Source organism: Dapis purpurea BLCC-M126, assembly GCF_050015975.1.
GTDB lineage: Bacteria > Cyanobacteriota > Cyanobacteriia > Cyanobacteriales > Microcoleaceae > Trichodesmium.
In genome coordinates, this window is sequence record NZ_JBNHER010000009.1 from 1 (window position 1) to 57,671 (window position 57,671).

Below are 57,671 nucleotides of genomic sequence, written 5' to 3' on the forward strand. Positions count from 1 at the left end.
CTTCCTTCTTCCTTACCTTCTCTATACAATACCAATGCTACCGGACATGATATCATTCTTAAATTAAATTATTATAATTCTCAATTCCTCTAATATTTTATATTTTTTGATTTTGGGTTTTGAGCTACTCCATAATTTTCTGGTGATCGCCGGATATATAGATATTCATAGCCTGGAAAAAAGTTATTAGTTTCTAATAACTGATCCATCAGTTACTTTAGGTTAATTTGAATTATTAAATTTTATTTGAATATTGGTTTTAAATCTAGATGATGATTCACTTGATCTGCGATTGAATCCAAAATAACTTCACGTTGTTCTCTATAATTAGCAATACCAGTCGGTAAACCCTCTAGTCCACGTTTTTTACGCAACAGATTTAACCAAGAACGACGCCAAGGGCCATTATCAAAAATTCCATGTAAATAATTACCCCAGACAGACTGATAGCTATTAACAAAACCTAAATCATAATCATTAAATAAAGGTTTAACTATATCTGGTTTTGTCACTCTAGTTCTACCTTGATGAATTTCATAACCTATTACTGGTAAATTTCCTAAAGGGTAATTAGCAATAATTTGTCTCTGACGAGCAATTTTTTTAGGAGTAATTACAGTTCTTAAGGGTAGTAATTCCAATCCTTTATATTCCCCTTTTTTTCCTTCTAAACCTTGAGAATCAATTAAAACTTCACCAAGCATCTGAAAACCACCACAAATTCCCATCACCGTACCACCAGAAGCTTGATAATTTTTGATTGCTTCTGCCATACCACTTTTTTGTAATACTAATAAATCACTAATAGTAGTTTTAGAACCAGGGATAATTATTGCATCAGGATAACCTAAACTATCATTAGGATTAAGATATTTAATTTTTACACTAGACTCCGCGTCTAAAGGTTCAAAATCAGTAAAATTAGAAATTCTTGGTAATCTAATAATGACAATTGTAATATCAGTTGTAGATTTAGTAGAACGTTGTTCTAAAATACTCAAAGAATCTTCAGCAGGAAAAGCTTCATTAATCCAAGGAATCACACCAACGACAGGAATATTAGTTCTTTCTTCTAACCACTGAATACCTGAATCCAATAGAGATCTCTGTCCTCTAAATTTATTAATTATTATCCCTTTAATTAAATTTTTTTCTTCTGCTTCTAGTAGTTCCAAAGTACCAATCACATGAGCAAAAGCACCACCTCGGTCAATATCAACTACTAAAATTGTAGAGGCATTTAAATACTTAGCCACTCGCATATTAGTTAAATCTCGGTGCTTCAGATTTATTTCTGCAGGACTACCTGCTCCTTCACAAACTATAATGTCAAACTCTTGAGATAAAATTTCTAAAGATTCTTGGATAGCATCCCAACCGATATCAAAATATTGCTGATAATAATCTATAGCTCCTACTGTACCTAATGCTTTTCCCTTAATAATAACTTGGGAAGTCATATCTCCTTGAGGCTTTAATAAAATTGGATTCATTTCTATTGCAGGAGTCACACCTGCCGCCCAAGCTTGTACTGCTTGAGCATGACCCATTTCTCCTCCAGTAGATGTGACATAAGAGTTCAAAGCCATATTTTGTCCTTTGAAGGGAGTCACTCTCCAACCGCGACGTGATAAAATCCTACAAATAGCTGTAGTGATTAGAGATTTCCCAGCATGGGAAGTAGTTCCCACCACCATAATTGCTTGCATAGCTTTTTTCAATCAGGAAGAATGAATCAGATAGGTATACTCCCTGGACTAAAGTCAAGGGGATTAACTGTAGAGTTTTTCTCTCTCAAACCCTATTAATCATTAAGCAATGGGATAAATTCTCATTACTTCTTTCTTAATTAGAGACTTGCATTGAATTTTGTGGGATGTCCTAAAAATGCTAATCTTAGACTTCACTGAAGTTTCAACCGACTATTGTCCTTAATTTTCGGATGATGTTGACTGGACGATTAGCATCTGAATTTAGTTGACACTCTCACACTTACACCCTATACAACAAACTGTATTTCTAAACAGGAAGTCTAAACCAACGATTGATTAAATTATCAAGGCGATCACTAATAGTAGGTTGAGGCCAGTTTTCCTTCCCAGCATATTTTTTTACTAACTGATGACCTAGGGGAGTGAGACGAAAACTATCTGTAATTCCTTGTCCATCAACTTCCCGCCTAAGTACGCCTACCTGAATTAGCCATAAAAGATAATTTTCAGCAGCTAATTCTGATAGAAGGGAGACTGTGTAGGCATTTTTAAAGCCAGCATCAGAAGCTATTGATTTTAATCTCACACTTTGATAGCTCATTGTTACAAACAAGTTTAGATTAAATGGACTACAACACAGCGCTATTTCCGCCCTTTTTTCAGTATGAGTAGGGTATTGGAGTGAAATTAAGTTTGGAGATTCTCCGGAGGCCATATTAACTTTAATATATCAATAAAATTTATATTTTCAAGTTAACAAAGATTATAGTTTAATATCTAAAATCAAGGATTTTAAGTATTTAAGGGGGTTTGAGTTAGCTATAAATCCTAGGCCATAATCTAAGATTTGGCGTCGGGATACATGGACTCCTCAAAGCTGATTAGAGCCGATCAAACCTCGTCAAATCAACATTTACTGCCTGCTGGATTTTGTGGTATTATTCCAACTCTGATCACCTTTAACTAAACTTATCGAATTTATCCCGACGAAAAACAGGTCAAATTATTTAATGAATGGCTAGAAACTTATCGTAGTGTTTATAACTATGCTCTGGCCGAACTCAAAGATTGGATTGCTTCCAGAAAATGTCCAATAGATTAGGTGTAGTTTGGACAGTGAATACATAATTTAACGACTATCAGTTTCAATTAGCCCATAAATTATGCGACATGGCTGAGACTATCTTCGTTGAAGACGAAGACATAGATTTTAGAACCATGGCCAAAGATTTCTTGGGGAAACATACTATTGATACAGGTTTTGGACAGTTTGGGAATATTTTATTTTATGTTGGGAAACAGCGGGGAGTATACGTTGGTCAAGTAGACCAAAAAGGCAGTTCTCAAACTTGTCCAAACTGCCGAATTGAGTTAAGAAAGAAACTCAATGATAGATAGCATAGCTGTGTTTGATGTAAATATGAGACTGATAGAGACATAGCTTCAGCATAGGAAATTTGTAACTAAGTTTAGAAGCAACTAACTACCTAGGGACTCTAGGGGCAAGAAATAGGCTGTCAAGCCTGGCTGTCGGGGAGATTATGCCTAGATAAGTGGCGCAGGGCAGCAATGTCTAACAGGGATGTTGGAAGCCCGCGCTGTACCTCGTAAAGGTCAGCTTCGGGAAGATGTCACAAGTAAAAAGTTTTCAAGGATCACATAATCTCTTAAAATAATAACTAAAGAATATAAGGCTATGCTCTGAAAGTAAACCTGTAAAGAGCTAGAACTTAGTAGACAATTGTCGTCATAAAATGCTGTCATCTAGATTGCTTTGTAAGGCGTAAGACATACCTGTGGACAAACATAAAAAATGGCGGGAGGAAAGTTCCCGGAAGATTTATCCCCTGGTTGAATAACGACGTGCGGGTTTTAACCCGGCGTCAAAGTCTAGTATACTAGAAATAGCAAGTAAGAACAAGGTTTATCGCCATGACCTCTAGCTAGTGCGGTGAAACTCCGGCGGACAGGAGACGGGGAATTAATTTCTTACGACGGTTGAAAGCAAGCAGGCAGCTAGAGCAGCGATTTATTGCTCCAACATAACTGAGTAAAACCACTCGTGAAAGCTAAAAAAAGTAGACTCACAGCTAGATTTCGGTCTATGTCGAGGAGTTTAGAAGTCTGTTGACAGGCTTTAAGCAAATGTGGATTTATGAGGGGCTGCGTGCGGAAGTAAATTCCTCACTTTGAACGCCCCGTCCCATTTGTGGTGGATTAACCAAGGAATCCAGGGTGTTTCAACCCCTGGAGATGTCAATACCATAGGTTCTATCTAAGTAATAGCATTTGCACTTGTATTGCCTAGTAAAAAATTTTTTTTGAAGCAGTAGGTACGCTGCATACAACGTTTCGATAGCACTTTGTGACTTTTGTCTAAGTTTTAAGGAGAAAAAGCGAATCTATGGCATTATCTGTTGGCACTAAAGCGCCTGAATTCACGGTAAAAGATACTAACGGTAACACTGTTTCCTTGTCAGATTTTGCTGGTAAAACAGTAGTTATGTATTTTTACCCTAAAGATGATACTCCTGGTTGCACCAAGGAAGCTCAAAGTTTCCGAGACAACTACGCTGAATATCAAGGCAAAGATATGGTTGTTCTTGGTGTAAGTATGGATGATGAATCTTCCCACAAAGCTTTCACTGAGAAATATGGTTTGCCGTTCCAACTTTTGGCAGATGTTGATGGTACTATCACTAAAGCTTATGATGTTGAAGGTAGTGGATATTCTAAGCGTGTTACTTATATTATTGATGCCGAAGGAAATATTTCTCATGTTGATGAGAAAGTGAAAACGGATAGCCACGCTAAAGATATTTTAGCAGTCATTGGTAAAAAATAGTGTTGTGCTAATTTAATCTTGGTTATTTAGTAGGGGTTTGGTCTTCAAACCCCAAGCTAAACGCATCTAATTTTTTTGACAAATGACCAAGATACGCTGAAAGAACCTGGTCTGTGATAGATTTGACTTCACCCTCTACAAAAGCTATTTTTACTTGAGGGATAGAGTCCCATTCCTGGTTCCGGGATACTGAATATTCACCTCTGCGATCGCATTTTTAGAAAAACTGATTACCCGAAACAGATCAAATCCTTTGTAGATAATACATACAACTGATCTTTATTAATAGTCTATGTAAACCGGAGTTGGTATTATTCTCTCTATCAGCAGACAATAACTTTAGAAAAACTTTTAGAAAATTCTGGTAGACAACTGCTCTTTATGCAGAAAATCTACAAGAAGAATGGTGGAACCTGCAACACTACAATGAACTACCACTACTACCTATTTTTACTGAAACTGTGAACATCCCCAAACCTCAAAAAATAAAAGCATTATATGGTTATAAGTTGCAATAAAGATGGGATTAGTTCACTTAAAAGGCGATTCGCAAAGCGATCTGTCTTGGAATTGGGCAACTCTTTCTTGTAAGTTATTTCGTTCGTTTTTTCAGAAAATTTTGAATTGATTCTTATTTTGAATAATTATAAAAAGATAAAGATATAGCTTATTTCTGGTGGGAACATCTTTAAATACCAAAGGGGTTTGGTTACCAAACCCCTACATTCAAATATTACACAACCTATTGATTACTATATATGCTGTTCAAGCAACATAAAATTAGCCCCTAATTCCTGGAAATAGAGAAAATAGGGGCAATTTTTCAAGGATATTTGATGAAACACTTTTCAAGCAAAGGAGAAGTTCAGCCACTTTAGGCGATCGCCGACTCTTGAGTACGAGCAAAAATCATCCTACCCGCAGAAGTTTGTAAAGAGCTGGTAACAATAACCCGCACCTCATCACCAACATATGCACTACCAGACTCTACAACAACCATCGTACCATCATCTAAATAACCAATACCTTGAGAAGGTTCCTTACCTTCCTTACGAATTTTGATTTCAATAGTATCACCAGGTAAATAAGTGGGGCGCATTGCCTGAGTCAAATCATTAATATTTAGTACAGGAACTTTTTGTAAATTTGCAACTTTAGACAAATTATAGTCATTAGTTAACAAAGTACCACTAATTTCCAGGGCAAAACGAACCAATTTAGCATCTACCGTAGAAATTTCTTCATAGTCTGCAAAATGGATTTGAATCTGAGAAGGGTAGACTTCTTTAAGCCTATTTAAGATATCTAAACCTCGTCTACCTCTAACTCTTTTTTGATCGTTAGAAGCATCAGCGATAAGCTGTAGTTCCTGTAAAACGAAGTGTGGCACAAGAATCTGACCCTCCAGAAAACCCGTTTCTAATAAATTTTCTATTCTACCATCAATAATACAGCTAGTATCCAAAATTTTAGTAGTAGCAGGTTTGAGAGTTCCTTCTGCTACTAATACTGCATCTAGACTGTTAGGATTAATTAGTCGTAGAAAACCACGACCATGAGTATCAGCAACGTTAACTCCTGTAAAACCTAACATGACACTGCCTAAAACTGCTACAAGAGGTTTAATAAAAGTAAACTCCTGGGGAATAGGCAGTAAAAACAGTGGCGCCAGCATTAAGTTTGCCACTAATAGTCCAATAACTAATCCTATAGCCCGCGTTAATAACAAGTCAACAGGCATCTGGCTTACTTTTGCTTCCACTCGCCGATATGTGGTTTGAAATACTAACCCCACTACAAACCCAATCAAGGATGTGAAGGCAGATAATACTGAACGTAAGCCTTCGATGTTGGTGACTTGTAGTAGTACGTTGGGTGGGAGAAGTTCTATGCTATAGAAACCTATTCCTGCTCCAGCAAGAACAAATGAAATGATAATAATTGCGTCAAGCATTTTTTGAGTTTGTTTTTTTGTTTTATAGAAGATATAGATATTTCCCTAGGAGGTACTCATCAATAATGATTGAGAACCATAATTTTTGGGCTGCTCAATGTTGCCTCTATTATATCTTTACAGTTGAGATGCGATTCTTTACGGTTCTCTTTTTATTAGGTTTTAACCTCATTAGAATTTGCCAACAATTAATAATGAGGTTTTTCTTCTACAGTTACTTCCGAAGTACAAAATCTATCTGGAAATGGAAACAATGTGATTATTTTTACTTGATTTGTAATAAAATTTTCTGGTGTATTACTGATTTTATTCAGGATTACGGTGAAATACCTATAGTAAATCAATTAAATAATGTTATAAATAAGCCACTCGAATTAGGGACTCGTGAGAAACAGGATTCAGCTAAATTGAGAACATTAAAACTTACTTAGCATCTACTGCCTAAGACTTATTTGTAGCAATTTTTTTTCATTACTATTAAAGTGAAAACACTTTAATGAAACATGATAATTTTACGCTCAGTATCTGCATAAGAGCATAGCTAGCTGGAAGCCAGAATATGTGTAGTTTATCTAAATGAAAAATTATATAAGTGCTTTTTTTTACTTTTCACTTAAGTAATATTTCTACCACTCAAAAAATATTATTTTTCTGATTTACCCTACTACTACTCCTCATTAAATTCATAATTGTTTAAGATAGTTTTATAAATGATATAGTTTGTAACTCTGTTTAATAGTGAAAAGGCCAATCGGAAATTACTGCACTCCTAGTTCGGCTTATGTCCATATCCCTTTTTGCCGACGGCGATGCTATTACTGTGATTTTCCGATCTCTGTAGTGGGTGATGGTAAAAAAGGTGATAATTTTTCTCCAATTCAAGAATATGTGGAGGTAATTTGTGACGAGATAAGCATTACAAAGTCTTTTTGTCAACCCTTAGAAACTATTTTCTTTGGCGGTGGTACTCCTTCGCTGTTATCAGTGGGTCAATTAAGTCGGATTTTAGATACCCTAGAACAAAAATTTAGAATTGTGGCCAATGCTGAAATTTCTATAGAAATGGACCCCGGAACTTTTGACTTGGAACAGGTGCAAGGATATAAATCCCTAGGAGTAAATCGAGTTAGTCTGGGAGTACAAGCATTTCAAGATGATTTATTACAAGTTTCTGGGCGATCGCACAATGTCTCAGACATTTATACAGCAGTACATACATTGCATCAAGCAGGAATTGTTAATTTTAGTATCGATTTAATTTCAGGACTGCCACACCAAACCTTAGAACAATGGCAAACTTCTTTAGAAACTGTAATAGCTATTTCCCCAACTCATATATCCAGTTATGACCTTGTAGTAGAACCAGTTACAGCTTTTGGACGTTATTATCAATCAGGTCATGCTCCTTTGCCTACAGATGAAACGGCGGCCCAAATGTATCGAATGGCACAGCAGTTGATATCAAATTCAGGATATGAACATTATGAGATATCTAATTATGCCAAGCCGGGTTATCAGTGTAGCCATAACCGAGTTTACTGGGAAAATCACCCTTATTATGGTTTTGGTATGGGTGCAGCAAGCTATTTAGAAGGGCAAAGATTTACCCGGCCGCGCACGCGGAAAGAATATTATCAATGGGTGCTATCGTTTCAAGGTCATAGTTTAGAAAATCAGGGTATTGATAAATGGAATCAGGATTGTTTGTTAGAAACACTGATGTTAAGATTCCGCTTGGCAGAAGGGGTGAATTTATTCACATTATCTCAGCAGTTTGGTCAAGAAACTGTAGATAAATTATTAATCTATTTACAACCCTATCAACAATTAGGGTGGGTAGAATTTCTTAATCCAAAAGGTGTAGCAACTCCTTTCTCTAATAACCAAAAACTTCCAATAGAGGGATATTTGAGATTGACCGATCCTGAAGGTTTTTTGTTCTCCAATACTGTTTTATCAACGTTATTTAGTAAACTTAGTAATTCTATCAGTATGGAATGTTAAATCATGAGTATTTGTACTGATAAAATAGTAGGTTTATAGTGGACAACTTAAGTTAAATTAATTTTATTCAACAAAAGTAATTAAAAATATACTTAAGCGATCCCCATGCGTTTATAATAATTTTATTGGCGCTCAAAGATATCAAGATTCAGTCGGGTTGCTAATCGGCAAACAAAAAACTTAGAGGGAATTTAAAGATTGTGACTATAGCACTAGATAGACTACCAAAACAACAGAGTCAAAAAATTCTCTGTTTCTATGTTAATACTACTAGCAAAATGCAGATTGCTAGAATTAATAATGTTGCAAATCAATATTGGGAACGTGCAGTCTTCCCTGGAGAACGTTTCTTATTTGAAGCAATTCCTGAAGCAGAATTAGAAATTCATCAAACTCAAGAAAATGGTGAAATTAGATGTGAACGTTTTTTGTGCCAAGGTTTGAAAGTTGATGAATAAGTAATAGTTGAAAGTTTATCAAAGTTAGTTTGATTAAGTATGTTATAATAGTTAGTGATTAATATTTTTTTTGACTTATCACTAACTATTTTTATAGGTCAAGTATAATCAACTTATGAAGTTGATCAGTATACTCAATAAAATCATTAAATCTCTATATAAATAGACTTTGATGGAAATATATTTACTGCATAATTGAGTTATCATGGCAAATCATTTAAGCAATGATTAAACGTAGATAAATTCATGTAAAAATAGTAAGGATATCTTATTGAGTTCAACCCTACCCCCTACTCTCAAAGAAGATGTAGCAATACTTTTGAGGTTTGGCATAACATCTAGAATTTTTATACTTTTGTCTTGCTTCTGCCTTCCTTAGTGCCTATACCATTTTTAACATTCTTTTTTCATCGATAGTATTCTTGCCAAAGAAGTTAATAACTAATAGTTATAAAATTTATTCATAGTATTACTACAAAGAAGAAATTTTCTCAAAAAATCACAAATATTATAATAACTTTACCAAGGCTTCAGCTAAATATTCATATTGGGAATAACTATTATAAATTTGAGCCGAAATCCGTAAAAGTCGCTGCCTTTTATGAGGCCAAGGAACTATCGGTACCTCAATTCTAAATTTCTCCCATAAATCATTTTGTAAAAGTGGAATCAACCCACTATAAACCTCATTTTTTCCCTCATCCGGCAATTTCACAACTACCATTGAACCAATCATTTCATCTGGGCAACAATCAATTTTTATTCCCAACTTTTCCTGCAATAAATGTCTAGCTGCCAATGCCATAGACTTATTTCTTGCCATCAACTCTGACCAACTTCCAGGCAACAAAGAACCCATAAATTGAATTGCTTCTGGTACACATAAATAAGCTGTTGGATCGTCCGTACCTACCCAATCAAATTCTAAGTGAAATCGTGACTTATCTGTGCGGGTAGAATTAGCACCATGACTAATAGTTAAAGGATGAATATTCTCTTGTTTATCTCTACGCACATACAAAAAACCAGCACCCTTCGGCGCACATAACCATTTATGACAATTTCCTGTGTAATAAGCTGCCCCTATTTCCTCTAAATTAAGTGGAAGCATCCCCACTGCATGAGCACCATCTACTAATGTATCGACCCCTCGTTTAGCTAATTCTTTTACCAGTTGTTTGATAGGAAATACAAATGCTGTTGAACTACTAACATGGTCAAGCAATGCAAGTCTTGTTCTTGGTGAAATATGTTTGATAACTGCTTCGACTATTTGTTGAGGAGATTCTACAGGAAAAGGTAGGGATGCGACTATCACTTTTGCACCTGCGCGATCGCTAACAAAATTCAGCGCATTGTGACAAGCGTTGTATTCTTGATCTGTAGTTAGTAACTCATCACTAGAGGAAAACTTGAGGGAGCGCAAAACTGCATTTACCCCGGTGGTTGCATTTGGAACAAAGGCTAATTCCTCTGATTTTGCACCAACAAATTCTGCTAACTTTCCTCTAGCTTCATCCAGTAGAGTCTCAAACTCCCGAATAAAAAAATGTACTGGTTCTCTTTCCAACTTTTCCCGCAGTCGAGTCTGGGCTGTCAAGACTGGCAATGGACAAGCTCCAAAAGACCCATGATTGAGAAAAGTCACATTTGAGTCAAGAGACCAATATAAAGACCATTTATTACTATGTTCGTACTGAAACATAAATTTGTTAATTCTAGAATTGTGAACTTAAGATTTTAGTAGGAAAAAAGAACCACTAAATATATCCACTTCCAGAACCTAAAATTTTTAAACTCCCCGGGCAAGATTCGAACTTGCGACCAATCGGTTAACAGCCGACCGCTCTACCGCTGAGCTACCGAGGAACAAATATTTGCTCGTTTCCTGAGCTACGATTACTTATTATAGTAGTGATTCAAGAGATTTTGCAACCCCTTTTTATATTTTTTATTTTTATCTTTCTTATAAGATAATTTTATTAATTATATTTGACTTTCAGAAAATTATATGATGTTGAACTATTTTTTTCCCATTCTCAATTCAGATAGGCGCTTTTGAGATTCTGGATCTAAGTAACTAGCCAGAAAACGCCTTGATGTTCTTTTGCCTCGTTGACATTTACTCCGAACACGACTTGCTACACTTTCAACATCATGGGCAAGTTGTTGTGAAGACATCCACTCCGCACCATAACCAACCACAGTAAGCTTTTCATCTCTATCTGAAGTAGCTACGATTAACCTACTTCTAGACAAATGTATCTCCTGACGAAGATTAGCACAAGCCTTCTCTATATATGTATCTGCTGTCTGACCAAACTCTGTATAATGAACTGATAATTTATCAGTAATAATTTCTTTTGTAGTAGGAGTAGATTGGTATTGGGAATCAAATACTATCTGAGTATTTAAGTCCTGACTAGCACTATAGTTGACTAGAGCCTCAATCAAATCTCTTCTGGCTGTTTCCAAGCCATGAATATTACGAATTTCTCGGATACGAGGCCATAAACCAATGACATTATAGCCGTCTACAAGCAGAATAGTTTGTCTTAAAGGACGTGACATGACTCAAGGTGGTAATTATTCAGAGAATGTTAACAAATACTAAGTTAGTATAACATCGATCCAAATTTTTATAGTTATAAGTACCCGTGCCAAATTAATTTAATATTTTTAAGAGAGTAGGGAATAAGGGAAAAAATCTACTTGTAGACTTTAATAAATAGAGCTAAGTATAGTCAAATTTATTTGATCTATTTACTTAACTTAACCACCAAATATACAATTAGTTTTGCTTAACTACCTAATTCTTCCTAATAAGAGTCGAAGAGATTGATTAAATTTTAGGAGATTGAAGTATTCCCCATTGTAAGATAAACCAAGGAATTTTGAAGTCAGGAATGATCCAAGCATACTTTCTCAAGGCAGGGATAGCATTAGGCACTATAAAACGAAGAGAACGTAATGAAACTGGACGTTTACCATATTCATCAACTATTCTATACTGTTTAGCTAATTCAGCTACAATCTGTACTTTTCCTGTTAAATTTATAGTATTTTGTTGCTCTAACAAAGAAGCAATCACCCTTCCAGTAAACAAAGGTGTTTCCCAATTATAATGGTCTATGAAAGTAACATCCTGAGATTGAATATCATTCTGAGTATTCAAATCTTCAGCAAATTCCAACATATGTTCCGTGCTAACAATTCCTGGCCAAATGGAAACTGATGTGATATTATCAGGTTGTAATTCTACTGCCATGTCTGCTGCCAAACGGTCACAAGCCGCCTTTCCAACCCCATAAGCTGCCCCAAAAATATAAGACATTCCTCCCCAAGAAGAAATAGTACAAATGAGTCCTTGTTGACGCTGACTCATTAAACGAGCAGCAAAAATACTTGCTATATAATGGCTACGCAGACCAACATTATTAATAGCATCCCAAAGACTCGGAGTGTGTTTCCAAAATGGTTGACCATAGGCATTAGCTATGGCTCCTACTCCAGAAAAAACGTTATTTACTAATAAGTCAAGTTGCCCATTTTGTTCGGTTTCAATACGTTCAAATAGTAACTTTACCTGATCATCATCACTATGGTCTATTTGAACAGGAATACAGGTACCACCAACTTTTTCAACCTCTTGTTTGGTTTCTAAAAGTGTTCCAGAAACATTGTCACTAGAAATTTTATTCAGTGAGCGCCCTGTAATATAAACAGTTGCTCCTGCTTCCCCTAAACCAATAGCAATACCTTTACCAATACCTCTGGTTGCTCCGGTAACTAAGGCAACTTTACCCAAAAGATTTTTCGTCATCTCAATCTATCTGAATAGTAACTGCCGATTAAAAATTAATTTAACATTTTTAAGTAGGAAGCAGGGAATAAAAAAAGGTAACGGTGCATAAGTAGTAATTTTTTTTAAAAATTAAGTGGGCGATAAAATACTATTCCTGTAAAACTAGGAATTAGATATATTGCCTGTTGTTTGTTGCCTTCTGAAGCGGTTGCCTGTGGTCAAAATAAATTACTATAGTCATTTCAAATAAGAATGAAATACTTTTTCGGCTGAAACTTTTTCAAAGTAATCAACTATTGTCTCAATCTCAACTGAAATTACTATATAGATACAGAATTACCTAAAAAATATACTTGTATACAGCAATAGTGGTGCTAAAAATAATTTTTCCTATCTATATCGCCAAACCATCAAATATACAATTAATTTGTATTACCGAAAAATAAAGGTATAAAGCCTCTCCTTTTAAGGAAAAAAAAGAAAAAAAATTCTTTTGGTCAATCCTATTCTATATAAGAAGAGGTAATTATTAATTGTTGAACTACTTACCTATAATCATCCACACTTACTATTCCTGCATTGCTTAAGTTTAAACTTAAGGGCTTAGTCCAGAGGCGATCGCTTAAGATTAATCTTGAATTAAACGTTGCTTCAAAAGTTCAGGACTGCCTTGGTCTACTACTTGGCCTTTGTCTAAGAGAAATGCTCCATCAGAGTAATCCAACTCATTTAAGCGATGAGTAACCCACAAAGCAGTAATACCTCTGTTTTTCACCAAACTTTGAACTTGAGTCACCAAATCTAATTGACTATCTGGATCAAGTAAAGCTGTAGGTTCGTCCAAAAGTAAAATGTCACAGTTGCGGGCAATAGCACCAGCAATAGCAATTCTTTGTTTTTGCCCACCGCTTAAAGCATATATAGGTCGGCGTTGTAGTTCTAATAAATTTACGGCAGTCAAGGCATCTTCCACCCGATGACGAATTTGAAGTTGAGACAGCCTCTCTTCAACTAAGCCAAAAGCGACATCTGCTCCTACAGTAGGCATCACAAGTTGATGGTCAGGATTTTGGAAAACAAAACCTATTTGCCCTTCAAAATGAATTGTTCCAGATTGAGGAGACAAAAGTTTTGCTAATAATCTTAACAAAGTTGATTTACCACTACCATTACTACCCAAGAGCATCCAAAACTCTCCCTTGGGTACTTGTAGAGAACAAGAGCGTAATACTTGGCTACCGTTAGGCCAATTAAAACAAATATCCTCTACTAAAATTGCTGGATGAGTAACTTTAATAGTTTTATCGTTTGGCTTCATTGGGTCAAAGCGACAAAACCAGGTGGTCTTCCAGCAGCAGCAGCACCGGATTTTTGGGAAATTTGAACACCAGAAACTTCACTGATTACTACAGCAATCTTTTTCTCAGGCATTTTCTCACAAGTAAGTTCTAAAACTTGAGGGTTTCCAGAGCGAATAGACTCAAGGACTTGTTGATAAACAGCCTCAGCATCTTCAGCGGACTTACGTTGTACTGAAAATGGCACAGGGGTGTACTTCACAATGATGTCAATAGTAAACATTTTCTTATTAGTGAGCTTGAAGGGTAATTTTCTCCCGTTTTAACCGTAAGCAGTATAACGAGAAATTTCTAACCTTGCGGATAGGGCTTCTTGCTTCAAAAGCTGTTTACCTCTCAACATACGTTTTTACCACTATATGCCCCATCTTAGGTATTTCTTCAATTCTATGTGAATTTTACGATATTTTCAACTTGCTATTGATTGAGGAGATTGTATGGCGAATTAACATGGGCACTTAAAAATCTAAAATCTAATAAAATAATGTCTTGAAAAACTCATTTTTCTGGTTGCCCGGATCGAGAATTACCTTTATAATGAAAATTACGGTAATAAAACTAAACAATGTTTATAAAATCTCTCATAATTCTGCTTAGGTAGAACACTAAATTATTATACAGTGGTTGAGAAAAACATTAGCCGTAGTTATCATAATTATTTGGAGAATTCCGTAATGACTGTAGCAGTGGGACGCCCACAATCTCAACGAGGAGCATTTGACGTCCTCGATGATTGGCTCAAACGTGATCGCTTTGTCTTTGTTGGCTGGTCTGGTGTACTCTTGTTTCCTTGTGCCTTCTTGGCTATTGGAGCTTGGTTAACTGGAACCACCTTTGTTACTTCCTGGTATACCCATGGATTAGCTAGTTCTTACTTGGAAGGCTGTAACTTCCTAACTGTTGCAGTTAGCAGCCCAGCAAATAGCATGGGACACTCCCTACTATTTCTCTGGGGTCCAGAGGCTCAGTGGGACTTTGCTCGTTGGTGTCAAATTGGTGGCCTATGGTCATTTACAGCTCTACACGGTGCATTTGCTCTGATTGGCTTCTGCTTACGTCAGATTGAAATTGCCCGTTTGGTAGGAATACGTCCTTATAATGCTATTGCCTTCACAGGACCAATTGCAGTGTTCGTGAGTGTATTCTTAATGTACCCATTGGGTCAATCAAGCTGGTTCTTTGCACCAAGCTTTGGAGTGGCTGGTATATTCCGATTCATCCTATTTTTACAAGGATTCCATAACTGGACACTTAACCCATTCCACATGATGGGTGTAGCCGGAATTTTGGGTGGTGCACTATTGTGTGCTATTCACGGTGCGACAGTGGAAAACACACTATTCCAAGATAGCGAACAAGCTAATACCTTCCGTGCATTTGAACCTACTCAATCCGAAGAAACATATTCCATGGTGACAGCTAACCGTTTCTGGTCCCAAATCTTCGGTATCGCATTTTCCAACAAACGTTGGCTTCACTTCTTCATGTTATTCGTACCAGTAATGGGATTGTGGATGAGTTCCATAGGTATAGTAGGTTTAGGATTGAACCTACGAGCTTATGACTTTGTATCCCAAGAATTACGAGCAGCAGAAGATCCAGAATTTGAAACATTTTATACCAAAAACATTTTGCTGAACGAGGGTATCCGGGCTTGGATGGCTCCTGCAGATCAGCCACATCAAAACTTTATATTCCCAGAAGAAGTATTACCTCGTGGTAACGCTCTGTAATATAGCCTAATTGATCAACGGATAGTCTGGTACTTATCCTAGAATAGCTCCTACATAAACGAGTATGTAGGAGCTATTTTTTTTGTGAAAATTACTACCTATTGCCTTTTTTTTCACAAGCAGGGTAAGTCCAAAAAATTTGATAATTTATCTTTTGCTATTCCCTGAAAAAAAAAATTAACCAGCTAATTGCATTCTCAAATTTTTGTGCTACTATAGAAACCGTAAGATTAAGCAAACAAATAACCGCTCAGGGATAAAAGGAGGTGATGCCTATGCAAGATAGTAGTAAACGCATGGGTCACCTGGTTGGAAAATGCCGGCTGTGTGCTGGGGCTGCTCTCTAGCAGTTAGCCTTTGTTCCCACCCTGGGATCTATAAGGATTAACCTTGACCAGGCTGACCTAGGGTTCCTCCCGGCAGTCAGGTTCCAATCAAAGTGACCCCCTAGACCGCTCTTACCTTAGATAGTGCTTAGGTATTTACCAAAACACTATCTAAGGTAAGAGCGGATAGTTTTTTGAGTAATTTTAGGAATAGTTCAATGAGTGAATTACTAAGTGTAGAAGAAATTAATCAACGTGCTAGTAAATTATTAGACTGGCAATTAGAAGGAAATAAACTTAAGTGTGTAAAAAAATTTAAAGATTTTGTTGAAGCGATAGGTTTTGTAAATAAATTAGTAGATCCGGCTGAATTATCACAGCATCATCCAGACTTAGAAATATCTTACAATAAAGTGACAGTTATATTAACAACCCATGATTCTGGTGGGTTAACAGAAAAAGATTTTAACATGGCTCAAACAATATCTAATTTAGGTTAGTCAACTTTAAGAGTCTGGACAGAATTTCAGCAATATCCGATTTTATACTCCGAAAATACAGGTTAAATACATAACCTGGATTGTAAAAATTGATAATCAATTTGAACCATATCAGAAATATGTGTAACAAACAGCACATTGCCTATACACTGGTGGTAGCGATACGGGTAACGCCACGGTTCAAAAACACCATAATCCTTTTGCCCCCTCAAGACTTCGAGATCTGATTACAATTTCATTGCGAAAAGAATTATATTAATATTCATTAATATAATTTAAGGTCAAGGCTATTGACTAAGCGTCAAATATGCTCCAGTTAAATAAACTTAAGTGGTTGGAGGAAACTACTGAGACCACAGAATCATTGATAGAGCAGCTACTAGACATTGGAGTGGCTTTATCTGACACTCACAATCTGGATGAACTATTAAATTTGATATTATCCAAAAGTCGTGAGATAACTTGTAGTGATGCAGCTAGTGTTTACTTAGTAGATCAAGTAAATAGCAATCAACAGAAGTTATTGTTTAAGGTAGCCCAAAATGATTCTTTATCAAAATCAGAATTTGCCTTCCAGCAACTAGAATTGGCTATAACATCTGAAAGCTTGGCCGGGTACGTTGCCTTAACAGGTCATACTTTAAATTTACCAGATGCTTACAATCTCCCAGAAAATATTCCCTATAAGTTTGATAAAAGTTTTGATGAGCAAACAAGTTATCGTACTTGTTCAGTATTAATTTTACCGATACAAAATCGACATCAGGAAATAATTGGAGTGCTTCAATTAATTAACCGTAAAGTTAAATCTGATATTGTACTGACAAAAGAAAATGCTAAAGAATTAACTCAGCCATACTCAGAATGGGAAGAGAGAATATTAATTTCTCTAGCCTCTCAAGCAGCTATATCTATAGAAAGAAATCATCTACAAGAAAATATAGAAAATTTATTTGAGGGTTTTGTCAAAGCATCAGTACAAGCAATAGAAGCTAGAGATCCTTGTACATCTGGTCATTCAGAGCGAGTAGCAAAATTAACGGTAGGTCTCTGCGAAGAAGTGAATATGGTTACTAATGGTCTATTATCAGCCATATATTTTAGTAGTGAGCAAATTCAGGAAATCCGTTATGCAGCCCTCTTACATGATTTCGGTAAAATAGGTGTGCCAGAAGCTATATTAACAAAACGTAAGAAATTATATGAGGAACAATTAGAGCTAATCAAGCAAAGATTTTCTATAGCCCAACGTACTTTGGAAATGGAATCTGCTCAAACCAATTACAAATACTTACTTGGACATTTTTCTGACATATCTCAACCACATACTCAGGAAAATTGTCCATTATGCGAAAAAATCGAAAACTTGGATTTAGAGTTAGAAGTAGCAATCACTGAGCTTAACGACTATTGGCAAATAATACTCAGGGCTAACGAGCCAACCATTATAGCAGAAGAACCACTGAAGCAACTACAGCAAATATCACTTTACACCTACAAAGATATAGACGGTAAAATTAAACCTCTGATTACAACAGAGGAATTGGCTCAACTAGGAATTCCTAGGGGTAACTTGACTGCTGAAGAACGACAAGCTATGGAGACTCATGTAACAGATTCTTACGAATTTTTAAAGCAGATTCCTTGGACAAAAAATCTACAGAATATTCCAGAAATTGCTTATGGACACCATGAAAAGTTGGATGGCAGTGGTTATCCTAGAGGACTAAAAGAAAAGGACATTTCTATTCAAGCTCAAATTATAGTTATCGCAGATATATATGATGCTTTAACGGCTGGCGATCGCCCTTATAAAAAAGGCTTACCTGTGGAAGTTGCTATGAGAATTATGCGTTCGGAAGCAGCCCAGAATAAAATTAATAGCCATTTCTTGGAACTATTTGAACAGAGACAAGTCTTTTCGATACTAGGACACAGCAAATAAGGTATACAAATTTCTATAAATGATAATGTAGATCAAAAATTAATCAGGACACTCTTGCTTGAGAGAGTGAACAAAATTTTGGATAAAGGTTGTTGATAAAAAAAAATTGTGATAGTCTGTCAATCATCTACCTAACTTATTTATATGGACAAGCTGGTCGTCTTGTTATTTTCAGCTTGCATATACCTAAAACCTAAAATCTTAAGGTAAAAAATCTAAATTTGTAGTAAAGGTCTATAGAAGAGTCTGTTTGTGCTATAAAAAAGTCGAACAAATTTTGATATTTGTTCTAGGGTTGGAATGATTTTAATATTGCTCGAAGCAAACCTAATTCTGGAAAGAGATATCTTAACTCTGAGAGAAAATTGGACTACTTGCAATTCAACTCCATTATTAATATCTAATGGAAATTGAGGACTATCAAGCAATGATTGATTATCCTACCCTATGGAAAATAACTAAATAAAAGAGCCAAATAGTCTCTCTGTAATCGGTGTGAGGATGAGGGGAAAATGTCAAAAATATTCTGGAATTGTCTACTTTTTAGTCCAGCAGTCTTGGGAGCAACCCTTGTTGCATCCTCAACCGCTGTGGCGACTGAAAGTCAACCAACTAATACAGTTATTCAGTCTCAAGCTGCAAGAACTGAAAATTTATCAACAAATATAATAAATACCGAGGGAACTGAACTATTAGCTCAAGTTCCTGGAACAAATTCTGCTAATTCCGTTGCAAATACACCAGCAACTACCATACGACAAATAAACCGCTACGGTAGAGAAGGTCGCAATCTTCGTCAACCAGGTCTTCGTAATATTAGTAGAAATGGTAGAAGAAGGACAAAAGGTCAAGTTACTTCTGTATCTCAACTTTCTGATGTTCAGCCTACAGATTGGGCATTTCAAGCACTACAGTCTTTGGTTGAACGTTATGGATGTATCGTTGGATATCCAGATGGTACTTACAGAGGCAATCGTGCTTTAACCCGTTTTGAATTTGCTGCTGGTGTTAACGCTTGCCTAGATAGAATTACAGAACTTTTACAAGCTGCTATAGCAGATACAGTAACTAGAGAAGACCTAGCTATTTTGCAAAGGTTACAAGAAGAATTTTCTGCAGAATTAGCGATTCTCCGGGGTCGTGTTGATGCTCTAGAAGCTCGTGCTGCTGAATTGGAGGCTAATCAATTTTCCACAACTACCAAACTTAGAGGTGAGGCGATTTTTGCCCTTGTTGATAACTTTGAGAAGGAAGGACGATATGGAGCGTTCAATGATAATACCCAGGATGAAGACCAAGCAGTATTCCAATACAGGGTACGTCTGAATTTCAATACTAGCTTTTCTGGTGAGGACTTATTATTTACCAGGTTACAAGCAGGTAATGCTCAAGCATTTAACGAATGGATAGCCGAGTCTGAGGGACAGCAAACCTTTAATGTTCTTGACCGTACAGATGATACGGTTCAACTAGATAAACTATTCTATAAGTTCCCTGTCAGAGATAACATCAGAGTAACTGTTGCTGCTAACAAAGTAAGTTGGTACGACTTTGTTCCTACACTTAATCCTTACATGGAAGACTTTGATGGAGGAAGCGGTTCTCTCAGTTCTTTTGGTCAAAGAAACCCAATCTATCGTTTAGGGGGCGGTAAAGGACTTGGAATTGAGTATGATTTTGGTTGTAAAGATCAATATGCTTGTACTTATAGTCCGTTTTCTCTATCTTTTGGCTACTTAGCAGCAGAAGGTGAAGATCCTCGTGAAGGAAAAGGTCTATTTAATGGAGACTATGCTGCTCTAGCACAATTAACTTTTACCCCCATCAGAAATTTCCAAATTGGACTTACCTACAACAAAGGCTATTTTGGACCAGGGAATTTTGGATTTGATGATGGTGCAGCTACAGGTCTAGGTTATGAGGGCAGTCCAAACAGTGGATATGTGGGAACTGGCATTGCCAACAGTGTATATGGTCTAAATGCTGGACTCAATGACCGCAAGCCAGGTTCAGTAAATATTGCCAAGCCAGTTTCAACTAATGCTTATGGTGTAGAAATGTCTTGGCGAGCAGCTGATTGGGTAACTATTAATGGATTTGGCACATATCTTGATGGGAAACTAATTGGCTTAGGTGATTTTGAAATCTGGACTTATGGAACTACTATTGCTTTCCCTGATTTATTTAAGGAAGGCAGTCTAGGTGGTATTGTTGTAGGTCGGGAACCTTACTTGAATGACTTAGATGTTCCTAATGGGTTAGCCTCAGGATTACGACAAGATATGTCATGGCATATTGAAGCATTCTACAAATACCAAGTTACAGATAACATCTCGATTACTCCTGGTGTGACTGTTATTACAAATGCTAACCAAGATGATGATAATGATGAGTTAATTATTGGTACTATCAGAACTACGTTCCAGTTCTAGTGGTTAGTTAGAAAAATTAGGGTGGTACATCCCACCCTATAAAAGGGTAATAGGAGTTACGCACACTTAACCCATAAATCTAATTATTGCTTAGTGTATATTGTTCAAACTACATATTTATCGTAGTAACCAGATATATTTACCTAACTAAATATACAATTAAAGTTGTTACTTACTGTAAGTTGGCGCTCAGAAGTCAATACACCAAAATTAAAATAATTTTTAGTTTATTCTACCTCTTATTTGATTACTTACATTTGATTTTATTTAGGATTACTACAGCTAAAACTAATTCTGAAATTTAGGTATTTTTGTTTATAAGTTTTATTCATAGAAGTTTTAGAGTTTATGAATTAAAAAGTTTTAGGAGATAGGGAATAGAAATTAATATTAAACTGTACCTCAAAATTATCAAAACTTCTATAATTGAAAATCTGGTGTTGTTGATTTTAGGTATAAAATTCCTAAATTTATAACTTCCAAATCAGACCTATTTCGCTTCTAACTAGCCTGAAAAAGCTTCTTTATCTCTCATGGCTTCTGGCTCCTGTAAAATGTACTTTAATTCAGCAATATCAAAAATTTCAGTCTCTAATTAGATATTGCTAATGACATCTAAAAGCTGTTATTCCTCAACGGTTTACTTTTTTCATTCCCTATAATAGTCCCAAATTGTTGCTGCTTTAAACTGAAAATTTGAGGATTTTGAGTAGACAAGAACACAAAAAATTTCAGGAAAATTCTTGCTTCTAAATCCTTTGTAATTCCCAATTAATTCTAAATTATAAGTTCTACTATTCCCCACAATACTTGATTTAGCAAACCCTAAATTAAACATATTTAACAATCTGACTAAATGTAATGTATTGGTTTTAATTAAAAAATCATAAAACTTCTAATATATATTATTTCTTTGATTTAAAATTAACTATATAAAGTATAGGATGAAATAGATACTGGCAGGAACATGAAGAAAAAGCAAAAATGTATTGATTGCTAAAAATTAGTACATAGTTTATCTATAAACTAAAGCAATCATAACTAAGTATTTAGTTATCCTATCGAAAAAGTAGAAAATAACTTAGATGAGGTAATTATAAATTTTACGTAGAGTGGGAAAAATCTGAGAGAGTAGACAATAGTTTAGTTGTTTAAGAATAAACCTAAAATTTATGATTAAATTGTCAGCAGTCAGCTTTTTCTGTTGAACAGTGTCCCAAGATCAATCAAAGTTAAAAATTGGCTTTAAACCAAATTTTTGCTTAATCAAGACTTGATTCGGAGTCCTGATTAATTAGTGTTCCATTCATTAATGGATGTGCTTTTACCTATACTTTTAATTGGACTTAAGTCTCTCAATACCTATTTGGACTATTGAGTCAATTAAGCTTATGGCTGAGGTCTTAATGGTTAAGATTAAATAACCATTTTCTATCATGTTATTGGTAGAACCCTAAGTTTATTTTTAGTGATAAATATATCATGCGTATTGCTCATAATATTACAGAATTAGTCGGTCGGACACCCCTAGTACAACTCAATCGTATTCCTCAAGCAGAAGGTTGTCTAGCAAAAATAGTAGTAAAGCTAGAAGGAATGAACCCTGCGGCTTCAGTTAAAGATCGTATTGGTGTAAATATGATTAATGTAGCGGAGCGCGAAGGTTTGATTACACCAGGGAAAACAACATTGGTTGAACCAACCTCTGGCAATACAGGTATTGCTTTGGCAATGGTTGCTGCTGCTAGGGGTTACAAGCTAATTTTGACTATGCCAGAAACAATGAGTATGGAGCGTCGTGCTATGTTACGCGCTTATGGAGCAGAATTAGTCTTAACTGCTGGTAATAAAGGTATGACAGGTGCTATTACCGAAGCACAGAAAATTGTGGATTCATCCACTGACACATACTATATGTTACAGCAATTTCAGAATCCAGCTAATCCAGAAATTCATAGTAAAACTACAGCACTAGAAATCTGGGAAGATACAGATGGTAAAGTAGATATTTTGGTCGCTGGTGTTGGTACTGGTGGGACAGTTACAGGGATTACAGAGACAATTAAAGCAAGAAAGCCAGAATTTCAAGCGATCGCTGTTGAACCTTATAACAGTCCAGTATTATCTGGTGGAAAACCTGGACCACATAAAATTCAGGGAATAGGAGCTGGTTTTATACCAGATGTAATGAAGACGGATATTATTGATGAAATAATTCAAATTCCTGATAGTGAGGCAATTACCTATGGTCGTCGTATAGCAAAAGAAGAGGGTATTCTGTCTGGTATTTCTACAGGAGCTGCTCTTTGTGCAGCTATTGAAGTTGGTAAGCGTCCAGAAAATGATGGCAAATTAATAGTAATGATTCAGCCTAGTTTTGGGGAGCGTTATTTAAGTACCCCACTTTTTCAAGAACCACAACAGACTCCAGCCACAGTAAGCTAGCTATCTGAATAGTGTCATCAGTATTTATTTAAGCACCTGAACGAAATTATTTACACATCCGATAATGATTTAATTGAGGTTTAACCTCAATATCCATGTAATTAATTTTTTGTGTATCTGCTTAGTATAGTGTTGTTTAGTATTACGGTAATTAGGACTTACTAATAGAACCGCTAAAAACTATAGTGTTATGTAATTTTGCATTGTTTTTAGCTGAACCGATATGTAAGTCCTGACTAATTATTAGATTATAGATATATTTGCTGTTGGTCAATGAGGGATAGGGTATTCCTGTCTTAGAACCTCTGGGGGGCTAAAGAAAGACTGAGACTACGAAACAATAATCTAGACGATGCTTTAAAGTTGGTCTAAGAGTATGTCACATGAATATTAACCATATATCAAGAAAAGTTAGGCCAGATATTTTAAAAATATTTTCTCCAATCTAATATTTGTTCAAAAGCTATTTATGGTCTCTATAATTATTGTAGTTATTGAATAGAAATGGTTCATGGTAACTTCTAATTATTATAAAATTTTAGATATTACTCCTACAGCAACTCAGGGACAAATTAAACAGGCGTATCGTCGTTTAGTCAAGTTATTTCACCCAGATACTAATACAGATATAGCAGATCACGAAAGTATTATTAAAATTAATGAAGCCTATGAAGTGTTAGGCGATCCTCAACGAAGGAAGTCTTACGATTATCACCAACTTAATCAAAATTCTCACAAATATAGAAAAACTAGCCAAGATTATCAAAAACACCAGACAAGGGGCAAGAATGTTGATGAACATCTGCACAAATGGTTGAATCAAGTCTATAAACCAGTTAACAAAATTATAATTCAAATACTGAAACCTCTAAAAAGTGAAATTGATTATTTGGCTGCCGATCCTTTTGACGATCAATTGCTTGAATCTTTTCAAGATTATTTAGAAATTTCTCGCGGTTTACTTAAAAAAGCTCATAACTTATTTAGTTCTCAGCCAAATCCATCTAACTTTGCCGGAGTAGCAGCTCATTTATATTACTGTTTAAATCAACTTAGTGATGGAATAGAAGACTTAGAATTATTTACTCTAAATTACGATGATTCTTATCTACATACAGGTCAAGAACTATTTAGAATTGCTGCAAGATTGCGCCAGGAAGCACAAATATCAATAAAAGAAATTTTATAATTTTTTTATAGATGAAGTAAGTATTCAGTTATTAGCAATTATCTCTGATTTTTTTGATGAATTAATTAAGGATTTGTTTAAGAAAAGTTATATTAACTAAGTAGTTTTTATTTATGATAAAAATTATCTGAAATATATCAATGAATAACTTCTTCCTTTAAGAAAAAAAGAGAGTAATTATAATAAGTAATAAATGCTGAAGTTCCCAGTTAAGACCTTGGGAGGCTAGGTAAAAGCTGACGGCGGAATGCTTACCAGATAAACAATATCCTAGTATTGGTGAAAGTTAGTATATTATTTGATTAAATACCAAAAAGAGTTTGAATCCTGCTTCTAATCCGGTTAAAGGGAGTATTGTCTGAAGAACTCAGATCTAATAATCCTAATTCTCGTAATGCTTGTCGGCGTTCACAAAGCTTTTGGGAAATATCAACAGCTAAACTGGGAGATTCTTCCAAGAGTCTTTGTAAATCATGTTGTTCTATCACAAATAAAATTGAATCTTCGAGAGTTTTAACTGTAGCTGTACGAGGAGAACCCAATAACAAAGACATTTCTCCAAAAAATTCACCTTCGTTGAGAGTGGCGATAGATTTACCATTTTTTTCAGAAATCACTTCAACTGCACCAGAAAGAATAATATAAAAAGAAGATCCTACATCATTTTCTTGACATATAATTTGTCCTTTAGGAAATAACTGTCTATAACCATATTCTATTAATTGTCGGAGCTTTAAATCAGTAAAACTTTCAAAATAAGTAACTCTCTTAAGTAAATCACGCAGATTCCAATTGCTAAGAGATTTTGGTATTGATTTTTGAGCCTGAGGTTGAATACTATTCTGTTTCTGCTCCGAGGCAATATTATCCTGCTCAAAAACTTGATTCTCAATGGTATTAGTAATATTAATGTTTTGAAATAACAGACTTAAATCTTGTGGATTTTTTAACCATAAATCTCGCTGAGGAAAGGGAATAACTATATCTCGCTGATTTAATTCATGCTCAATCAAAAAATTTAAAGAACTTTTAATTGGATCGCTATCTTGAGGATGGTCAATCCAAACTAATAACTCAAAATCTAAAGAACTATCACCAAAACCTTTAAACCATACTTTTGGAGAAGGATTCTTTAATATATTTCTTTCTCCTCTAGCAACATCTAATAATGCTTCTGTTACTAGGACTGGATCAGTACCATAAGCAACTCCAACTGGAATGTGAAGACGACTTTTAGGATCTTTGTAACTCCAGTTAATAATATTATTTTCGACAAATTTAATGTTAGGTACAATTACAAATATACCGTCAAGAGTACGCACAATTGTAGAGCGAATGGATATACTTTCTACTGTACCTAATAAATTGTCTACCTCGATAAAATCTCCTACTTTAATTGGCTGTTCAAATAATAGGGTTAAACCACTGATAAAGTTACTGGCAAGATTTTGTAGTCCAAAACCAATTCCAATTCCTAAAACACCAGCAAAAACAGTAAGAGTTCTTAAGTCTATACCTGCTCTTTGTAAAACAATTAAAATTCCTAAAGTTGCGACTAGATAAATAATAACTGTGGCGAATGCTTCTCTACTACCTCGGTCTAAACCCATAGGAGTTAGCAGTAATCTCTTGATTCCTCTACCTATATTCTGAGCCAGAATTAAGACGGCGATAGCTAATAGAATTAATCTAACAATTGCACTTATAGAAAGATGATTATCTCCAATATAAAAAAGTGGAGTTGTTAATGCTCTAGATAAGTTTTGAAACCATTGTTGTCCTTGTACAAAAAAAACATTCATACTTAACTTATTTGTATTTTTTTTACTTATACTATTTCTCTATGAAGTTGCACTTACACCAGATTTAGTGATTAATGTGGTACAACTAACGAGGTAATTATTTTTTGCTTGTTCTCTATCCTCCGACCCATCTTCCCTGCTCCCTATTCCATACTTCCATTAACCATCAACATATATACTTCATCAATTAGGAAACAGTTGTAATATATAATGTGAACATTAAATTAAATATAGGAAGTAACAGAGAACAATTGAAAATATTTAAAAGATGTTTTAGAAGTAAAAAAAATCACAATATAGTTTGATAAATCCTTGAAAAAAACTATTTTCTATAGTTTTTAAATTAATAAAATGCTAATCCCTCAAAGAATGTTATAAATAATTTAGAAGAAGGGAGAGCAGACCTATGTTTTTACTAACATCAAGAAAAAAATTATGAAAATAATAATTTTGCAGGTCAATCAGAGCTAAAAATCCATACAAAAAAATCAGTAATTATAATCAAGATTATCTCTTTGTAGCAAACATTTATAAAACTGCAATAATTATTATTATTGGATTTCTAGGAAAAATATCAGACTAATAATTAACCAGGAAAAATTTCCCTGGCTGAACTCATAGAAAAGTATCCTCTACTTTAAAATTGTTTTGGAGACAATTCTAGTTTTTTTCCGGTCTGCTTCCGAAAGTTCTCCTCCATCTTGTAAGCGAGTAGCACTGGTTTGTAAAACAGTTGCTGCTCCTGTATCTCCCATTTGCAATGCCGTTTTAGCTGCTGTTTGTAACATTGTAGCTGCACCTGCCCGATCACCTTGTTGTAATTTTGTTTCAGCTATTTGAGTTTGCCTATATTTAGCTAAAGCTAAAATATGATTTTGTACTTGAGAGTTAACTTGAGGCTGATATTTTTGCATAACATTAGCTTCAACTAAAATCGGTTCCGAAAGTAAATCTTTCTTGCTTTGAGCCGGGTCATCATAACGAATTTGTAATTGGGCAATTGTTTGTTTTCCTTCTGGTAATTGCCCAATATAAATATTAACAAGAACGACTCTTTCTACATCTTTCATTAAATCTCCCAGTCTGACCACAAACCCATCACCTTCTTTTTGTACAGGCAATTCAATAGTATCTGGTGCCACTTGTGCAATAGGTTTAAGCTCCGCTAATCTGACCCTAGACATTAAAGAGAATCGTAAATAAGAGTTAGTAAGTCCTACAGATTGAATCCGATTAAATAACTTTCCAAACTCTTCTATTGCCTGTTCTGGTCGTTGAATATAGGCAAGAGTCCCTCCTCCAGCATCAGCAATTTTTTCCAAAACATCTTGATTCCAATCATCACCAAATCCTAAAGAATTTAGAGTTAAATTGTAGTCCGTTGCTAACTTTGCTAACTTGAGACAACGATTATTATCTCCATGTTCATTTTCCCCATCAGTTAATAGAAAAGCCTGAGAAATAGAATCTTTTTGAGCCTTACCTAATTCTTCTATTCCTAACTTTAAACCCTCATCAATAGCAGTACCACCAGAAGCTCTTAACTTATTAATTTCACGCTTAATACTAGCAGAATCATTAATAACTTGATTACGAACAATTACTTTAGCTCGATGGTCAAAAGCCACAACTGAAAGGCGATCGCCTTCCTTTAATTTCTCCACAAGTTGTCCGGCTGCTTCTTTAACAGTTTCCAGTGGTCTTCCTTCCATAGAACCACTGTGGTCTAAAATCAAACAGAGGTTTAATGGTACAGTCCTTTCTAACTCATCAGCCATAGCTGAAATAGATAGGGCCAGTTGACGTTGAGATGAAGATTGAGAGGCATCAATATTGGTATCGTTGAGAGCCGAATGTAGATTAACTTTCATAAAATGTACTAGGAATTTTTCTACTACTTATTTAAGGATATCTCCACAAATATAGGGAAAAATTTCGATATAAATATCAAGAAATTAGATTACTCAACAATATAGATAATTCTGGTAAAATCTGCACCTAGAGAAAAAACACTATCTTTGCTAAATGTTGACTCTAAAAATCAAGTAACGGTAAATCTGCCATTTTTGCCCAATAATTATGGTAAAATCCACACCTAGACAAAAAAACTTGTTTTAGGTAAAAATATCAGAGTTACATTATAACTAATCAAGAGGATGACTAATAACCAATCGTATCCGCTACAATAATATTACGCAGGCTAACATAATCAAAAGATAGTACAATCATTATTAGGAATTATCTCATGAACTCACCAATAAAAGCAGTTCAAACAAGCACTTACTATGGAGATTCATCTTTTCGTACACCACCCCCTGATTTAGAATCTTTAATGTTAAAAGAGCGAATCGTTTATTTGGGGTTACCATTATTTTCATCCGATGAAGTAAAAAGAAATATAGGCATTGATGTTACCCAATTAATTATTGCTCAATTACTTTATCTACAATTTGATAATCCTGAAAAACCAATTTATTTTTATATAAATTCTACTGGTACTTCTTGGTATACAGGAGATGCAGTTGGTTTTGAAACAGAAGCATTTGCTATTTGTGACACCATGAGTTATGTAAAACCACCAATTCATACAATATGTATTGGTCAAGCTATGGGTACAGCAGCAATGATTTTGTCAGCAGGTACAAAAGGATATCGGGCAAGTTTGCCTCATGCTACTATCGTTCTAAATCAAGCAAAAACAGGAGCAAGAGGTCAAGCAACAGATATTTCAATTAGAGCAAAAGAAGTTTTAGCTAATAAGACAACTTTTTTAAATATTCTCTCTAAAAATACTGGTCAATCAATAGAAAAAATTTCTAAGGATACAGATAGAATGCTCTATATGACCCCGGAAATAGCTAAAGAATATGGTTTAATTGACCAGGTTTTAGCAAGTAGAAAAGAACTACCAAAACCTCTACCTGCTCCTATTTAAAGTCCTCAATAAAATTAACAAGTTTTGGCAAGTAGAAAAGAACTGACAAAACCTTTCCCAGAAAATAAGGTCTCAAGTATTCCCTAATTAGGGGATGAAAAAAATGCTCAATTCAGTATTTCAATCCTACCTATTCTAAGAGGTACTGATAACTGAAATAAGTCTTCAATAAAATAAAACGGAAAAAAATATTATGCCTATAGGTGTTCCAAGTGTTCCTTATCGTCTTCCTGGCAGTCAGTATGAAAGATGGATAGATATTTATACTCGTCTTGGTCAGGAACGAATTATCTTTCTCGGTCAAGAAGTGACGGATGCCCTAGCTAATAGAATTGTAGCCTATATGTTGTATTTGGACTCTGACGATCCAAATAAGCCCATTTATCTTTACATCAACTCTCCTGGTGGCTCTGTAACAGCAGGATTGGCAATATACGATACTATGCAGTATATCAAAGCAGATGTCATTACTATTTGTTTGGGTTTAGCAGCTTCAATGGGATCTTTTTTATTAGCTGCTGGAACTAAAGGTAAAAGACTAGCTTTACCTAACTCCAGAATTATGATTCACCAACCCATGGGAGGTACTCGTGGTCAAGCTACAGATATTGAGATTGAAGCTAAAGAAATTCTCCGTGTTAGATCGGTATTAAACAATATGTTGGCAGAGCGGACAGGTCAATCTTTGGAAAAGATAGAAAAAGATACAGACCGCGACTATTTTATGTCTGCTGAACAGGCGAAAGAATATGGTTTAATTGACCAAGTAATTGAAGAACGTTAAAATTAATGGATAATGGATAATTGATAATGGATAATTAATAATTAAAAGTCTATCTCAGGAACTTGATAATTGCGTTGGCAAACGTAAAGCTTCGCTAACAGAAATAATTATCCATTGTCCATTATCAATTGTTAAATATGAATATTGCAGATTATTATCGACAATTAGGGCTAAACTTAGGAGCTACTTTAGGAGAAGTAAAAGCTTCTTATCGGCGATTAGCAAGAATGTATCACCCAGATGTTAACCCAAGAGATCGGCAAGCTAAAGATAAGTTTATTGCAGTGACAGAAGCTTACAAAATTTTGTTGAATGTTGCTCCACCTCAAACAGAACTACCATACAATTATACTCCAACATCAACAACGAATAAAAAGTCAAAATCAGAAACTGGATATCCAAAAACTTCACCTCCAAAGCAAACAAAAGTTAGGGTAAATCGTAAGCAAGAAAAAGATAAAAATCAATTCCACACTTCAGAAGTAGAAAAGCAACTTAAACAAAATTATTATTTACACTTAAAGCAGTTATTAAAATATAAGAGATACCCTCGGGCAGTTGCTCTAGTAGAAGGTTTAGCTCAGAGAATGCCACAAGATTGGGAAGTACGACAGTGGCAAGCGATCGCCTATCAACGTTGGGCACGTCACCTTATTAGTGAGAGAAAACTCGATAAGGCCAGAAACTATCTGAAGAAAGCTCTTAAAACAGACCCCCAAAACCGCGCTCTATCCGCAGAAGTAGAACATGATTTTCGTCAATTGGAAAAGATTTATTGATTATTTGTAGATTTGATTCATAATTGTCAGTAGCTTTAAATAATTACTTGAAAGTTGAGCGTCGGTACGGAGCATTATGAAGAACTTAATTAGGAACATATAGCAGATTCCAAGTATATGAAGTAAAAATATAAACCCCAGTTTCTTGTTTGGGTGTGTAAGTCCTGATATATTTAAGCATAAATATATAAATAATTTGCTCTATATACTTATTGTCAAGTATAATTTAGCCAGTTTTTCAATTAGATTAGCTATTAATACTATTTAGCTCTAACAACAGTGAAAACTGTTTAAATTTCAAACTAAGAAATCATCGAATAAATTAACAATGACAGACATAAATCAAGAATTCCAAAGAGCTATCCAATTACAAAAAGAGGGAAATTTACAAGAAGCAGAGTCGATATATATAAACATACTAAAATCTGATAGTAATCATGTAGCTTCCCTGATTAACCTGGGTTTAATAGAGCAAGGAAAAGGAAAGCTAGATGAAGCAACTCAGTTCTATAAATATGCCTTTTCCTTAGATCCAAATAATATATCTCTCTTGTATCTTTTAGCGAGAATTACACAAGAGTTAAACCAATTAGATGAAGCTATTACCTACTGGCAAAAATTAGTACAACTAAAACCAGATTCTGCTTTAGAATTTTATGGAAATATTGGTAATAGCCTAGTTCAACAAGGTAAATTTGACGAAGCACTAAATTATTTTCGTCGTGCCCTAGAAATATCACCTAAGAGTTTTCAAGCTCATCAAGCGATCGGTAATTTGCTGATTAGACAAGAAAAACTTTTGGAAGCTAAATCAGAATTTAGTAAAGCACTACAGATTAATCCTAATTATCAAACTGCAAAAGTTTGGTTGACTTTAGTTGATAAGTTACTCAAGGGAGACAATCTAGTTTCATTCAATTATCAAAACACTCCCATAAGATTTGAAATAACAGGCAAAAATCTAGCAGTAGAAATTGCCAATATCGGTGGAAATTTTTATGAATTAGCTGAGTTAGAGTTTATACGGCAGAATCTAAAATCATCAAATCCAGTTATTGTTGATATTGGAGCAAATACAGGGAATCATTTAGTCTACTTTGCAAAGATTATGCAGGCAGCAAAAGTTATTCCCATAGAATTTCATCCAGAAATTATTGCAGCGTTGAAGAAGCATATCTCAATGAATCAAGTTAGTAATATTGACTTATCTAAATTAGGATATGCTCTTGGTAAAAATCATGGTAAATCTTTTATAAGAGAACATCCTGCTAAAGATTTCTGTTTAACAGAAATTGCCGATAATATCATCAATGGTACAGAGGTAGTAGTTGTGACTTTAGATGAATTAATTAGTGAAAAAGTAGATTTCATCAAAGTTGATGTCCAGGGCAAAGAAATAGACGCTTTGGCAGGATCAAAAAATTTGATATCTAGTTATCAACCTGATATGCTAGTTGAAGTTGCCAAAAATCATATTAAAGACTTTAGGAAATTTTTAGAAGCAGTCAGATATCGAACTGTTAAGGCATTTGATCATGGAAGATATGTCAATTTCTATATTAAACATACCAACTAAAACTAAAATTTAGATTTGCTCGGAGTACATGGTAGTCAAAGTATATAGCATTCCTATTTAGCTTTAGATAAAAAATATCAGGAAAAAAGTCAGCAGGCAATAGGTAAAATAATGTCAAACTTCTGATCTATTTTTGGATTTTCTACAAATCTTTTAGGATTGCTATATCTGAGGAAATTAGGTAAAAATTATAGCTATAATTTGCTTTTTGTTTTTCTCAAATTTACTACTCTTTTGATTATATTCTAAGTTTGACTTCGCTTACTCTATATAAATGTAAACAATAAACTAATGCAAAACTTAATTATCTGGCTAATAATATTTATAGTCAGCTTGTTCGTTCTGATCAAAGCTTCTGACTTCTTTACAGATGCAGCAGAAAAAATAGGTATATATTTAGGAATTTCTCCTTTTTTAGTTGGGGTAACAATAGTATCAGTAGGAACTTCTCTACCAGAATTAGTATCATCCATTATAGCAGTATATCAAAATTCTTCTGAAATTGTTTTTGGTAATGTTATAGGTTCAAACATTGCAAATATTTTCTTGATAATTGGTACTGCATCATTAATTAGTAGCCCTTTAAGGATACAATATGAATTAATAAATGTAGATTTACCACTATTTGTTGGTTCGGCTTTTTTATTAAGTTTAACGGTTTTAGATAGTAACTTTTCTATAAATGAAGCTATTATCTGTATTTTGGGATATGTTGTATACGTTTTGTATACAATAAGTAGTGGTAAAGAAGAGCAGCAGTCAAGAGCCAAAAATAGGTCAAATAAACGTTTACTACTGAAACAAATAGTAATTGTGATTATTAGTTCATTATTTGTATTTTTGGGTGCTACTTATACAATTGAATCTGTTACTAAAATTTCCGAAATATTGCAAATTGCTAAAGAGTTAATTGCTTTAAGTGCCGTCGCCCTTGGTACATCATTACCAGAACTAATAGTTACTATTTCTGCTGCGAGAAAAGGAAACCCAGAAATTGCAGTAGGAAATGTTTTAGGTTCTAATATTTTCAACTCATTAATGGTAATGGGAATACCAAGATTTACAGGTAATTTAGTAATTACTGAAGATGTTATTTCCAGTGGGTTATTAGTTTTATTAGCAGGAACAATTTTATTCTTTTTTGTCACTCAAGATAAGCAGGTAACTCGTTGGGAAGGATTGATATTTTTCCTGTTCTATGGATGGTTTATTGGCAACATCTTTGGGTTGGTATAATTACCTAGATATAATTAATTTAATATTGATAGGAGATAGGCAAAATACAATAAGGAATATACCTGATTAGTAAGTACAAAAATAATATAAATTTCGATTTTTGGTACTCCTGACGTTAACTTTTCTTATGATTATAGACCTAATATTAAGTCTGCAGTTATTTTTGAGAATTGATATTAGCATTTTGAGCAAACAAGGCTGAAAAAATCAAGAGACAATTTTTCCTCCTACCTCCTCTATAAGAGAGTTTTTGTCAAAGAAATCTTAACGTAGCCCTATCCCTATCTACTATAGAAGAGCAAGACAATATAACTGATACAATTTCTATGTAACAATGCGCTTAATAATTATTACCCAGACCTGAAATTTACTGATAGTTGTTATCTTTTATTAAGCGGAAATTCATGGATAAATGGTATGAGTTCAGTTTTGCTACACACATGAAACACGATAAAACTACGTTTTGCTTGCGGGATAGAACTCCCTTCCGTCTCTTGATCGCAAAAAAATTTTCACTTCAGAAAACAATTTTATAATTTAGGGTTTGCTGAATAAATCTTTTGGTAAGGGTAGGAGTCAGGAGCCAGGAGTCAGGAGTCAGGAGAAATGGGAATTATAGAAAAGGTACGATAAAGAATTGTCCCTTGATTTTTCTGCCATAGTCAGCCCAAAATGCTAATTTTTTGAGCTTTTTATACCGAAAACCTTGCAACTTTTCAGAAAATAAAGGCTTTAGCCTTTATTTGTCAATGTTTTGATATTTAATCAGCAAGCCCTAATTTATAAATTTTTTGCCAGAAAAGCTTCCTACCCTTTTTAATATTTGCTTGATAAACAGTATCTAATTCCTAACTCCTAACCTTAGCAAAAGACTATTTCAGCAGACTCTAAATAGTAATTGGGGAATCAACATAAATATTTGGCTCTTGCATATTAAATTCTATGCCAAATTTTTTCAGTTCCTTAGCAAAATTCTGATTTGCAACTTCTAATAGTTGCTTCCTTAGTTGAATATAATTTTCACTAGAACCAAGAATAAAAAATTTTATTCTTGCACGACTTTTATTCGTAGCTTCATGGAGAAATATAGTTATTTTCATAGTACCTGGATCAATTCCCATTGATGAATCTTTACTATTTATACCTACTTGCTGAACAAGAGCTTCTTCTTGTTCCGTAAGTTTTTTAGTAAAGTCTCAATATAATAAAACCATCACTTTTTTACCACGGGTAATATTCTCTATTGCTACATCAGCTAGTTTATTGTTAGGCACAATATACAATGTACCTGTAGCTGCCACCCTAACTTTACTGGAACGCAAACCAATAGATTCTACTCTGGCGTATATCTCACCCGATCCTAATGAGTAACGAATATAATCTCCAGGAATAAAAGGACGATCTAAAAATAAAACTATCGTACCAAAAAATTGTTCCAAAGTTTTGGACGCTGAAAAACTAATAGCTATTCCACCAATAGATACACCAGCTAACAAACCTGTTAGTGGAAACTTTTGACTTTGAGCATAGCTGACTAATGCTATAAATCCAATTACTACATTTGCTATAGTCTCAAATACTAAGAGTAACTCATTTTCTAAACCTGATTTAGAAATAATTTTAACCCCATATATTCTAATAAGTTGACGGAATACTCGAGAGGCTAACCATGCCAGACTAACAACTACAGAAAAAACTATTAGTGGATGAAAGAATTTGTAGAATTGTTGATAATCTATCAACCAAGCTGAGGATAGAGAAATTAATAGACAAGTGCCTGCAAATTGAAAAGGTTCTTTTAGAGGTTCGAGAAAATTATTGATAATTTTTTGCCCTGTACCTGGAATAAAATTTTTAATAATTACACCCAATATTACGGATGTATATTTTCCTATCAATATTCCTACCAAAGCAAAGATAAAGAAAATTAAATAATTAGGAATGCTAGTAGCATCCAAAGAAACAAATACCTGATTTACTTGATTAAGTATATCTGATAAAAACATATTAACTTATACTATTTATCATCCATTAATGCTGCTTTGTGAAAACCAATTTAGACTTTGGTCTTTTTTCTGAATGTTGCACAACTAGGTTAAGCATTCAGCCATCAGCTTTTAGCTTTTAGCTATTAATTTATTATCTTTGAAAGAGGAAGTAAAGTTTAAATATCAAGCAAAAATTCAAAGCTACTTTTCAAGCAGATTAGCTAATATTACTGATGAATTCAAAAGCTATTAGTGCATTATGAGCCAGAAAAAGCTGATACCATATCCGGTTATTATAGGCTAAGTTATAAAGTGAGGCAAAAAGTAACACTCAATCGGCAAGAGAAAGAATTTATAATAAGCTTTTATAAATCGGATTTAGCATGACTACTAATAGAATATCTAAATGCTGACCAACCAGGGATAATGAAATCTGAAAGTAGATATTTTTGGATAACTCTTTCCTCAAAATATATACGGTTGAAAATCAATTATAATTATTTAATATGCAACTATTTTATGATAACTTTCTACATTCATCTTTTTACTTATTTTTGCACTCCTCTCCTCCCTTGCTCAAGAAAATTTAGCATTTATAAAATTGATATTAGACTGTAATTGGTGAATCAACATAAATACTAGGTTGTTCTATATCAAAAGCAATACCATATTCCTTAAGTTTCAAAGTAATTCTTTGACTGGCATTATCCAGCATTTGACGACGAAAATCCATAGATACTTTACCAGAACCTAAAATAAAAAATGTAATTTGTGCTTGAGTAATATTTTCTGATTGAGAATTCCGTGCATTTTTAAAGGTAATATCAGTATTACGAGGGTCAATGCCAAATATATCAGCAGTACTTGTTAAGATAACTTGACGGATTAATGCTTGTTCTTCAATATCTACATAACGATAAAAAGTTAAATATAAAATAGACATAACTTTCTTCGCTGCACTAAAGTTTTCAATATTTACCTGTGTCAAAGAATTATTAGGAACAATTATTAATGTACCTTTTCCAGAAGAACGAATTTTAGTTGAGCGTAAACCAATAGATTCTACTCTACCAAAAGTTCCATCAGGAAGACCAATATAGTCATCAATTACAAAAGGTCTATCTATATAAAGAAGAATTCCACCAAGTAATTGACTTAAAGTATTTTGGGAAGCAAAAGCAACTGCTACACCTCCTATTCCTAAACTAGCAATTAAACCAAATACATTTACTTGGTGAGTTTGAGCAAAAATGATAATAGCTAGAACAATAATAATAAAGTTTGCTAGAAATTTACCTACTATAAATAAGTCACTATTAGCTTGACGATCGCTTCTGAATGCTGCTTCTATTAAATAGATATCAAAAAATTTTTTAACAAATTTAAAACCTAACCAAGTAGTGGTAATAGTTAAGATTAAACTCAGGATTATTTCCAGAATAAAAGCTTCAGAATATGGTGTAACAGCTAGAAGAGTTATTTCAGATATTGCTAAAGCAATGACTACTCCAATTAATAATTTATTCGGAGATATAATAATCTTATATGCTTCCACAATTTCTGTAGATACTATTTTTCCTATTAGTTCAGGTAGTTTACGAATTCCTAGAAGTGCAACTATTGCTATTACTCATATTGCAAGTAAACGCAGAATACTACTAACATCTATAACTATCTGTTCTGGAAAATTAAAATAATCTAGCATAGATAATCTAACTTCAATATTAACCTCTAATCTTTTAATCTTTTGATTAATGATAGTATAAAATTTACAAAAATATCTGCCTTTAAGATAGCGATCGCCTCATACATATTCCCAATTCAATAGTGGGATAGCGATCGCTAAACAAAATATAGTTTTATCGTTTCAGTAGTGCTAAAAAATATTCATTTTGTTGGTTACTCAGGAAATTCAGGAATAACCCATTTAGGAGGAGCCATTCTTTTTTTCATCACTGCTTCTTCAGCCATTTCTAGCATTTTATCTAAAGAAGTATTATCAATAAACTTTGATATTTCTTGTGCATATTCCTTGTTAGGACAACCATCGCCTAAAACGCACCCATTTACACAAGCTTCTGCACAATTTATAGTATTTTCCACACAATTTTCCTCTGTTAACTTAGTAATTTTATACTAGATAACCTTTTTAAGTTATCCAGCTCAGAACTTAATCATTATTTGATAGACTCTACCATACTTGTGTTTAATCTTCAATGTTTTTTTGTTCACTAATAATTGAATTTAAACAATTTATCCATGATTATTTCTATCAACTAAAAAATATGTATTCATTTTTCCCTTGCCCTTAATCATAATACTTCCTCTTGACTCAAATATATATTTACCTTTTAAATGATCGTAGGTTGATTTTGTAACTTGAATCTTATCAGGTTCACCATGAGATTCCATGCGACTTGCAGTATTAACTGCATCACCCCAGAGGTCATAAATAAACTTTTTCCTACCAATAACACCAGCAATAACAGGACCAGTATTAATTCCCGTTCTAATACTAAGTTGCATATTATTTTTTTGATTAAAATAAGCAATTGCTGCCTGCATATCCAAAGCCATTTTAGCAATTGCCTCAGCATGATCTACCCTTGGTTCTGGTAAACCTCCAACCACCATATAAGCATCTCCAATAGTTTTAATTTTTTCCAAACAATATCTATCAGTCAACTCATCAAAGCAAGAAAATATTTCATTTAGCAAATCAACTAATTGTGAAGGATTAATATTTTCTGATAGCTCAGTAAACCCTACTAAGTCAGCAAATAAAATAGTAACTTCTGCAAAACCATCAGCAATATCTTTCTGCCCTTCCTTTAATTTTTCTGCAATAGTTTTTGGCAAAATATTTAACAACAATCTTTCTGATTTTTCTTGTTCAGCATATAAGACTTCTTCTGCTTTTTGACGTCGGTCAATTTCTGTGGAGACTCGCTCAAACATTTGATTAAAAGCTATCATTACCTCTCCCAATTCATCCTGACGCTGAACAGAAACAGAATAAAATTTCACTCGGTCGCCATTTTTACTCAAAGCTTCTCCAGCAGCAATTAAGTCATCTCTTAACTTCAAAATAGGATCAATTAATGTGACTCCTAATACTTCCATTGTTACCAAAGTTACGAAAGCAGAGATAACTATTACAAGCACTGTAATTCTGCCAATATAACCATATAATTCTTGTTGAATTTTAGAAGCATCGTGACGAGCAATTAATGTGTAATTAATTCCTAAATAATCTGCGGATAATGCCACATCATATCGTTTACCATCTTGACTTCTAACACGGAGAATATTGTTGTCCCCAAGATGAGAAAAATCTATTTCTGGAGCTTCACCAATAGTTTCAATTAATTCTCCTTTAGAATCATAGATTCTGACTCCCAAAATTACAGAATCTTCTGTTAATGTTTTTACCTTCATCTGAAAGATGCCATCAGACATCATGCTGGTTTGAGTTAAACGTACAATAGAATTAAAAATTGCTCCAGAAACATCTTCTAGTTGGTAAAGTAATTCCTCTTCCCGCCGCTTATAAGATGGAATTAAAATTAAAGTTTCAATTACTACTATACTGGCAAATATCCACAAGACTATTTTTCTGGATAAACGTGCTCTAAAAGAACAAAATAATCTGGAAATTTTAGGAAACATATAAAATTTATTTGGTGGGAATTTTACTAAAAGCTTGCACCACTCACCCTCAAATAAAAAAACTCAAATACGATGAATTATACCAAATACCCTTAATTAGGTATAAAAAAAGGTTTCATCTTCACCCAATTAGTAAATCTTTCTCAATTCTTTTCCCTCCTGAATCCTGACTCCTCATTAACTATCTAATTATACCAATGCTACCGGATTTGATATTAGCTAATGCTAATTAACTTCAATAATGTGACAAGTAATCTGATAAAACTTAGTTTAATTATTGGCTAAAATTACTATAATTTAAATGTTTTAGTGAATTCAATCTTAAACTATGATTTTTGAATGTCTTGAGTATCTCTTAAATTATGTTTCGGAGTTTTTCTACATGAAATGTAGACCTCAGAATTACTCACTCGATGCATGACTCTTGAATTGAGTTTCACTATATAGAAGGCATTCAGATTGTATATTTTCTCTTCCTAGTTAACGGTTCTATTTTCCCTCTTCGAGATTTGACACAAAGACTTTAAATTTTCAACAGCTTATTATATTTTATAGCATTCCAGAAAAAGATTAGGAAATTATCAAGGCTATCTAGTTTTTAAATTTTATTTTTTGAATTTTCAATAATTTTTAACAAATTAATAATAATTGATATAAAAATTCTCAGATTTGTGAGATAGAAAGTTCTAGGTTTTAGTGGTGCTTATACCAATTTTATAAACGTTTGCTACAAATGGTAGAAATAAGGAAGAAGGAAGAAGGAAGAATGGATAAACATTCAAAAAAAAGTAAAAACGATAGATATAACTATCTAAAATGAATTGGAGCAGCTATTTTTCAGCACATCCGATCGAGAGCTACCTTTTCCTAGCATTCTTTTTTCAAAGTAGTACTTAGAAATTTTATAGGCATAAAAATAGCTGAAAAAGAAGGATAAAGATATTACTTGGAAGAGGAGAAAATTATAAATCTATATTAACCAACCTAATTTTGTATCACAACATTTTTAACTGCTACAGCTCTTTAGCTACACATCATAAAAATCCAAAAATAAAACTGATATCCAGCAAAAAAAATTGACTAGATATCAGTTTTCAAGGCACACAAAAACAGAAACTATTGACAATATAAACTTTGGTCTAACTTACTACTACTCGGTTAAGTAACTCATAAAGAAAAGAGTTAATAAAACCCAGTGCTACAGCACCAATTAGGGCACTCCAAAATCCCCAACGTAAGCGAAATCCACTGACAAACCAAGCAGCTAAACCAAAGATAGCCATATTTAGAAGTAGAGTAAAAATAAAACTCGAAAGAACAATCTTAATAGGCAAAGCTATAGCAACTAAAACCGGACGAACAAGAGCATTTAACAACCCAAAAACTGCCGAAGAAGTTAACGCGATTTTAAAATCATCAATTTCTACTCCTGTGGGCAACTTAGAAATAAGAAATAAACTCACAGCAGTAACAAACCAAAGAATCAAAAGTTCTATAATACTCATTTTTTTCTCCTTAATTAACTAGCTGTCAACTTTTAACATTCAACTATCAGCTTTTAGCCGCTCTGGCTAAAATCCCTTTTCCGTTCCGGAATGCTGGACAAACGCTAACTTAAAAAAAATAATCTTGCTGACTGCTGACTGCATTATTTAACAAAAATCTAAACATTAAATCGGAAGAGCATAACATCCCCTTCCTTGACAAGATAATCCTTACCTTCACTCCTCAGCAAACCTTTCTCCTTCGCAGCAGTCATTGAACCACTACCTACTAAATCGTTATAAGCAATTGTTTCTGCTCGAATAAAACCACGTTCAAAATCTGTATGAATTACACCAGCAGCTTGAGGAGCTAACATTCCAGCCTTAATTGTCCAAGCCTTAGTTTCTTTCTCTCCAGTAGTAAAATAAGTACGCAATCCCAATAATTCATAAGTTGCCTTAATTAGAGATTTTAACCCACCTTCTTCTACTCCCAAAGATTCTAAATAATCAGCTCTTTCTTCCTCTGGTAACTCAATTAATTCTGATTCTACCTGAGCTGAAATTATCACAACTTGAGCATTTTCCACAGCAGCAATATTGCGGACTTTTTCAACCCAATCATTCCCACTAGCCAAGTCATCTTCTGACACATTAGCAGCATAAATTATGGGTTTAGAAGTTAACAGATTTAAAGGCTTAATTAGGAAAGATTCGTCTTCATTTAAACCAGCCATTCTCACTGACTTACCTTCATTTAAAATAGTCTCTAATTTTTCTAAAATTTCTAATTCTGCTTGAGCATCTTTACTGGTACGAGCTTGTTTTTTCGTCCGTTCAATTCGTCGTTCAACCTGAGCTAGATCGGACAAAGCTAATTCTAAATTAATTACCTCAATATCTCGTACTGGATCGACGGAACCAGAGACATGAATAATATCCTCACTATCAAAACAACGAACTACTTGAACAATGGCATCAACCTCTCGAATATTAGATAAAAATTGATTACCTAAACCTTCTCCTTTACTTGCACCCTTGACTAAACCAGCAATATCAACAAATTCAATTCTAGTAGGAATAGTTTGGGCAGAATTAGAAATTTTAGTTAGCACGTTTAACCGCTCATCTGGCACTGCCACCACACCAACATTCGGTTCAATTGTGCAAAATGGGAAGTTAGCAGCTTCTGCCTTGGCATTAGCAACTAAAGCATTAAATAGGGTAGATTTTCCTACGTTGGGTAGTCCGACAATTCCAGCTCTGAGCATAAATTTAAGTCAAAAATTAAAATTTAAAAGTTAAAATTTAAAGAAATTACAGATAGGGTTACTATACAACTGCATATCTAATAAGGATAGCAGAAGGAAAGAAGAATCTTGATTTCTAACCTCAAGTTTCACTTAAAATCAGGAATTAAAAAATAAAAAAATATACTTTGCCTTTGTTGTTAAATTAGCAAAAGCTAGGTAGATCGGCCTTCAATAATTGATAATTAACAATTAATAATTACCTCTTCTTATAAAAAAGAAGAGGATTAGACTAAAGGAAATTTTTTTCTTTTCTTGGTCGATTGGATATGGCGTTTAGCTAGCGCACAACGCGCGTTAACGGCTGTCGCCGATATGAAAAGCGGAACGCTGCAAGAGCGCGAAACCTCGCCATCCCACCCTTCGGGAAGCTCCGCTAACGACCGCTTTTTCTCCATGAATTGAGAGGATTTATACCTTGATTTTCGGTAAATTTTGCAGTTTAGAAAAACTGTTTATGAAAATAAAAATTTAATAATCTCAAGTATTTATTATTTAATAGTGAAGCCGATTACAACAGCTATGCAGAGCATTATCAGCAACTAAATAAATAAACTGAAAGAATTATTTTGCCTGTCTTGTTTAAGAATAGGTATTATAGGAAAATTTGAATGTTTGACCAAACTAAAGCACCAATAATTGAAACCCTTAAAAATCTTACCCAAAAAAACCATGCTCCTTTCTACACACCAGGACACAAACAAGGAAAAGGAATTGCACAGCCACTCACTGATTTATTAGGAACAAAAGTATTTCCTGCAGATTTACCAGAGTTACCAGAACTAGATAACTTGTTTACTCCCAATGGTGTAATTCAGGAAGCTCAAAAATTAGCAGCAGAAACCTTTGGCGCATTAGAAACTAAATTTCTAGTTAATGGTTCCACTACAGGAATTATAGCTGGAATTCTAGCTACTTGTGGAAATGGGGACAAAATAATTTTACCTCGGAATATCCATCAATCAATAATTTCTGGACTAATTTTATCTGGAGCAATTCCAATTTTTATCCATCCAGACTATGAGTCAAATGAAGACATTCCCTTAAGTGTCACTCCTAAATCTATTGCCCAAACCTTAGCAAAATATCCTGATGCTAAAGCTGTAATGATAGTTTATCCCACCTATCATGGTGTTTGTGGAGATATTACAGCGATCGCCCAACAAGTCCATAAATATAATATCCCTCTTTTAGTAGATGAAGCTCACGGTCCACATTTTGCCTTTCATTCAGAGTTACCCACACCAGCATTAGTAGGTGGAGCAGATTTAACAGTACAGTCGATTCATAAAGTCTTAGGGGCAATGACTCAAGCATCAATGCTGCATTTGGGCAGCAAACGCATAGACTCAGCTCGACTCAACCAAGCTTTACAGATGTTACAGTCAAGCAGTCCAAATTATTTACTTTTGGCATCTCTCGATGCTGCCCGTCAACAAATGGCTTTGTTTGGTCAAGAACTAATGAGCCAAACCATACAATTAGCTAATGATGCTAGAAACAGAATTAGTCAACTGCCAAATTTTTCTGTATTTGACAAGCAAGGAGAAAATTTGACCCCTTCAGCAGGAGACTCAGACTCATTAACGAATCATGGGGAAGAAGGGAGTTGGGAATCAGGAGCAATATTTTCTATTCCCAATTCCCCAATTGAGAATTATTCTAACCCAGGATTTATTGCCCTTGATCAAACTAGATTAACTATTAAAGTCTCCAATATTGGGTTGAGTGGGTATGAAGCTGATGAAATTTTGCATCACGAATTAGGAGTCACCTGTGAATTGCCTAGTTTCCAACATCTGACATTTATTATTTCTCTAGGAAATACAAAGGCAGATATTGATCAATTAGTAACAGCTTTGGTCAGTTTAAGTTATCGGGGTAGGGTTGAACTACCTACCGATGACAGGAAAAAATTTGACCTGGAGCTGATTGATTTTTCCATACCAGTTTCTCCTAGAGATGCTTTTTTTGCTGATAAGAATTGTTTTCCCATAGAAAAATCGATAGGACATATTAGTGCCGAATTAATTTGTCCCTATCCACCTGGGATTCCAGTATTAATACCTGGTGAAATTATTACAGAAAAGCATATTCAGATACTTGAACAAGTCCTAGGATTAGGTGGCATAATAACAGGATGTAGTGACCCTACTCTTAAAACTATCAAAGTATCTAGATTTTAGTTTTGACCATTTATCAAACCTGAGATTAATTGAAGGGATATTACATCACGCTTAGTTGACGAGTAAAAACTCAAATTAACTAAATTGAAGGATATATTAATATCTAGGTGTAGTTAAAAAAACTATAGTGCTATGTATATGTATATGTATATGTATATGTAATGTTTAGACATATAGTGACTTTTAGGAATCCCACAACCTAGCCTAGTTTTAGAGTTGAGAGGATATAAATCCTTCCTTATTTATTGCTACAAAAATAATTTTCTATGCCTTCCCAACTTTGGCCTTATGTTACTCCAGGTATCCCAGATGACTTATTTGAACGTTTACCCGGTATTCCCATGAGTAAGCGAGAAGTCCGCTTACTATTAATATCTTATTTACGATTACAATCAGATTCAGTAGTATGGGACATTGGTGCAGGAACAGGAACCATATCTGTAGAAATCGGCTTGATATGTCCTCAAGGTCGAGTTATTGCCATAGAAAGAGATCAAGAAGTAGCAAATTTAATTCGGAGAAATTGTGACCGCTTTGGAGTAGAAAATGTCACAGTAGTTGAAGGTAATGCTCCTGAATGTCTTGATAGTTTAACCGATGCACCTAGCCGTGTCTGTATAGGGGGAGGTCGTTATATCAAAGTTATACTGCAAGAAGTTTGGAAAAGATTATTACCACAAGGTCGAGTCATTGCCACGGCTGCTAATCTAGAAAGTCTTTATGCTGTTTCTGAAAGTTTTGCTGATTTGCAAGTGAGGAATGTAGAGGTAGTGCAGTCGGCAGTAAATCGTCTTGAGACGAGAGGAATACATCAAACCTTCGCAGCAATTAATCCTATATTTATTTTGAGTGGAGAAAAAATAAATTAATTTGTTATTTACCTTCAAATTAAACAAAAATCAACTAAGTAGGGCTGAGAGAAATTGTTTAATTACTATCCATAGTTAGGGTTGGCGCTCACAAGAATGAAAGTGTTTACTGATATTGCTTTTGGCATTTTTAAGTCTGGAAAAAGTGCCCTAGCTTTGAGTTGAAAAGCCTCAAAAAGTTAGTATTAACAGCAAGATTTGGACAGAGAAATTGAGGGATAATTCTTCCGACTGCCTTCTCTAAATTCCTTACTCCTCCTGTCTTCTGTCTTCCCCTCCCAGTTCCCCTCCTGGGAGGGGCGGGGGTGGGTTGGGTTAGGGGTGGGTTGTCTCCTGACTCCTACCCTCACCCATAAGACTTTTGAGTGCAAACCATAGTTACTATTTTCCGGTGTTCTCTCTCAAAAATCATTTGATATTTAATTTTACCGAAATATTGTGGTTTAAAGCCTCCCCTTTTAAGGGGATAATAAATAAAAATTTTCCTGTTCGTCAATCCTATCCGTTTTCAAGGAGAGGTAATTCTCAATTCTCAATTCTTAATTCTCAATTCTTGAACTACCTACTAAAATTCGTAATTACATATTAAGGGGGTTGCATAATCCAGATATGAATTATTAATATTCACCCCCATTCAATCCCTGTTCCTAAATTCCTACCTTCTTCTTATCCTTCTTGATCTTCCCGTTCCTTTTTCCCCTTTCAACTCTTCCCTATGGTAATTTTTTGATAAGTATTTAAACGGACATGATATAATAGCTATTAAATTATTAGGATATTAAATTAGGCGCTGCAATTTTTGATCAAACAAAAATTTATATTTAAGGTTTAAGTTAGCAATATTATGTCTTTGTCTCGAATAATTAGTGGATTTGTAGCGATCGCCGTAGCTCTGGGAATGATTATTTTTGGGGGATGGTGGTTTACAGTAGGTATAGGAATCATAGTTTACCTAGGGCAACTCGAATATTTTCAACTAGCCCGTGCTAAAGGTATTGCACCAGCGGCCAAAACTACTTTAGCACTAAGTCAGATAATGATAATAGTAGCAGCTCTAAATCCTAACCTAGTAGATGCCATATTTACACTAGCAGGAACCATAATTTGTTTTTATCTACTATTTCAACCAAAATTAGCAACTATCGCTGACATCGCATCATCAATCTTAGGTCTATTTTATTGTGGATATCTACCTAGCTATTGGATAAGACTCAGAGTTGGACTTGAAGCTCCATTACAAACATCCCAAATAACTTTAGAAAACTATGAGCATATTTCATGGATAGACCCTTTGAGTTGGCCTTCGAGCTTAACATTTACTCTACTTGGTTTTTGCTGTATATGGGCGGCTGATATAGGAGCTTATTTTGTAGGAAAGTTCTTTGGTAGAATTAGACTTTCAGAAATAAGCCCGAAAAAGACTGTTGAAGGTGCAGTATTTGGAGTTTTAGGTAGTGTAGGAGTCTCTACAATAGGTTTTTGGTACTTAGATTTGCCTGGTTCACCTTGGACAGGTGCTGCCCTTGGTTTAATAGTAGGTATTGCTAGTCTGCTTGGAGACTTAACTGAATCGATGATGAAACGAGATGCAGGTGTTAAAGATTCTGGACAACTAATACCAGGACATGGAGGAATTCTTGACCGCACTGACAGTTATGTTTTTACCGCACCCCTTATATATTATTTTTTAACTTTACTTTTGCCAGTCCTTAAAATTTCAAATTAGTATGTGGTGTTGGTTAGTCATTGTGAGGTAAATTTATTTTTATTCTTTTTTGCTCTGAGTTCAGGTGTTCCCTCAAACCTAGAATTTTATACCTCACTCACACCTAATAATTTCTATAATTTACAGCAATTATTAGGGCGTATGGCGTATGAGGTACAGCTCAAGACGAATCTCTATTCTCTATTTATCAAAGTGATAAAACTTTGTACCTCACTAACTCCGAAACTGCTGTAATTTAGGGATTAACTATCAAACTACCTCCACAAATAAGTTGACTAGAATCTAATGTTAATTCATGTATTTCAACATCGGAGCCTAAGTCAACTTTGATATTATCTGAAAAGCAATTACTAGGCTTTTGTGAAACTTGAAGATTCAAATTTTCTAGCAACAATTCACAACTACTAGCAAGTTTAAAATCAGTATGTAAATTTAAAGGAATCTTGGCATCAGATTTAGACAGAATATTAGCAAAGAAACTTAGATAACCTGTAGATATTTCAGCTTTCTGGTCATGCAAGCTAATAGGTTGATCTAGGTCTGCTATAATATCTGGTTGTAATAGTGGAATTAAAAACTCAATAATAGCCTCAGCTAAGAGAGGAGATCGTAGACTAGCATTAAAGTCAGATTCTAGCAATTTAATCTGACCAGATATAGGAAAAGATTCTAATATTTTTAATGGCTTACCCTTGATGATTTGACCAATATTAATCCGAATTCCACTAGCAGATAACTTTACCTCAGTTAAATGTAACCCTCGAAAAATTACATTAGAAACAGCAACAGAAACTTGAGGAATTTTACCTGTAATAATTTGGCGATCGCCACCTTCAATATGAACTTTTAATTTTTCTACCTGCTCTAATTGGGATTTTAACCAAAATTGCAAAGCAGGAGACAGAAATCTACTAACAATTCTACTCTTTCTTTTAGTTGATATTTGCTCTTGACTCTGAAGAGCAACATCAGAATCAGAAGTTTGATGCAGTTCTGGTAATTTTTTATTCATCAAAGGCACCACGAGGATTAGTATACTTAGTTTTGTAATTATTTCCAGAGATAGGAAATATATAAACTAGCAGATTTTACAGATTTAGGCTAGGGGTAAATATCCAATTCGGTAAATATAGTCATCCTCGGCAAAGTTGTGTAGAAAATATATGCAGAATTAAGCAAGAACGATAATAGTTTCAAACTTTTTCTCTATTTTGATTTTTTTTACACATCGGACATCAACTGCTCATAATAGCCATCGAAAATAATGGGTTGTCATAAATTAATTAATCGGTAAAATGACATGAAACTACTATTAATTATGACTCCTACTTCCCCGAATGTAGAGTTTATCATATTTAATGAGGTAGACTATTTTTTTATATTCTCTGTTCCCTATTCTTTTTGGGAAAAAAGACAAAAACTTTGTATCTTACCTATTTGAGAAATACTATATCAGACAATTAAAATCAAATTACCATATTGCTTTTATTCTGAATTCAGAATAATTTTTTACTGGTAATCTGATTATTAAAAGCGATCAAATCAAGAGTATGGATGAAAGATTACAAAAAATATTATCTCAGTGGGGAATAGCCTCTCGGCGTCAAGCTGAACAAATGATTATAGCTGGACGAGTAAAGGTTAATGGTAAAGTTGTCCAATTAGGTGAAAAGGCTAAACCAGAGTTGGACAAAATTGAAGTAGATGGTTTGCCCATCAGACCAGAAAATCGGCCCGAATCCATATATTTATTGCTTAATAAACCTATGGGAGTAATTTCAACTTGTTCGGAACCTAGTAAACGTAGTAAAGTTTTAGATATCTTAAGTACAGAACTGCAAAATGGAAAAGGTATTCATCCTGTAGGACGTTTAGATGCAGATTCTACAGGGGCGTTACTCCTCACAAATGATGGTCGGGTAACTTATGGTTTAACCCATCCCAAACATTGTCTTCCCAAAACCTATCAAGTCTGGGTAGAAGGTCATCCCCAGGAATCAACCTTAAAATTGTGGCGTCAAGGTATTATTTTATCTGGTAAAAAAACTTTGCCAGCTCACGTTAAAGTCTTAAAAGAATCTAATGGCTCTCAAACTCTTTTAGAAGTGGTTATTTCCGAAGGTAGAAATCGCCAGATTCGTCGAGTTGCAGAAAAATTGGGACATCCTGTACTCAAACTACACCGTACTGCAATTGGTCAAATTAAGTTGCAGTTACCTGGAGAGTCAGTTTTACCTATTGGCCATTATCGACCGTTAACAGATTTTGAAATCGACTTTTTGGATGACCAAATTATCAAATCTAAATTCAACTAAAAACTTTCTTTTATGACAAACAAATATGATTTTTAAAAGTTTTAACTGAGTTGCTCAAACAATTAAACATCCAAATCATATTTCTAAATTATTTTATACTTTGTGCTAGGTTAATCTTGCTGCCTTAATCAAAATATATTTTGTTTGCAAAACTTTTTTTTCAATCCTATTATCAATATATTTAGGAGTCATAAAAGTAAATTTTTCTTAAATAAAAACGGCAAAATAAATCATATTTTTGCTAAAATCAAGTCATACAAAATCAATTAAATAATGTTACAAACTATAGTAGTAATTAAAATACTTTATCTCAAATATCTCTTTGATTAAAAATAAAGTCTATCCTTTGTATCTAAGAAACTTAAATAGATGCCCATAGACAAAAAATACATAATAAATGCCCAAAATAAAAGTTTAGATTCTATGTATTCTCAATAATCAATTCTGAATCACAACTCCTAGTAATGCAAGTAAAAAGCCATCAGCTACCCTCTTATAGAGGAACTGAGAACTTCAGTGATTAACTATTAATTCATTCTCTGATAAGCAGAGATTAGTATTAAGATATTTAAGGATAATTAAAAGTATAGGAAAAAACTGACCTTGACCACTGTAAATGTATATTCATTATTTATGAAACACCTAAAAGCTGACCGTTAATAGCTAAATCCTTGCCTAGTAATTTGTAACCAAACTTTTTCCAACAAGGATAACTCTCAAAACAAGATAAATTATAATTTATATAATAAAATAAGTTAAAGCAATGGTGAATTTGACAGCAATCAAAAACCTGAAAAAAAGTTTTTCTTTTGTACCCTTAAAAAAACGTTTGAATCAAAGGAAAGAATTATCTTTTGAAGAAGAACAAATTCAGGCATTAAAAAATATAGGGTATAAGTTAAAAATGTTTAGAGATAAACATTCGATTTGTTTAGAAAGAGTGGCAGTAGTTACAATGATTAGAATTAATTTACTAGAAGCAATAGAAGAAGGTAATTTAGAACAACTGCCAGAGCCAGTTTATATTCAAGGTATGATTAAGCGATATGCAGATGCTATGGGATTAGATGGAGAGGAACTAGCAAACTTATTTCCCACTGCAAAAACTCAAAAAATTAGCAGAAAATCTCTCCCGAATATATCAATGTTTCAGCTACGACCATATCATCTTTACTTCCTATATGTATTGGTTGTTATGTTATCAGTTCGTTTGTTACCTTATGTAATTAGTGGATCTGATATATTAGCCAGAGAAAAGGGAATTACTAACTCTGAGAAACAACAATATCAACCAGAAAATCAGAGAGATTTCTCAGCTCAGGTATCTCCGGTAAATACCAAAACTGAGGAGAAATATTCAGACAAAACTACAGCACAAAAGCCAGAGAAACAACCTGTAGTGCTGAGTGTAATCGTCAAAGAAGAATCCTGGGTATCAATAGAGATAGATGGAAAAATAGCATTTGAAGGAACTTTAACTCAAGGTACTCAGAAAACTTGGTCAGCCCAAAAACAACTTGTTTTCTTTGCAGGAAATGCTGGTGGAATACTAATACCTATTAATAACGGACAAAATATGCAACTGGGAAAACCAGGTGAAGTAAAAGAAGTCGTTTTTACTCCTACTAATACCCAAATTTCCCAGTCTAAATAAGATCTTTTCCTTCAGGGTGACATTTCAATAATGTTAAAAATTCAACAGTATTATTTCTTTTCAGATTAATCCTGATTTGCTGGGGTACGGCCATAAATGTCTGTCACCTCTTTAAGGCGATCGCTTACCTCTGAGGTTAACATTCCTGATTGGTAACGCCAGCTCCAATTACCTTCAGCAACACCAGGCTGATTCATAATAGCTTCTTCCCCCAACCCTAAAATATCTTGTAGAGGAACAATTGCCATATAAGCCACAGAAGACATAGCCAAACGAATTAAATCCCAATGAATGCCATTACCCCAACTACCACCAAGAAAACGATAAACTCGTTCCTTTTCTTCATCGGAACGGTTATTAAACCAGCCCACAGTAGTATTATTATCGTGAGTACCAGTATAAACAATCCAATTGGGAGAATTATAATTGTAGGGTAAATAGGGATTACCACCACCTGAGTCAAAAGCAAAATGTAGAATTTTCATACCTGGAAATTCAAACTTATCCCGCAACTCTTCCACATCAGGAGTAATAATCCCTAAATCCTCAGCAATAATTGGTAATGTACCTAACTTTTCATTAATAGTTTCAAACAAAGCGTCGCCGGGAGCCTCAACCCATTCACCATTTATAGCTGTAGTTTCGCCCTGGGGGACTGCCCAATAAGCACTTAAACCTCGAAAGTGGTCAATCCTAATCCAATCAACTTTATTGAGCATAGATTGAATACGTTGCACCCACCACAGAAAATTGTCCTGTTCCAATCTATCCCATTGATAAACTGGGTTACCCCATAGTTGCCCAGTTTCACTAAAATAATCTGGAGGAACACCTGCCATCAAAGACGCTTCACCTGTTTCTGCATCTAGACAAAATATTTCAGGATGTGCCCAAACATCAGCACTATCATGGGCAACATATATAGGCACGTCGCCAAAGATTTTGATTCCTTGTTCATTAGCATAATTTTTCAGCTCATCCCATTGCTGGAAGAACTCAAACTGAACAAATTTATGGTATTGAATTTCATCAGCTAGACGTTGTTGCCATTCTGCTAATGCTGCGGGTTGACGATTGGCAATATCCTCATCCCAAGTATGCCAACTAGCTCCTTCGTTAGCCTCTCTCAAAGCCATATAAAAAGCATAATCATCTAACCAAAAAGCTTTACTGGTGCATAATTCCTCGAATGCTTCTTGTTCTTCTTCGGAAGCGTTTTTTTGAAAGTTTTGGTAGGCAGTTTTCAGCAGAGAACCCTTAATTTGGGCCACTAAATCAAAATCTATCCGATCGCTGGGAAATTCTGGTAAGTTAGATAGGTCCTCATCAGCAAGCAGTCCTTTATCTTTCAGTTTATCTGGACTAATTAGCAAAGGGTTTCCTGCCATTGCCGAATAAGCTAAATAGGGAGAATTGCCAAAACCTGTTGGTCCTAATGGTAGAACTTGCCAAATTTGCTGTCCACTGTCTTTCAAAAAATTGACAAAATTGTATGCTTCCTGGCCTAAGTCACCAATTCCAAAGCGACTGGGAAAAGAAGTTGGATGCAGTAAAATACCGCTAGCTCTTGAAAGTGGCATAATTAAACCTAGAAAATATTAATCAAAAAAATTGCTGGCATTATGCGCCAGCCTAGAATTAATTTTACGATGGAGAGAGTATTTTTTGATAGTTAAAATTTTGTTGAGTTTTCTATCATGTTTGTAATCTAATTAAAAATCCTTCAATTATTAATCAATTATTAATTGTCTGAGGGTACTTATACTCAAAAATATCTTCAAAGCTTAAAGGCATTTAGATTTTATATTTTCAGTTCTCTGTTGGTTATTAAGGTCTTGCCTTTCTCTAAATATTTTAAGATATATAAGACTTATTGCGCAATCAAAAAAAAGCTAGATTGATTATAATTCTCACTTGTACCTTTTTCCCATCCTAATATTAATTATTATCCTACATCTAAATTTAAATTTTATAATCTACAAGCAGTTAACATCTATTTATAATCAAAATTAGCTGTATGATTCCTCTAAATATTAGTAACTGCATTATATTTTTTTACCTCAGTAAAAGCTTTTTCACGAATAACTATTTCCAGTGATAATTCTTGATTTTACTTTTTGTATATTATGGTTAATTTTCCTCTTTTTGGCTTTTTATGAAGTAAATGAATTTGAATACCTATAAATCCTAAATTTACCATAAGAGGAATTTTATCTAGTCTTCCACCGATTATATTTTTACAATTATGTATTTTATTATTGTGTTTTTTGCTATTGGTATAGAGTTTATCAGTAAGCATGAGAAACTCTTTTATTTTATCTTTACTTTCCTGTTGCCTGTTGCGTAAAGCAAATAAATGTCCGTAACTAAAGCTTTTTGGGAATTGCTATACTACGACTCAAAACTAATTTTTTGAAGCTGGTGTCAAGCTTTTTATCTTAATATATTTTATTTTTTCCTGAGTAGTTTGATTTTTTTTTCTGGTTTTGTGGTCTAGAAGTTTGTCTTTCTCTCACTTCTTTTACTTAGTGAAAACTATTGATAAATTCATATATATTTTTTAGTTTTAACCTATGGAAATATCTTTTCTTACACCTCATATTTTCCTAATTATGGAAAATTTTTTTCTATTTAATCCTGTAGTTGCCCTTGATAACCTATCACTTTTAAGTATTCTGCTAATATTTAGGATCAAAATTAAATTGGAGTTTATGTTCTAAGCGATCGTGGATAGTGTCGTCAGCCATATCGCTTCATCTAATCATAATTTTATAGTTTTTATTCAGCAACGAGTCTATAGTTTCAATGCTGAATTTTAATCCTCCTTTATATAGAACCCCTAAGCGTATCTTTTCTTCAAATACAAAGCTTTTTGGAAAGCCGTTTTAGGGAGTTTAACAACTATAGGGGTTCAGGAGACCGAAAAATTCCGAAAAATGACTGCCAGAATCGTCAAACCCAGATAGCTATTGAAGTTGTAATTTGTTAATATAGATGCCAAATGGCTTCTATAGAAAAATAGCTGCATCTTATTGTCTATGAGCTCTTACCTTAAATCTCTAAAATAATCATTTTCTACTGCTAATTTTTTTGACTTTGACTAATTTGATGTGGGTATATCTCGATCAACTAAATATTCTTTTCGAGAGTCAGAAGTAAGTAATTCTTCAAAGTCTAACAAAAGTCGATCACACATCTTATCTAAAGGTAAATCATTAGGATCGTAACCAAAAGGATTTTCTATTTCTAGTCCTATTGCTTCAATTCCTAATAGAGCAAAGCTAATTACTCCCACAGCAGGAATAGTCATCCAAGATAATTGAGCTACCATTTGAAAGGGTAAAGCAAAGCAATAAAATAATAATAAATGTTTTATGTGAATTGCATAAGCTAGCGGGATAGGTGTATTTAAAATTCTTTCACAGGCAGTTTCATCTTTTACCATACAGTCTAAGATTTGATTATAGGTAGAAAGCTGAATACTATCTATATAATTAAGGTCGTATGCTTCGCGGAAATAATCTCCAATCCATTTAGCTATTCTCAGAGGAATATGATTAACTTCTTTTAATTCTAAATATTGACTTTCGCTAATAATTGACTGAAGTTTTTTATCTACATTTTCATTCCTTAAGTGTAGTTTTGTACCGATCAAAAATCCTGCTAAAAGTAGTATTGCTGCCTTTTTTTTTTCTGTATCTGCTGGAGTTTTTTCAGGAATATTTACCCATATTTGCCTTGACAAAGACCGACAGGAAATTATTATTCCTCCAAAAACTTTTCGTCCTTCCCAAAATCTGTCATAGGATGTATTAGTTCTAAAAACTAATAATAAACCCAATACGACACTAGGAATTAAACTAACTAAAGTTGGCTGATGTATCCAAGTTAATCCACTCTGATAAATGATAGTAATTATTAAAGAAAAAATCATTGCAACTAGTACCCGTCGCCAAACTTGAGGTATGACAGAACCTCGTAACGTTAGCAGTAATTTGAGCCAGCTTTTGTTATAAAAAATCATAGTTATTTTTTCAATGAAAGGAAATAAAAAATAGGATTAATCAGGATTTTTTTCCTAAGTTGTAGTTGCTTCTATTTTCAAAGTTAAGATAGAAGTAATAACTATGAAAATATTACCACAAACAACTACCGAGTACCGCTACGCGGAAGTCAGAATTCAGAATTCAGAATTCAGAAGTTTTGATTGGTAAGGCTTTGAGTATTTTGTTACTGGTCACTTATTTCCGTCATCCTGCACTAGTAGCGATCGCTATTTCAAAAAATATTGTAATTATCAAAAAAGTTAAAAAGTCGCTGTTAATTACTGGGTAATTGAACTGTTACCTAAATATAGCATTAATGCATGGTAATTGGTATTATACCTTAATTTTTCGGTAACAATGTGCTTAATAATTCTGAAGATGACCTTAATTGTACTGAGGATTGTAATTTTTTATTCAGTGGAACTTCATAGAGAAATGGTATCAACACTTATACCATTTCAAGGTAAAAGGTTTTACCGAAATATTGTGTTTTAAAGCCTCCCCTTTTAAGGGGATAATAAATCAAAATTTTCCTGTTCGTCAATCCTCTTCTTTTCCAGGAGAGGTCATTCTCAATTCTCAATTCTCAATTCTCAATTCTTGAATTGTCTATATTTAAGTCTATTTTCTGACTGCTTTAATCTCTCATAGCAATCACCAATAATCTATCTATTATAACACTTAATATAAAATACGATTATACAGTAATCGCAAAATTACTTTCTCTTAAAGATTGAATACGAATCTAAAAATTCAATAGTTCAAATCCTTTCTTTCTCCTAAGTCTTGACTTCTGACTCTTGACTCCGAACACGATAAAATAAGTAATTACCAATGAATAATTTATAATTATACTCAAAAATAATAGAGTTGTCGCTTTCTAACTTAAAAAATTCCCAAAAACCTTCTTCTGTAAAGATTGTAGCTATCGGCAGCAGCCAAAGCTGCTAAAGAGCTGCTCTGTCTAAGTTTGAGCGATTTTTTCCTGCTATTTAGCAACAACTCTAATTATCCATTATCCATTGTTTATTATCCATTGTGAAAGAGGTAATTATCCATTATCAATTAATGAACCAGATTCTATATAATTAGTAGGAATAAATCACTTTTTATATAATTATCAGCTCGTTAGTGTATATTATCCTATAACTGATAATTGAAATTATCCATAGCAATTAAATTGCTATAAAAAATTATTTAACTTGGTTTAAAACAACTGTACATCTGATTATTTGATTCAACTACTTGTTTAACTGGAGTAATATGTTTATTAATAATTTTTTCTACCTCAATTTTGACACTATCGGACATTGAAGATAGCCATCCATCAATATCAATGTGCATCCACCTTTGACTAGGGTCATTATATACAGCAAAATTCAATAAACCATTCATATTTGCTGAACCTGCTGTGTCACTAACTTCATTCATCATGGAGTAAGTTAAGCCGTAGAATGGTTCGGAACCTGCTTGAAAATATTGTTCCCACCCACTCCAATTTAAGTTATTACGGGTTAACATTTTCTCAGCAAAAACAGTAGCTAAACCCTCTGCATAGCAGTCAAGTAATTGTGCATTTAATAGGTGAAATATTTCGTGAGCTAATTGACCGTGAAAAGCATATTCAGATGGTTTACGACTTAAGTATATAGTAAATTTACCTTGATTCGCATTGTTAATTGAAGTTAACGGAGTTGTATTTAAGTTTAAATTTAATTTTTTTACTGGTATTCTGGGTTTACCGTAAAGTTGTTGAGTATAATTAAATCCTGATTGAACAAAAGAATAAATACTCGAATTATTGAAATTAGCATCTAAGGGTATTATTTGAGGTGATGGAAAAAATTGAGCCGAAACTTCCTGAAGTGTAAAATTAGGAATGTAGAGAAAAATTAGTAATGAAATAAGTGCTATTAATAAAAGTTTTATGCGGAAAATAATTAGCATGATTTGTCTTAAAATTAAAACATATAAAAATTTTTATTTTTTTATCCCAACTTCATAATTATACCAATTTGAAGGAATAAGGCAGAAAAAATAAATAAAATGCTATTGTATTGTCTTGTTCAAGAATAAATATTGTATACAAAATTTCTACTCTGAACATGGTTGAAAGTTTTAGGATGGATTTAACTAGCTTGATCTTCTTTTTTCTTATATCATATTTGTTTGATTGGACATAAAAAAAGCCTCCAATCATCATAACTACTAAATTTTTGTCTCTCTGCTCCTAAGTCCTGAGTCCTGAGTCCTAAAGACTTAACTAATCTATAACTGTTTAACCAAATTTAGTATTAGATGACGTCCGTAGTTTTGGCTAGATGACTAAAATCTTGGTCTGGTAAAAGTTCTTGATAAGTGAGATTCATAAATTTAACTAGCATTGCCCTGTCTATACCGGAACCCTTATAGAGTTTATAACCTGGTATTAACTGCATCGCTACCGACATCTCAATAAATTACATCAACCTTTGCCGAAACCTTTCTAGGGAAGTTTCATGGAACATCCGTGAAAATCCCTAGATTTTTTTGGACAGATATCTACTGGTATTAGGATAAACTAACGTCAGGAGTAGATAAAATTGCTTCCTCTTGAGGATAACTTA

General features: G+C 34.0%; 44 protein-coding genes and 1 tRNA gene (1 of these 45 running past the window's edge). 21 read left to right on the forward strand and 24 right to left on the reverse strand.

The genetic code is table 11. The features are described from left to right. Positions 1–242 precede the first annotated feature (242 nt). Positions 243–1,709, reverse strand: a complete 1,467-nt coding sequence (cobQ, locus tag ACP6PL_RS02145) for a cobyric acid synthase CobQ (RefSeq protein ID WP_426542056.1) — start codon at positions 1,707–1,709, stop codon at positions 243–245. Positions 1,710–2,019: 310 nt separating this feature from the next. Continuing rightward, positions 2,020–2,427 (reverse strand): Npun_F0494 family protein, encoded by a 408-nt coding sequence (locus ACP6PL_RS02150; RefSeq protein ID WP_426542058.1) that lies wholly within the window; start codon positions 2,425–2,427, stop codon positions 2,020–2,022. Positions 2,428–2,688: 261 nt separating this feature from the next. Between ACP6PL_RS02150 and ACP6PL_RS02155 the strand changes: the two genes are divergently transcribed. From ACP6PL_RS02155 to ACP6PL_RS02165, 3 genes are all read left to right on the forward strand, one after another. Continuing rightward, positions 2,689–2,814, forward strand: a complete 126-nt coding sequence (locus ACP6PL_RS02155) for a helix-turn-helix domain-containing protein (protein ID WP_426542163.1) — start codon at positions 2,689–2,691, stop codon at positions 2,812–2,814. Between the two features lie 68 nt (positions 2,815–2,882). After that, positions 2,883–3,110: a zinc ribbon domain-containing protein gene (locus ACP6PL_RS02160; protein ID WP_426542060.1), complete on the forward strand. Its 228-nt coding sequence runs from the start codon at positions 2,883–2,885 to the stop codon at positions 3,108–3,110. A 1,006-nt stretch (positions 3,111–4,116) separates the two neighbouring features. Beyond that, positions 4,117–4,557 (forward strand): peroxiredoxin, encoded by a 441-nt coding sequence (locus tag ACP6PL_RS02165; protein ID WP_426542062.1) that lies wholly within the window; start codon positions 4,117–4,119, stop codon positions 4,555–4,557. An 874-nt stretch (positions 4,558–5,431) separates the two neighbouring features. Here the strand turns inward: ACP6PL_RS02165 and ACP6PL_RS02170 are convergent. Beyond that, a complete protein-coding gene (locus ACP6PL_RS02170) occupies positions 5,432–6,511 on the reverse strand; it encodes a PIN/TRAM domain-containing protein (protein ID WP_426542064.1) in 1,080 nt (359 codons plus the stop codon). A gap of 738 nt (positions 6,512–7,249) precedes the next feature. Between ACP6PL_RS02170 and hemW the strand changes: the two genes are divergently transcribed. Then, positions 7,250–8,515: a radical SAM family heme chaperone HemW gene (gene hemW / locus ACP6PL_RS02175; RefSeq protein WP_426542066.1), complete on the forward strand. Its 1,266-nt coding sequence runs from the start codon at positions 7,250–7,252 to the stop codon at positions 8,513–8,515. A 200-nt stretch (positions 8,516–8,715) separates the two neighbouring features. Further along, positions 8,716–8,973 (forward strand): DUF1830 domain-containing protein, encoded by a 258-nt coding sequence (locus ACP6PL_RS02180; protein WP_426542068.1) that lies wholly within the window; start codon positions 8,716–8,718, stop codon positions 8,971–8,973. A gap of 508 nt (positions 8,974–9,481) precedes the next feature. Here the strand turns inward: ACP6PL_RS02180 and ACP6PL_RS02185 are convergent. The 6 genes from ACP6PL_RS02185 to ACP6PL_RS02210 form a co-directional block, all read right to left on the reverse strand. Then, the gene (locus ACP6PL_RS02185) at positions 9,482–10,678 is read right to left on the reverse strand and encodes an aminotransferase class V-fold PLP-dependent enzyme (protein ID WP_426542070.1); all 1,197 of its coding nucleotides are present in this window, start codon (positions 10,676–10,678) and stop codon (positions 9,482–9,484) included. 92 nt (positions 10,679–10,770) lie between these two features. Then, a tRNA-Asn gene (locus tag ACP6PL_RS02190) sits at positions 10,771–10,842 on the reverse strand. 153 nt (positions 10,843–10,995) lie between these two features. Next, positions 10,996–11,544 (reverse strand): NYN domain-containing protein, encoded by a 549-nt coding sequence (locus ACP6PL_RS02195; RefSeq protein WP_426542072.1) that lies wholly within the window; start codon positions 11,542–11,544, stop codon positions 10,996–10,998. A gap of 271 nt (positions 11,545–11,815) precedes the next feature. Further along, complete coding sequence (locus ACP6PL_RS02200; RefSeq protein WP_426542074.1) at positions 11,816–12,796, reverse strand: SDR family NAD(P)-dependent oxidoreductase; 981 nt, start codon at positions 12,794–12,796, stop codon at positions 11,816–11,818. A 610-nt stretch (positions 12,797–13,406) separates the two neighbouring features. Next, a complete protein-coding gene (locus ACP6PL_RS02205) occupies positions 13,407–14,096 on the reverse strand; it encodes an energy-coupling factor ABC transporter ATP-binding protein (RefSeq protein WP_426542076.1) in 690 nt (229 codons plus the stop codon). Continuing rightward, complete coding sequence (locus tag ACP6PL_RS02210) at positions 14,093–14,359, reverse strand: UPF0367 protein family (protein ID WP_426542078.1); 267 nt, start codon at positions 14,357–14,359, stop codon at positions 14,093–14,095. Before ACP6PL_RS02210 ends, ACP6PL_RS02205 begins: the two co-directional genes overlap by 4 nt. Before the next feature lie 451 nt (positions 14,360–14,810). Between ACP6PL_RS02210 and psbD the strand changes: the two genes are divergently transcribed. The 6 genes from psbD to ACP6PL_RS02240 all read left to right on the forward strand — a co-directional run bounded on the left by psbD (position 14,811) and on the right by ACP6PL_RS02240 (position 24,706). Further along, the gene (gene psbD, locus ACP6PL_RS02215; protein WP_426542080.1) at positions 14,811–15,869 is read left to right on the forward strand and encodes a photosystem II D2 protein (photosystem q(a) protein); all 1,059 of its coding nucleotides are present in this window, start codon (positions 14,811–14,813) and stop codon (positions 15,867–15,869) included. A 544-nt stretch (positions 15,870–16,413) separates the two neighbouring features. After that, on the forward strand, positions 16,414–16,695 hold the full coding sequence (locus ACP6PL_RS02220; protein ID WP_426542082.1) for a 4a-hydroxytetrahydrobiopterin dehydratase: 282 nt from the start codon (positions 16,414–16,416) through the stop codon (positions 16,693–16,695). A 307-nt stretch (positions 16,696–17,002) separates the two neighbouring features. After that, on the forward strand, positions 17,003–18,640 hold the full coding sequence (locus ACP6PL_RS02225; RefSeq protein ID WP_426542084.1) for an HD domain-containing phosphohydrolase: 1,638 nt from the start codon (positions 17,003–17,005) through the stop codon (positions 18,638–18,640). A 512-nt stretch (positions 18,641–19,152) separates the two neighbouring features. Beyond that, positions 19,153–21,072 (forward strand): iron uptake porin, encoded by a 1,920-nt coding sequence (locus tag ACP6PL_RS02230; protein WP_426542086.1) that lies wholly within the window; start codon positions 19,153–19,155, stop codon positions 21,070–21,072. Between the two features lie 1,482 nt (positions 21,073–22,554). After that, a complete protein-coding gene (cysK, locus tag ACP6PL_RS02235) occupies positions 22,555–23,517 on the forward strand; it encodes a cysteine synthase A (protein ID WP_426542088.1) in 963 nt (320 codons plus the stop codon). A gap of 511 nt (positions 23,518–24,028) precedes the next feature. Then, positions 24,029–24,706: a J domain-containing protein gene (locus ACP6PL_RS02240; RefSeq protein WP_426542090.1), complete on the forward strand. Its 678-nt coding sequence runs from the start codon at positions 24,029–24,031 to the stop codon at positions 24,704–24,706. 302 nt (positions 24,707–25,008) lie between these two features. Here the strand turns inward: ACP6PL_RS02240 and ACP6PL_RS02245 are convergent, their stop codons facing one another. Further along, the gene (locus ACP6PL_RS02245) at positions 25,009–26,508 is read right to left on the reverse strand and encodes a cyclic nucleotide-binding domain-containing protein (protein ID WP_426542092.1); all 1,500 of its coding nucleotides are present in this window, start codon (positions 26,506–26,508) and stop codon (positions 25,009–25,011) included. 632 nt (positions 26,509–27,140) lie between these two features. Continuing rightward, positions 27,141–28,379, reverse strand: coding sequence for a vWA domain-containing protein (locus ACP6PL_RS02250; protein WP_426542094.1), 1,239 nt, complete (start codon positions 28,377–28,379; stop codon positions 27,141–27,143). 374 nt (positions 28,380–28,753) lie between these two features. On the opposite strand from ACP6PL_RS02250, the gene ACP6PL_RS02255 reads away from it, so the two are divergent. The 5 genes from ACP6PL_RS02255 to ACP6PL_RS02275 all read left to right on the forward strand — a co-directional run bounded on the left by ACP6PL_RS02255 (position 28,754) and on the right by ACP6PL_RS02275 (position 33,818). Further along, the gene (locus ACP6PL_RS02255) at positions 28,754–29,443 is read left to right on the forward strand and encodes an ATP-dependent Clp protease proteolytic subunit (RefSeq protein ID WP_426542096.1); all 690 of its coding nucleotides are present in this window, start codon (positions 28,754–28,756) and stop codon (positions 29,441–29,443) included. Between the two features lie 193 nt (positions 29,444–29,636). Continuing rightward, on the forward strand, positions 29,637–30,227 hold the full coding sequence (gene clpP, locus ACP6PL_RS02260) for an ATP-dependent Clp endopeptidase proteolytic subunit ClpP (RefSeq protein ID WP_426542098.1): 591 nt from the start codon (positions 29,637–29,639) through the stop codon (positions 30,225–30,227). A gap of 137 nt (positions 30,228–30,364) precedes the next feature. Then, a complete protein-coding gene (locus ACP6PL_RS02265) occupies positions 30,365–31,006 on the forward strand; it encodes a J domain-containing protein (protein ID WP_426542099.1) in 642 nt (213 codons plus the stop codon). 328 nt (positions 31,007–31,334) lie between these two features. Continuing rightward, positions 31,335–32,582: an FkbM family methyltransferase gene (locus ACP6PL_RS02270; protein WP_426542101.1), complete on the forward strand. Its 1,248-nt coding sequence runs from the start codon at positions 31,335–31,337 to the stop codon at positions 32,580–32,582. A gap of 291 nt (positions 32,583–32,873) precedes the next feature. Further along, the gene (locus ACP6PL_RS02275) at positions 32,874–33,818 is read left to right on the forward strand and encodes a calcium/sodium antiporter (RefSeq protein ID WP_426542103.1); all 945 of its coding nucleotides are present in this window, start codon (positions 32,874–32,876) and stop codon (positions 33,816–33,818) included. A gap of 887 nt (positions 33,819–34,705) precedes the next feature. Here the strand turns inward: ACP6PL_RS02275 and ACP6PL_RS02280 are convergent. From ACP6PL_RS02280 to ychF, 7 genes are all read right to left on the reverse strand, one after another. Then, entirely contained in the window at positions 34,706–34,918 is a 213-nt protein-coding gene (locus tag ACP6PL_RS02280) for a hypothetical protein (RefSeq protein WP_426542105.1), read from the reverse strand. A gap of 96 nt (positions 34,919–35,014) precedes the next feature. Next, on the reverse strand, positions 35,015–35,824 hold the full coding sequence (locus ACP6PL_RS02285) for a mechanosensitive ion channel family protein (RefSeq protein WP_426542107.1): 810 nt from the start codon (positions 35,822–35,824) through the stop codon (positions 35,015–35,017). A gap of 589 nt (positions 35,825–36,413) precedes the next feature. After that, on the reverse strand, positions 36,414–37,361 hold the full coding sequence (locus ACP6PL_RS02290; RefSeq protein WP_426542109.1) for a mechanosensitive ion channel family protein: 948 nt from the start codon (positions 37,359–37,361) through the stop codon (positions 36,414–36,416). 344 nt (positions 37,362–37,705) lie between these two features. Further along, complete coding sequence (locus ACP6PL_RS02295; RefSeq protein WP_426542111.1) at positions 37,706–37,909, reverse strand: hypothetical protein; 204 nt, start codon at positions 37,907–37,909, stop codon at positions 37,706–37,708. A 150-nt stretch (positions 37,910–38,059) separates the two neighbouring features. Beyond that, complete coding sequence (locus ACP6PL_RS02300; protein WP_426542113.1) at positions 38,060–39,475, reverse strand: adenylate/guanylate cyclase domain-containing protein; 1,416 nt, start codon at positions 39,473–39,475, stop codon at positions 38,060–38,062. A gap of 1,139 nt (positions 39,476–40,614) precedes the next feature. Next, positions 40,615–40,980, reverse strand: coding sequence for a phage holin family protein (locus tag ACP6PL_RS02305; protein WP_426542115.1), 366 nt, complete (start codon positions 40,978–40,980; stop codon positions 40,615–40,617). Between the two features lie 158 nt (positions 40,981–41,138). After that, positions 41,139–42,230, reverse strand: a complete 1,092-nt coding sequence (ychF, locus tag ACP6PL_RS02310) for a redox-regulated ATPase YchF (RefSeq protein ID WP_426542117.1) — start codon at positions 42,228–42,230, stop codon at positions 41,139–41,141. Between the two features lie 650 nt (positions 42,231–42,880). Here ychF and ACP6PL_RS02315 point away from each other — a divergent pair. The 3 genes from ACP6PL_RS02315 (at position 42,881) to ACP6PL_RS02325 (ending at position 47,050) form a co-directional block, all read left to right on the forward strand. Beyond that, positions 42,881–44,455 carry an aminotransferase class I/II-fold pyridoxal phosphate-dependent enzyme gene (locus ACP6PL_RS02315; protein ID WP_426542119.1) on the forward strand — a complete coding sequence of 525 codons (1,575 nt, stop codon included), beginning with the start codon at positions 42,881–42,883 and terminating at the stop codon, positions 44,453–44,455. A 266-nt stretch (positions 44,456–44,721) separates the two neighbouring features. Next, on the forward strand, positions 44,722–45,324 hold the full coding sequence (gene cbiT / locus ACP6PL_RS02320) for a precorrin-6Y C5,15-methyltransferase subunit CbiT (RefSeq protein WP_426542121.1): 603 nt from the start codon (positions 44,722–44,724) through the stop codon (positions 45,322–45,324). An 844-nt stretch (positions 45,325–46,168) separates the two neighbouring features. After that, positions 46,169–47,050, forward strand: a complete 882-nt coding sequence (locus ACP6PL_RS02325) for a phosphatidate cytidylyltransferase (protein WP_426542123.1) — start codon at positions 46,169–46,171, stop codon at positions 47,048–47,050. Positions 47,051–47,285: 235 nt separating this feature from the next. Here ACP6PL_RS02325 and ACP6PL_RS02330 read toward each other — a convergent pair whose 3' ends face one another. Then, positions 47,286–48,062, reverse strand: a complete 777-nt coding sequence (locus ACP6PL_RS02330; protein WP_426542125.1) for an LmeA family phospholipid-binding protein — start codon at positions 48,060–48,062, stop codon at positions 47,286–47,288. A gap of 538 nt (positions 48,063–48,600) precedes the next feature. Between ACP6PL_RS02330 and ACP6PL_RS02335 the strand changes: the two genes are divergently transcribed. Together ACP6PL_RS02335 and ACP6PL_RS02340 are read left to right on the forward strand one after the other, a co-directional pair. After that, positions 48,601–49,365, forward strand: coding sequence for a pseudouridine synthase (locus tag ACP6PL_RS02335; RefSeq protein ID WP_426542127.1), 765 nt, complete (start codon positions 48,601–48,603; stop codon positions 49,363–49,365). Between the two features lie 763 nt (positions 49,366–50,128). After that, positions 50,129–51,019: a helix-turn-helix domain-containing protein gene (locus ACP6PL_RS02340; protein WP_426542129.1), complete on the forward strand. Its 891-nt coding sequence runs from the start codon at positions 50,129–50,131 to the stop codon at positions 51,017–51,019. A gap of 65 nt (positions 51,020–51,084) precedes the next feature. Here the strand turns inward: ACP6PL_RS02340 and malQ are convergent, their stop codons facing one another. The 5 genes from malQ to ACP6PL_RS02365 form a co-directional block, all read right to left on the reverse strand. Continuing rightward, complete coding sequence (malQ, locus tag ACP6PL_RS02345) at positions 51,085–52,599, reverse strand: 4-alpha-glucanotransferase (RefSeq protein WP_426542131.1); 1,515 nt, start codon at positions 52,597–52,599, stop codon at positions 51,085–51,087. 1,520 nt (positions 52,600–54,119) lie between these two features. After that, positions 54,120–55,043, reverse strand: a complete 924-nt coding sequence (locus ACP6PL_RS02350; RefSeq protein ID WP_426542133.1) for a bestrophin family protein — start codon at positions 55,041–55,043, stop codon at positions 54,120–54,122. A 1,219-nt stretch (positions 55,044–56,262) separates the two neighbouring features. Continuing rightward, positions 56,263–57,012: a hypothetical protein gene (locus tag ACP6PL_RS02355; protein WP_426542135.1), complete on the reverse strand. Its 750-nt coding sequence runs from the start codon at positions 57,010–57,012 to the stop codon at positions 56,263–56,265. Between the two features lie 347 nt (positions 57,013–57,359). Beyond that, positions 57,360–57,503, reverse strand: a complete 144-nt coding sequence (locus ACP6PL_RS02360; protein WP_426542137.1) for a hypothetical protein — start codon at positions 57,501–57,503, stop codon at positions 57,360–57,362. A 112-nt stretch (positions 57,504–57,615) separates the two neighbouring features. Continuing rightward, positions 57,616–57,671: the 3' end of a hypothetical protein gene (locus ACP6PL_RS02365; RefSeq protein WP_426542139.1), read on the reverse strand. 127 nt of this gene lie beyond the right edge of the window; the window shows 56 of its 183 coding nt (coding positions 128–183); its start codon lies off the right edge, out of view — the gene reads right to left on this strand; its stop codon occupies positions 57,616–57,618.

Coding starts and splice junctions, on each gene's coding strand:
- cobQ (WP_426542056.1), bottom strand. CDS start 1,709: ATGCAAGCAATTATGGTGGTGGGAACTACTTCCCATGCTGGGAAATCT.
- ACP6PL_RS02150 (WP_426542058.1), bottom strand. CDS start 2,427: ATGGCCTCCGGAGAATCTCCAAACTTAATTTCACTCCAATACCCTACT.
- ACP6PL_RS02160 (WP_426542060.1), top strand. CDS start 2,883: ATGGCTGAGACTATCTTCGTTGAAGACGAAGACATAGATTTTAGAACC.
- ACP6PL_RS02165 (WP_426542062.1), top strand. CDS start 4,117: ATGGCATTATCTGTTGGCACTAAAGCGCCTGAATTCACGGTAAAAGAT.
- ACP6PL_RS02170 (WP_426542064.1), bottom strand. CDS start 6,511: ATGCTTGACGCAATTATTATCATTTCATTTGTTCTTGCTGGAGCAGGA.
- ACP6PL_RS02185 (WP_426542070.1), bottom strand. CDS start 10,678: ATGTTTCAGTACGAACATAGTAATAAATGGTCTTTATATTGGTCTCTT.
- ACP6PL_RS02195 (WP_426542072.1), bottom strand. CDS start 11,544: ATGTCACGTCCTTTAAGACAAACTATTCTGCTTGTAGACGGCTATAAT.
- ACP6PL_RS02200 (WP_426542074.1), bottom strand. CDS start 12,796: ATGACGAAAAATCTTTTGGGTAAAGTTGCCTTAGTTACCGGAGCAACC.
- ACP6PL_RS02205 (WP_426542076.1), bottom strand. CDS start 14,096: ATGAAGCCAAACGATAAAACTATTAAAGTTACTCATCCAGCAATTTTA.
- ACP6PL_RS02210 (WP_426542078.1), bottom strand. CDS start 14,359: ATGTTTACTATTGACATCATTGTGAAGTACACCCCTGTGCCATTTTCA.
- psbD (WP_426542080.1), top strand. CDS start 14,811: ATGACTGTAGCAGTGGGACGCCCACAATCTCAACGAGGAGCATTTGAC.
- ACP6PL_RS02220 (WP_426542082.1), top strand. CDS start 16,414: ATGAGTGAATTACTAAGTGTAGAAGAAATTAATCAACGTGCTAGTAAA.
- ACP6PL_RS02225 (WP_426542084.1), top strand. CDS start 17,003: ATGCTCCAGTTAAATAAACTTAAGTGGTTGGAGGAAACTACTGAGACC.
- ACP6PL_RS02230 (WP_426542086.1), top strand. CDS start 19,153: ATGTCAAAAATATTCTGGAATTGTCTACTTTTTAGTCCAGCAGTCTTG.
- cysK (WP_426542088.1), top strand. CDS start 22,555: ATGCGTATTGCTCATAATATTACAGAATTAGTCGGTCGGACACCCCTA.
- ACP6PL_RS02240 (WP_426542090.1), top strand. CDS start 24,029: ATGGTAACTTCTAATTATTATAAAATTTTAGATATTACTCCTACAGCA.
- ACP6PL_RS02245 (WP_426542092.1), bottom strand. CDS start 26,508: ATGAATGTTTTTTTTGTACAAGGACAACAATGGTTTCAAAACTTATCT.
- ACP6PL_RS02250 (WP_426542094.1), bottom strand. CDS start 28,379: ATGAAAGTTAATCTACATTCGGCTCTCAACGATACCAATATTGATGCC.
- ACP6PL_RS02255 (WP_426542096.1), top strand. CDS start 28,754: ATGAACTCACCAATAAAAGCAGTTCAAACAAGCACTTACTATGGAGAT.
- clpP (WP_426542098.1), top strand. CDS start 29,637: ATGCCTATAGGTGTTCCAAGTGTTCCTTATCGTCTTCCTGGCAGTCAG.
- ACP6PL_RS02265 (WP_426542099.1), top strand. CDS start 30,365: ATGAATATTGCAGATTATTATCGACAATTAGGGCTAAACTTAGGAGCT.
- ACP6PL_RS02270 (WP_426542101.1), top strand. CDS start 31,335: ATGACAGACATAAATCAAGAATTCCAAAGAGCTATCCAATTACAAAAA.
- ACP6PL_RS02275 (WP_426542103.1), top strand. CDS start 32,874: ATGCAAAACTTAATTATCTGGCTAATAATATTTATAGTCAGCTTGTTC.
- ACP6PL_RS02280 (WP_426542105.1), bottom strand. CDS start 34,918: ATGAAAATAACTATATTTCTCCATGAAGCTACGAATAAAAGTCGTGCA.
- ACP6PL_RS02285 (WP_426542107.1), bottom strand. CDS start 35,824: ATGTTTTTATCAGATATACTTAATCAAGTAAATCAGGTATTTGTTTCT.
- ACP6PL_RS02300 (WP_426542113.1), bottom strand. CDS start 39,475: ATGTTTCCTAAAATTTCCAGATTATTTTGTTCTTTTAGAGCACGTTTA.
- ACP6PL_RS02305 (WP_426542115.1), bottom strand. CDS start 40,980: ATGAGTATTATAGAACTTTTGATTCTTTGGTTTGTTACTGCTGTGAGT.
- ychF (WP_426542117.1), bottom strand. CDS start 42,230: ATGCTCAGAGCTGGAATTGTCGGACTACCCAACGTAGGAAAATCTACC.
- ACP6PL_RS02315 (WP_426542119.1), top strand. CDS start 42,881: ATGTTTGACCAAACTAAAGCACCAATAATTGAAACCCTTAAAAATCTT.
- cbiT (WP_426542121.1), top strand. CDS start 44,722: ATGCCTTCCCAACTTTGGCCTTATGTTACTCCAGGTATCCCAGATGAC.
- ACP6PL_RS02325 (WP_426542123.1), top strand. CDS start 46,169: ATGTCTTTGTCTCGAATAATTAGTGGATTTGTAGCGATCGCCGTAGCT.
- ACP6PL_RS02330 (WP_426542125.1), bottom strand. CDS start 48,062: ATGAATAAAAAATTACCAGAACTGCATCAAACTTCTGATTCTGATGTT.
- ACP6PL_RS02335 (WP_426542127.1), top strand. CDS start 48,601: ATGGATGAAAGATTACAAAAAATATTATCTCAGTGGGGAATAGCCTCT.
- ACP6PL_RS02340 (WP_426542129.1), top strand. CDS start 50,129: ATGGTGAATTTGACAGCAATCAAAAACCTGAAAAAAAGTTTTTCTTTT.
- malQ (WP_426542131.1), bottom strand. CDS start 52,599: ATGCCACTTTCAAGAGCTAGCGGTATTTTACTGCATCCAACTTCTTTT.
- ACP6PL_RS02350 (WP_426542133.1), bottom strand. CDS start 55,043: ATGATTTTTTATAACAAAAGCTGGCTCAAATTACTGCTAACGTTACGA.
- ACP6PL_RS02355 (WP_426542135.1), bottom strand. CDS start 57,012: ATGCTAATTATTTTCCGCATAAAACTTTTATTAATAGCACTTATTTCA.
- ACP6PL_RS02360 (WP_426542137.1), bottom strand. CDS start 57,503: ATGCAGTTAATACCAGGTTATAAACTCTATAAGGGTTCCGGTATAGAC.